Source organism: Streptomyces hebeiensis (assembly GCF_052983195.1).
In genome coordinates, this window is the sequence record NZ_CM129812.1 from 1,264,640 (window position 1) to 1,322,310 (window position 57,671).

Consider the following 57,671-nt stretch of genomic DNA (forward strand, 5'->3'; position numbering starts at 1 on the left):
AGGGGGCGATCACTCCGACCACGCCGAGCGGTTCGAGGAATGTGACGTCGAGCCCGCCGGCGACGGGGATCTGCCGGCCGCTCAGCCGCTCCACTCCCCCGGCCGCGTAGTCCAGCAGGTCGCGGACGTTGCCCGCCTCCCAGCGGGCGTTTCCCAGCGTGTGGCCCGCCTCGCGGACCTCCAGCCGGGCCAGTTCCCCGATGTGCTCGTCCACCAGGAGGGCGAAGCGGCGCAGCAGCCGGGCCCGGTCGGCGGGCGCCGCGGCGGCCCACCCGCGTTGGGCGGCCGTCGCGCGCGCGACGGCTGTGCCGACCTCGGCGGCGGTCGTCGCGGGGACGGTGGCGATCACCTCTCCGGTGGCCGGGTTGACGATCTGGTGTTCTGTCACGCGATGGGGCTGCTGTTGCACGTCGTTCCTCACAGTCACGGGCTTCGGTCGCGGTCGCCGGTCGCCGGTCGCGGGCATCGGTCGCGGATCCCGGTCACCGGCGTCGCTCACGGGCCTCGGTCACGGGCCACGGTCACAGGCGTTCGAAGGAGCGGCGAAGCTCCCAGTCGGTCACCGCGGCGTCGAACGCGTCCACCTCGACCCGCGCCATGTTGCGGTAGTGGGCCACGACCTCGTCCCCGAAGGCGTCCTTGGCCCGCGGGCTGTTCTCCCAGAGCTCCGCGGCGTCCCGCAGGGTGCGCGGGACGTGCTCGTAGGCGGCGGCGTACGCGTTGCCCGCGCACGGCTCGGGCAGCTCCAGCTCGTTCTCCAGGCCGTGGAGCCCGGCGGCGATCATCCCGGCGACGGCCAGATGGGGATTGACGTCCCCGCCGGGCAGCCGGTTCTCGAACCGCAGCGACCTGCCGTGGCCGACCACCCGCAGCGCGCAGGTGCGGTTGTCCCGGCCCCACGCGACGGCGGTGGGCGCGAAGGATCCCGGCTGGAAGCGCTTGTACGCGTTGACGGTCGGCGCGTACAGCAGGGAGAAGTCGCGCAGCGCGGCGAGCTGGCCCGCCAGGAAGTGCCGCATGACCGGCGACATGCCGCCGGGGCCGTCCCCCGCCATGACGTTGGAGCCGGACTCGTCCTGGAGGGAGAGGTGGATGTGGCAGGAGTTTCCCTCCCGCTCGTTGTACTTGGCCATGAAGGTGAGCGAGACCCCCTCCTGCGCGGCGATCTCCTTGGCTCCGGTCTTGTACACGGCGTGCTGGTCGCAGGTGGTGAGGGCGTCCGCGTACTTGAAGGCGATCTCGTGCTGGCCCGGGTTGCACTCGCCCTTGGCGGATTCGACGGTCAACCCCGCGCCCGCCATCTCGTTGCGGATCCGGCGCAGCAGGGGCTCGACGCGGCCGGTGCCGAGGACCGAGTAGTCGACGTTGTACTGGTTGGCGGGGGTCAGGCCGCGGTAGCCGCTGTCCCACGCCTGCTCGTAGGTGTCGCGGAACACGATGAACTCGAGTTCCGTGCCGACGTGCGCGGTGTAGCCGTGGGCGGCCAGGCGCTCCAGTTGGCGCCGCAGGATCTGCCGCGGCGCGGCGACGACGGGGGTGCCGTTCTCCCAGGCGAGGTCGGCCAGCAGCAGTGCCGTGCCCTCGTGCCAGGGAACACGGCGCAGGGTGGACAGGTCGGGACGCATGGCGAAGTCACCGTAACCACGCTCCCACGAGGACATGGCGTACCCGTCGACGGTGTTCATGTCGGTGTCGACGGCGAGCAGGTAGTTGCAGCCTTCCGTGCCGTGCTCGAGGACGTCGGCCAGGAAGAACGGGGCGGCGAACCGCTTCCCCTGGAGCCGGCCCTGCATGTCGGGGAAGGCCAGGACGACCGTGTCGATCTCGCCGCTCTCCACGAGGAGACGCAGTTCCTCGACGTCGAGCGGGGGTGTGCGGTCTGCCACGGGTCTCGCTCCTCCTTGGATCGGCCGGAAGCAATAAGGTATGCCTGGAGACCTTTGATTGGGAAGTGATGCGGAAGAGGAGCCGGCGACGTGGCGACGAAGGACGAGCCGACGGATCCGCTCACTCCGGTGCTGCGGCCCGTGCGCGCGGGAAACGGGTTCGAGGAGGCCCTGGAGCAGATCCTTCAGGTCGTGCGGCTCGGCCTGGTGCCGGGCGGCGAACGACTGCCCGCCGAGCGGGCACTGGCGGACCGGCTGCGAATCAGCCGGGTCACACTGCGCGAGGTGCTGAAGGTGCTCCAGGACGAGGGGCTGCTGGAGAGCAGGCGCGGCCGCTACGGCGGGACCTTCGTACGGCCGCGGGCCACCACGCCGCTCCGCGGCGCCGAGGAGGAGCTGCGGCGACGGGTGGCGGACGTGGACATCGAGGACGTCCTGCGCTTCCGCGAGGTGCTGGAGGTGGGCGCGGCGGGGCTGTGCGCCACGGCGGCGCTGTCCGGCGAGCGGGCGGAACGGCTGCGGGCCGCGCTCGCCGCCACGCACGACGCGCCCCTGACGGAGTACCGCAGGTGCGACACGCTGCTCCACCTGTCCCTCGCGGAGCTGTCCGGCTCCGCGACCCTGACCGCGAGTTACGCGGCGGTGCGGGCGACCGTCAACGGCCTGCTGGACTGCATACCGCTGCTCGTGCGGAACCTGGAGCACTCGCAGCGCCAGCACACGGCCCTGGTCGAGGCCGTGCTGGACGCGGACGCGGACGCGGCGCGCGAGATAGCGCGCGAGCACTGCGGGGGTACGGCGGCCCTGCTGCGGGGGTTTCTGTCCTGATGCCCGGGCACGGCGGGCCGGCGCGGCGCCTCCGCCGATGCGGAGCAGCCGTAACAGCCTGTTGACGCGGGGGACTTGCGCGCGACCTGCCCGGCCGCAATGGTATGGCCTCACACCTTTACCCTTCCCGAGGCAGGAGCTGATCATGCCCGACGGCACCGATTCGCGCGTTCCGCCGCCCGCTCCCACCGCTTCGCCCTCCGGGCGGTCCCTCGCGCCCGGCACGGACGCCGACTACCTCCGGCGGCGTTCCCTGCGCCGCGGCAGCGCCGGCTGGCTGCTGCTCACCGGCCTCGGGGTCGCCTACGTCGTCTCCGGGGACTTCTCCGGCTGGAACATCGGCCTGTCCGAAGGAGGCTTCGGCGGTCTCGCGATCGCGACTCTGCTCATGGGCGTGATGTACGCCTGTCTGGTCTTCTCGCTCGCGGAACTGTCCGCCATCCTGCCGACCGCCGGCGGCGGATACGGTTTCGCCCGCCGGGCGCTGGGCACCTGGGGCGGCTTCCTCACCGGTACGGCCATCCTCATCGAGTACGTCCTCGCGCCCGCCGCGATCTCCATCTTCATCGGGGACTACGTCGAATCCCTCCACCTCTTCGGACTCACCGCCGGGTGGCCCGTCTACCTGGCCTGTTTCGCCGTCTTCATCGGGATCCACCTCTGGGGCGTGGGCGAGGCCCTGCGCTTCAGTCTCGTCGTGACCGCGATCGCGGTGGCCGCGTTGCTGATCTTCGCCGTCGGCGCCTTCAGCGAGTTCGACGCGGGCGGTCTGAACGACATCCCCGTCGACCACGACGCGTTCGGGGCCAGTTCCTGGCTGCCGTTCGGACTCCTCGGCATCTGGGCCGCCTTCCCCTTCGGCATGTGGTTCTTCCTCGGGGTGGAGGGAGTCCCGCTCGCGGCGGAGGAGGCCAAGGACCCCGTCCGCTCGATGCCCAGGGCCCTGTCGATCGCGATGGGCGTACTGGTACTGCTCGCCCTGATCACCTTCTTCGCGGCGACGGGGGCGCGCGGCTCGGCCGCCCTCCAGGAGGCGGGCAATCCGCTGGTGGTGGCCCTCCAGGGCGACGGTGCCCCGACCCCGCTGAGCCGGTTCGTGAACTACGCGGGGCTCGCCGGTCTCGTCGCGTCCTTCTTCTCCCTCATCTACGCGGGCTCCCGGCAGCTCTTCGCACTGTCCCGGGCGGGCTATCTGCCCCGTTTCCTGTCCCTCACCAGCGCCCGCAAAGCCCCCTATCCGGGTCTCCTCATCCCCGGCGCCATCGGGTTCGCGCTCGCCGCGAGCACCGGTGACGGCGGCCGGATGCTCAACATCGCGGTGTTCGGCGCGACCATCTCGTACGCCCTGATGGCCCTGTCCCACCTCGTGCTGCGCCGCCGCGAACCCGCGCTTCCCCGCCCCTACCGCACGCCCGGCGGGGCGCTCACCTCGGGCGTGGCGTTCTTCCTGGCCCTGTCCGCGCTGGTGGCGACGTTCCTGGTGGACGTCGCGGCGGCGGTCATCGCGCTGGTCGTCTACGCGGTCGCCCTCGCCTACTTCGCCCTCTACAGCAGGCACCGGCTGGTCGCGGCGGCGCCGGAGGAGGAATTCGCGGCCCTGGCCGCCGCCGAGGCGGAACTGGAACGCGACTGAGGCGGAAAGGGGGACGCGACCGGCGGCGGACATCCGCGCGGAAACCGCGTTCTCCGCGTCAACGGGCCGCAGGCCCGGGTAGGGAACGCACCAAGCGCCCGGCACACCCCATGACGGAGGACGACCTGTGAAGCCCCTCATCGGCATCAGCACGTATCTGGAGGAGAGCGCCGCGTGGGGCACCTGGAATCTCCCCGCCGCTCTGCTGCCGGCCGGGTACCCCCGGCTCGTCCGGCGTTCCGGCGGGCTGGCGGCGATGCTCCCACCGGACGACCCGGCCGAGGCCGCCTCCGTGGTGCGCCGGCTCGACGCCCTGGTGATCGCCGGCGGCCCCGATGTCGAGCCCGTACGGTACGGGGCCGCGCGCCATCCCCGTACCGGACCGCCCGCCCGGGAGCGGGACGCCTGGGAGCTGGCCCTGATCGAGGCGGCCCTCACCGCGGGCATCCCGGTGCTGGGCATCTGCCGGGGCATGCAACTGCTCAACGTGGCCCTGGGCGGAACGCTCGTCCAGCACGTGGAAGGGCACACCTCGGCCGTCGCCGGCCGTTTCGGCGAGCACACGGTGAAGCCGGTGCCCGGGACCCGGTACGGCGACCTGGTGCCGGAGGAGTCCCGCGTACCGACCCATCACCACCAGACGGTGGACCGGCTCGGCCGGGGGCTGACGGTCTCGGCGTTCGCCGCTGACGGCACGGTCGAGGCGGTGGAGCTGCCGGCCCCCCGATGGGTGGTGGGCGTCCAGTGGCATCCGGAGATGGCGGACGACACCCGTGTCATGGCCTCTCTCGTCCGCGCGGCGGCGGCCCATGCCCGCGGAGTGCGGGCCGCGGGCATCGTCGACACGAGCGCGTCACCGCGGGCCGGCGGAACACCACGCGCCGAGAACGCCTGACACCTGTCCTGTCCTGTCCTGTCCTGTCGTACGATCACGGCGAGTGCGCGAGAGCCGGGCGCCCGGCGGGCCCGCGACTCCGCGTCGCCTCGCACCCCGCGCCGCCGCCACAGGACCCGGCGTCCCGCTCTCCCGGCGCGGCCCGCCGCCGGCGTCCCCGCGCCTCACTGCCGCGGGTCGACCGTCGCGTCGATGTGCTCGGCGACGGCCACCACCAGAATGCGCGTATCCGCCTCGGTGGCCCGCCAGCGGTGCCGCACTCCGCCGGACAGGTAGAGCGTGTCCCCGCGCTCCAGCCGGTACGCCCGGCCCTCCGCCTCCACCTCGACGGCGCCGTCGGCGACGTACATGATCTCGTCGTTGCGGTGCTGGTACTCCCGCCCGGTGTCCTGCTCGCCGGTGAACTCCTTCGCGTTCAGCTGGTGCCCGCCGCGCACCACCCGGCGTACCCCGCCCCCGCCGTCCGCCGCCCGTACGACGTCCACCGTGCGCGCCGAGTCGGCGGCCGCGTTCAGCCGGGCCGGGGTCGTCTCCAGGGCGTCCGCCACCCGTTCGAGCGAACGGACACTCGGCCGGGCGCGCTCGTTCTCGATCTGGCTGAGGAAAGGCACGGACAGTCCGCTGCGGGCAGCCACCGCCGCCAGGGTCAGGCCCAGGGACCTGCGCCGCCTGCGGACGGCCGCGCCCACCCTGAGCGCTTCCTTGTCGTCCATGACTGGCTCCCTCCCGCCCGGATCGTCATCCTCTCAGAGTTGACGCCGGTACAAGAGCTGTCCTGCCTCACCCGCGACCGATCCCGCCCATACGAACACGTGAGCGAAGAGAACGGGTGTTCCCCGGATCCATGATGCGCGCCGCCGGGTGAATCGCAAAGGCCCGGGTCAGCGGGCTCGTTCGGACAGGAGAAGACACCCGGCTTTCCGGGCCGGGACAGGCCGAAGGGGTGGCCCCGCCCAACGGCGAGGTCCACCCCTTCCGCGCCCGGTACGGGGGCACCACGGAGGTGTCCGTCGTGCCCGTCCGCTACGGCGCCCCTACTGCGGGGCCATCTTGTCCGCGATGCCCGGGTTCTCCTTCATCCACGCCGCGACGGCCTCCTCCTCGTGACCCGTGCCGCGCTTCTGGATCTCGTTCTCCAGCCCGGCGAGCTGCTGCTCGCTCAGCTTGAAGTCCTTGAGCCACTTCGTCAGCTGCGGGTAGTTCCCGGGGAAGTCCTTGTGCGCGACGTTCGTGAGCCGGTCACCGTCGCCGAAGGTCTTCCTGGGGTCCTTCAGCTTGGTCAGGTCGTACTCCTTGTAGGCCCAGTGCGGGCTCCACAGCGTGACCGCGATCGGCTCCTTCTTGGCGTACGCCCGCTTCAGCTCCGCGAGCATCCCCGGCGTCGAGCCGTCCACGACCTTGTACTCGTCGTCGAGCCCGTACTCCGGCAGGACCTTGTCCTTGAGGACGTTCATCTCCTCGGTACCGGGCTCGATGCCGACGATGCGGCCCGCGAACTCGTCCCCGCGGCCCTTGAGATCGGCCAGCGAGTCCACGCCCTTGACGTACGAGGGGACGGCGATCTCACGGGTCGTGGGCCCGTACCAGGACCCGAGCTGGGTCAGATCGTCTCGGTACTTGTCCCAGTATCTCTTCTGCGCGTTGGGCAGCCAGGCGTCGAACTGGACGTCGACCTGCCCCTCGGCCATCGCCGCGTACATGGGCCCGAGCTCGAACTGCTTGAGGTTGACCTTGTAGCCGCGCTCCTCGAGGACCGCCTTCCACAGGTAGGTGGCGGCGATGTCCTCCTCCCAGGGGAACCAACCGATCTCCAGGGGCCGCTCACGCTCGTCCTTGCCGTTCGCGGCCTTGCCGGCCGACTGCGCCGAGCCGCCGACCGGGGTCCACTTGTCGGCGAGACCCGGGTTCTCCTCGAGCCAGGCGCGGACGGCCTCCTGCTCCTTGCCCTTGCCGGTGGCCTGGATCTTGGCTTCGAGACTCGTGAGCTGCTCCTCATTCATCTTGAAGTCCTCGAGCCACTTGGCGACCGTCGGGTTCTCCGACGAGAAGCCCTTGCGCGCCAGGGTGTGGACGCCGTCGCTCTCCGCGCCGAACGCCTTCTTCGGGTCCTTCAGCTTGGTCAGGTCGTAGTCGCTGTACGCCCAGTGCGGCGACCACAGCACGACCACGATCGGCTCCTTCTTGGCGTACGCCCGCTTCAGCTCGGCGAGCATGCCGGAGGTGGAGCCGTCGAGGAGCTGGTACTCCTTGTCGAGCCCGTACGCCTTGAGGACCTTGTCCTTCAGCAGGCCCATCTCACCCGCGCTGGGCTCGATGCCGATGATCTTGCCCTTGAAGGTGGAGCTCTTGCCCTTCAGGTCCTCGAGAGAGTTGACGCCCTTGACGTAGGACGGCACGGAGAGTTCCAGGGAGGTCTTGTCGTACCAGGCCCCCATGTCCTCCAGCTTGTCCTTGTACTTGTTCCAGTAATTGGCGTGGGTGACGGGCAGCCAGGAGTCGGTCTGGATGTCGATCTGGCCGTTCGCCTGGCCCGTGTAGAGCGAGCCCGCCTCGTACTGCTGGGCGTCGACCTCGAAGCCGCGCCGCTCCAGCAGTTCCTTCCACAGGAACGTGGACGCGATGCCCTCGTCCCAGGGGATGTACCCCATGGTGATCTTCTTGCCCTGGCCGACGTTCTCGGCGCCGTTCGCGGTCTCGCTCTTCGAACCGCCGAACATGCCGATGCCGCCCGCGACGAGCGCGAGGACGACCACGCCCGCGATGGCCACGACGGGCTGCGGACGGTGGTTCCAGATCTTCAGCCCGCCGGCCATCTCCTTGGCCTTGGCCAGCGCACGGCGCCCGACCGGGGACGCCTGGAGGCTGAGCGCGCCGGTGATCCGGTCCAGGTACATGGCGAGGATCACCACGGAGACGCCCGCCTCGAAGCCGAGACCGATGTCGATGTTGCCGAGCGCGCGGTAGACGGCGCCGCCGAGCCCGCCGCCGCCGACCATGCCGGCGATGACCACCATGGACAGGCCGAGCATGATCACCTGGTTGACGCCGGCCATGATCGTCTGGAGGGCCAGCGGCAGCTGCACCCGGAGCAGGGTGTTCTTGGGCGTGGTGCCGAACGCCTCGGCGGCCTCCACCAGTTCCTTGTCCACCTGCCGGATGCCGAGTTCGGTCATCCGGACACCGGGCGGCAGGGCGAAGATGATCGTGGCGATGATGCCGGGCACCGCGCCCAGACCGAAGAAGACGACGCCCGGGATCAGGTAGACCATGGCGGGCATGGTCTGCATCAGGTCGAGCACCGGCCGGACGATCGCGCTCACCGTCTTGGACCGCGCGGCCCAGATGCCGAGTGGTACCGCGATCACGAGGATCACGATCGTCGCGACCATCACCAGCGAGAGGGTCTCCATCGCGGCGTCCCACAGCTCGATGGAGTCGATCAGGGCGAAGCCCAGGAAGCTGAACACACCGGCCGAGAGACTGCTCAGCCACCAGGCGAGTATCGCGAAGATGCCCGCGAGGAGCAGGGGCTCGGGAGCCGACAGCACCGCGTTGATGCCGTCGTACATGCCCGAGACGACCGAGGAGGCAGCGTCGAACAGCCAGCCGAGGTGCTGCTGGAGGAAGTCGACGGCGCTGTCGACCCAGTCGCCGAGAGGGATCCTAGGCACTTGCTACCGCCTTGTCCGACTGAGCCGTCTCGCCGTTGTCGCCCGCGTCGGCCCCGGAGCCGCCCGCCGAGCCGTCCTTCGAGAGGGGGCCCGGCCCGGCCGCGGGCGTGTCCGTCACCATCGGCTCACCGAGCACGGCCAGCAGCCGGGCGCGGGGCACGACCCCTATGAGATCGCCCTCCTCACCGACGACGGCCACGGCGACCCCGCTGGTGGAGCAGGGGGTGAACAGGTCGATGATCGGAGCGGACTCGGTCACCCTGGCGGGCGCCGCGTCGAGCACGTCCTGAGCGGTGCGCAGTTCCTTGCCACCGTCCGTCCGGGTACCGAAGGCGGTCTCCGGGTCGGCCATGATCGCCCCGGCGGTGAGCACACGGGAGCGGTCGACGTCCTGGGTGAAGGAGGCGACGTAGTCGTTGGCCGGGGTGACGAGGATGTCCTCGGCGGTCCCCTGCTGCACGATCTCGCCGTCGCGCATCACGGCGATGCGGTCACCGAGACGCATGGCCTCGTTGAGGTCGTGGGTGATGAAGACGATGGTCTTCTTGAGCCGCTTCTGGAGCTCCAGCAGCTGGTCCTGCATGTCGCGACGGATCAGCGGGTCGAGCGCGCTGAAGGACTCGTCCATCAGCAGCAGGTCGGCGTCCGTGGCCAGCGCGCGGGCGAGGCCGACACGCTGCTGCATGCCGCCGGAGAGCTCGTCGGGCCAGGACGTCTCCCAGCCGCCCAGACCGGTCAGTTCCAGCGCCTCGGCGGCGCGCTTCTCGCGCTCCGCGCGGGGCACCCCCTGCACCTCGAGACCGTACGCCGCGTTCTCCAGCACACTGCGGTGCGGGAAGAGCGCGAAGTGCTGGAACACCATGCTGATCTTCGTGGAGCGGACGTGCCGCAGCTCCTGCGGGCTGAGAGCGGTCAGGTCCTGGCCGTCGAAGAGCACCCGGCCGGACGTCGGCTCCAGCAGGCCGTTGAGCATGCGGAGCAGCGTGGACTTCCCCGAGCCGGACAGGCCCATGACCACAAAGATCTGGCCGGACTCGACCGAGAAGGAGGCATCGATCACCGCGGCGGTCGTACCATCGGCGCGGAGTTGGTTACGGTCCGTACCCTCCTTGAGCTTCCCCACGGCCTCATCGGGTCGTCTGCCGAAGACTTTGTACAGGTGTTCGGCTTGCAGCCTGGACACATACACCTCACGCGTTGAACGGAAAAACGGCCTACCACCCCCGCGGGCAGGCCGTGGAACAGGCGGGGTCGGCCCGCCCACCCGGTCGCGGTGCTTGAAGCTGCAACCTGGTTCGCTCCGGCTGCGCGCCTGCCCCGGCTTACACGAGACAAACAATTAAGTGATTCACGTCACATTCGACGGCGTCGCTGGTCAGCCGTACGGGGCCCGCGGGGCGACGGGACGCCGCCAGTGGGCCGCTCTGTCAATGGGCTGCTGTCAGTGGGCTGCGGCATGATCGGGGTTGTGACGCGACGCCTGATGCTCCTCGACACCGCTTCCCTGTACTTCCGGGCATATTTCGGGGTTCCCGACTCCGTACGGGCCCCGGACGGCACCCCGGTCAACGCGGTGCGCGGGCTGCTGGACTTCATCGCCCGCCTGGTCCAGGACCACCGCCCCGACGAGCTGGTGGCCTGCATGGACGCGGACTGGCGGCCGGCCTGGCGGGTGGAGCTGATCCCCTCGTACAAGGCCCACCGGGTGGCGGAGGAGCACGCGGAGGGTCCCGACGAGGAGGAGACGCCGGACACGCTCGCGCCCCAGGTCCCCGTCATCGAGGCGGTGCTCGACGCGCTGGGCATCGCCCGGGTCGGCGCGGAGGGGTACGAGGCGGACGACGTGATCGGCACCCTCGCCGGCCGGGCGCGAGGGCCGGTGGACATCGTCACCGGGGACCGCGACCTCTACCAGTTGGTCGACGACGCCCGCCAGGTCCGGGTGCTCTACCCGGTCAAGGGCGTGGGCACGCTCCAGTCCACCGACGAGGCGCTGCTGCGGGAGAAGTACGGGGTGACCGGCGCGCAGTACGTGGACTTCGCGGTGTTGCGCGGCGACCCCAGCGACGGCCTGCCGGGCGTCCCGGGCATCGGCGAGAAGACGGCCGCGCAGCTCATCGCGGAGTTCGGTGACCTCGCGGGCATCCTCGCGGCGGCCGCCGATCCGGTCGCCCGGCTCACCCCCGCCCGGCGCCGCCGCCTGGACGAGTCCCGCGCGTACCTGGCCGTCGCGCCCACGGTGGTCCGGGTCGCCGGGGACGTCCCCCTGCCGGCCTTCGATCCGGCGCTGCCGCGCGAGCCGCGGGACCCGGCCGCGCTCGTGGACCTCTCGGAGCGCTGGGGACTGCGTTCGCCGCTCAACCGGCTGCTGGAAACCCTCGGCGTCCACGCGCCGGGCCCGGCCTGAGGTGTTAGCTTAGGTAAGCCTAAGCAGCCCAGAATCCGCCTGTGAGCGGAAGGCAGGGAGACCACCGTGGCAGACAAGCCGGCTCGTACCTCACCCACCACGCATGAGGGGCGGGTGCTGCGCACCGAGCGGCTCTCGCCGCACATGGTGCGCGTGGTCCTCGGCGGTGAGGGGCTGGCCGCGGTGCGGGCCGGCGAGTTCACCGACCACTACGTCAAGCTGCTGTTCCCCGTGCCGGGCGTGACCTACCCCGAGCCCTTCGACATGGAGCGGATCCGCGCGGAGTTCCCGCGCGAGCAGTGGCCGGCGAACCGCACGTACACCGTCCGCGCCTGGGATCCGACGGCGCTGGAGATGACCATCGACTTCGTCGTCCACGGGGACGAGGGCCTGGCCGGTCCCTGGGCGGCCCGGGTCCGCCCCGGCGAGACGATACGCCTCCTCGGCCCGGGCGGGCTGTACGCGCCCGACCCGGCCGCGGACTGGCACCTGCTGGTGGGGGACGAGAGCGCCCTGCCCGCGATCGCCGCGGCCATGGAGCGGGTCCCGGCCGGAGCCACCGCGCACGCCTTCGTCGAGGTCTCCGGCCCGGAGGAGGAGCAGAAGATCACGACCCCGGACGGCACCGGCATCACCTGGCTGCACCGTGGGGACCGTCCGGTGGGCGAGGCCCTCGTCGGGGCGGTACGGGAGCTGGACTTCCCCGAGGGCGAGGTGCACGCGTTCGTGCACGGCGAGGCGGGCTTCGTGAAGGAGCTGCGCCGTCACCTGCGGCTGGACCGGGGGATCCCGCGCGAACGGCTCTCGATCTCCGGCTACTGGCGGCTGGGCCAGACCGACGAGGCATGGCGGAGCGTCAAGCGCGCGTGGAACGAGCAGGTGGAGCGGGAGCAGGAGACCCAGCAGTCCCCCGCGGCCTGAACGGCACCGCCGCCCGGTCCCCTTCGACATCATGGCCGTCACCATCGTCGTCTTGTGGTGCGCGTCGCCGCTGATCGTGGTGGCGCTGTTCCGCCGAGAGGCAGCGCGGGACCACCCTCCGGTACGCGCACGCTGTGCGAGCCGATCACGTCGGCCACGCCCCGGCCGTCGGCCGCGCGAACACCGGAGGGGACCGGTCGCCCCGGCCCTCGGACGGCTCCGGGCGGCTCCCGGACGACTTCACACGGCCTTCTGGTACGTGCGGAAGGATCGGGTCGACAGCCAGACCGCCGCCACTGTCAGGGCCAGCAGCGCCCCGCCCCTGCTGAGCACGACCGTCCAGTCGGTATCGGCGGACAGCGCGGAACGGCCCGCGACCATGGCCCAGTTGACCGGGTTGAAGTCCGCGATCCGCACCATCCAGTCCGGCATCTGGGCCGGCGCCATGAAGGCGGAGGAGAGGAACGTCAGCGGCAGCAGCAGGAAGGTGTTGATGCCGATGATGGACTCGCGGCGGCGGACCAGCATGCCGAGGGCGTTGGACAGCGCACCGAAGACCGTACCGAGCAGGACGGAGGCGGCCACCAGGATGAGCAGTCCACCGATCCCTCCCGGGTAGTCGGCCCCGCCGATCAGTCCCAGCACCACGATGACCACGGACTGGAAGGCGGTCGTGATGCCGTTCTGCACGACGTTGGCGTGCAGGAGGGCGCTGCGGCTGACCGGGGTGGTCAGGAAGCGGTTGAGCGTGCCGCGTTCGATCTCCTCCAGGGTGCCCATGCCGGTCCACATGCTGGAGCCGAACGCGCTCATCACGACGATGCCCGGGATCAGGTAGTCCAGGTACGACGTCGTACCGAAGCCGCCGAGCTGGACGACCTTTTTGAACAGACTGCCGAAGAGATAGAGCCAGATCACCGGCTGGATCAGATTGACCAGCAGGAACACGGGCTGCCGCACGATCGCCATGAGCTGGCGCTGCGTCATGAACCAGGTGTGGGCGAGGACGTTCGTACTCATCGGGTGCCTCCGGTGGTGGCCCGGCCGGACGCGTCGGGTCCGGTGCCCTTCGCGCCCTTCGCGTCCGTGGCGTCCTTCTCGTCCGTCGTATCCGGCACGGCCTCGGCGCAGTCCGCGCGGTCCGCGGGCTCCGCCGCTTCGGCCTCGGAGAAACGGCGTCCCGCGTAGCGCAGGTAGACGTCGTCCAGGGAGGGCCGGGCCACGGTCGCGGCGGCCACCGCCGCGCCGGCCCGCTCCAGTGCGGCGAGCAGGGCCGGCACGGCGGCGGCCCCGTCGTCGGCGCGGACGCTGACCCTGCGGCCGTCCAGCGTGAGGTCGTGCAGGCCCGTCAGCCCGGCGAGGGCCTCGGTCAAGGTCGTACGGTCGCCGTCGGCGCGCAGTTCCACGTGAACGGCGTCGCCGCGCAGTTCCCCCTTCAGCTCGTCGGGGGTGCCCTCGACGACCACCCGGCCGCGGTCCACGATGGCGATGCGCTCGGCGAGCCTGTCCGCCTCTTCCAGGTAGTGCGTGGTGAGCACGATCGTCAGCCCCTCGTCCCCGGCGAGCCTGCCGATCTCGTCCCACATCGCCGTGCGGGCCTCGGGGTCGAGCCCGGTCGTGGGCTCGTCCAGGAAGAGCACCTCGGGCCGGTGGACCAGCCCGAGCGCCACATCGAGCCGTCGTCGCATCCCACCCGAATATCCCTGCACCATCCGCTTCGCGGCGTCGGTGAGGCTGAACCGCTCCAGCAGGGCGTCCGCCCGGCGGTTCAGCTCCGCGCCGCGCAGACCGTAGAGCCGCCCCTGGAGGATCAGGTTCTCCCGGCCGGTGGCCACCGGATCGGCGCCGGACCGCTGGGCGACCACCCCGATCGCCCGGCGCACGCGGTCGGGGTGGCGCAGGACGTCGTGCCCGGCGACGGTGGCCGTGCCGCTGTCGGGGCGGGCGAGCGTGGTCAGGATTTTCACCGCGGTGGACTTGCCCGCCCCGTTGGGCCCGAGGAGCCCGAGGACCGTGCCCGGTGTGACGGTGATGTCCATGCCGTTCAGCGCGGTGACCCCACCCGGATAGGTCTTGACCAGGCCTCGCGCCCGGACGGCGGGCGCCGCCGTCCCCGTACGGGCCGACCCCGCGCCCGCCCGGTCGACGGCGGCGCCACGCGCTCCTCCGGAGGCATCGGTGCGCGACTCACCACGGGCATCACCACGGGCATCCGTACCTGCCTCAGCGCGGTCCGGGCCACGGGCCTCGGCCCTGGCCACCGGACTCGCCGCGCCCGGGCCGACGGCCAGGGCGCCGGCCCCGGACGCGGCCGTTCCCGGCATTTCGGTACTCATGACAGAACTCTCCTTCGGTGAACGGTACTCGGATATACCGAGCCGGTCCGCCCGAGGAGCGCCGGGCTATGGTAGGCGTGCCGCACCTCGATCGCCCGGGCGCCCTCGTGGCAGGCCCGGTCCGGGGTTCGCGACCCCGGCGGTCGCTGCTGCAACAGCCGCCGCCGGGGTCCTTCCGGTTTTCAGGGCCGGCGGGACCGACCCTCCTTCATCACATCGCGGCCTCCGTCGCCACCCGCGTCGCCGCCGCCTGTGTCGGTGTTCATACCGCTGCGCACGTCACCGCGTACGTCGCTGTGCGTGTAGTTGTGTACGTCGATTTCCACACCGTCCAGTTCTCGCCATTCCTGGGGCACCTCGCCCGTCTCGTAGAACAGGCGCCAGCCGTCCAGGCCCGTCAGCGTCCCGTCGGCCAGTTCCGCCAGCAGTCCCCTGATCCAGCCGGCCTGGGCCTCGACCATGTGCAGCTGGTACTCCGTCTCCACGACGAAGAGCCGCGGCAGCCGCTCGCACAGCTTCGCCAGCACCCCCCGCAGCCCCGCCGCCTCCACGTCGAGCGAGGCCGCCCGCTCCCGCAGCAGCGGTATCACCTCGTCCGGTGGCAGCGCTCCTACCAGCGAGAGCGCCGTCCCGAACAGCGGGAACTCGCGCGCGGGGACCGCCAGCAGGTCGGCCAGCCACTCCCGCATCTCCTCGCGCCCGGTGGGTGTGAGGCCGTACAGCGTGCGTTCCGGCCGGTTGCCCTGCCGCTGCACCTCGGCAACCGTCACGAACCCGTACCTCTCCAGGTTCCGTACGACCGTGTAGAGGGAGCCGTAATTGATCTTGACGCTGTGTTCCTTGCCGCGCCTGCGCAGCGTCTGCGCCATCTCGTACGGATGCATGGGGCGTTCGGACAACAGCGTCATCACCGCCAACGCCAGCGGATTGCCGAGCTTGCGCCGTTTCATCTCCACCCCCCTTGCCGCGCGCGACGGACCGACGGAGACATGCTCCGCAGACGAATACTCGCCAACGAACATATCGCGAAGGCACGCTTCAGTCAACGCGACATATCGCGTTTCATCAGATCATGGAATCATCACTTCGCAACGCAGCCTCGTCACGGCAATCCGCCGGAGCCCCGGCCCCGAATGCCGAGTGCAGTCCGTTCGGAAGGAAACCGCGTGAAAGAAGCCGTCTTCATCGGGGGACCCTCCTCCGCGGGCCCGGACCTCCAGGAACTGCTGGCCCTGGTCGCCCGGGGTGACCAGGAGGCATTCTCCCGCGTGTACGACCTGGCCAGTGGGCCCGTCCTCGGCCTCGTGCGGTCCGTCCTGCGCGATCCCGCCCAGTCGGAGGAGGTCGTCCAGGAGGTCCTGCTGGAGGTCTGGCGTACGGCGCCGCGCTTCCGGTCCGACCGGGGCAGCGCCATGACCTGGATCCTCACCCTCGCCCACCGGCGCGCGGTGGACCGGGTCCGCTCGGCCCAGGCGGCCGGCGACCGGGAACGCCGGGCCGCGCTGCTGGAGCGGACACCGGCCTACGACGAGGTCACCGAACAGGTGGAGGCCGGACTCGAACGTGAACAGGTGCGCCGCTGTCTGCGCACCCTGACCGAGCTCCAGCGCCAGTCCGTGACACTGGCCTACTACCGGGGCCTGGCCTACCGGGAGGTGGCCGAGCTGCTCTCGGTACCGCTCGGCACGGTCAAGACCCGGATGCGCGACGGGCTCATCCGACTGCGCGACTGCCTGGGGGTGTCCGCATGACCGCGGCCGATCTGCACACATTGACCGGCGCGTACGTACTGCACGCCCTGGAGCCAGGGGAACGCGCCGCGTTCGAAGGGCACCTCGACGCGTGCCCGCCATGCGCCCAGGAAGTGCGCGAACTGGCCGCCACCGCCGCCCGACTGGGGGGCGCCGCGGCCGTCTCCCCGCCGCCCGCCCTCAAGGAACAGGTGCTCCGGCGGATCGCCACCGAACGTCAGGACCCACCCAGGGGCCGGGCTCGCTCCCGCCCGGGCGGGGGTGGCGGAGCGCGGGGGCGCGCGATGTCCCGGTTCGCGCTGGCCGCCTGTCTGGCCGCGGCCGCCGCGTTCGGCGGCGTGGCGGCGTGGCAACAACGGGCGGCCCAGGACGCACGCGGCCGGGCCGAGGCGGCCGAGCAGCGTTCCCAGGCCGTGGTCGCGGTCCTCGCCGCCCCGGACGCCAAGCTCGCCACGGCGCGGCTGCCCAGCGGCGCGAACAGCACCGTGGTCGTCTCGCGCGGTCAGGACAAGGCCGTGTTCCTGACGTCCGGGCTGCCGAAGGCTCCGAGGGGGATGGTCTACCAGCTCTGGTACGACGACGGCGGGACGATGCGGGGCGCCGGTCTGATGGACCCCACCGCGGAATCGGACGCCGTCCTGCTGGCCGGTCCCGTCGGCGCGGCGTCCGGCATGGGTCTCACAGTGGAACCCGCGGGCGGCTCCGCCCACCCCACCTCGGATCCACTCGTTCTGCTGAGCTTTCCCGCCACGTGAGCACATGTGCGGGCCCATCTCGGACGGCCGGGCTAGGACGGGAGGCATGAGCGTCGCGATCGCCCTGTTCACCTCGGATCTGCGCGTGCACGACCAGCCCGTGCTGCGTGCCGCCCTGCGGGCCGCCGACGAGGTGGTGCCCCTGTTCGTGCGCGACTCCGGGGTGACGGCGGCCGGTTACGACGTCCCCAACCGCCGGGCGTTCCTCGCCGACTGCCTCGCCTCGCTCGACGCGTCGTTGCGGCGCCGGGGCGGCCGGCTGGTCGTCCGCTCGGGCGAGGTCGTCGAGCAGGTCCGCCGGGTGGTACGGGAGGCCGGGGCACGGGAGGTGCACCTGGCGGCCGGGGTCAGCGGATACGCCGCACGCCGTGAGGACCGGCTGCGCGCGGCACTCGAGGGGAGGTGCGCGCTCGTCGTCCACGACTCGGTGATCACCGTCGTGCCGCCGGGCCGGCTCGTACCGTCGGGCAAGGACCACTTCGCGGTATTCACGCCTTACTTCCGCCGCTGGCGGGAGACGGACCGGCGCGCCGTGATGGCCGCGCCCCGCACGGTCCGGGTCCCCCCGTCCGTCGACGGCGAGCCGCTGCCCGTCCGGGACGCGGTGGAGGGCGTGTCACCGGGGGTCCCCGAGGGCGGCGAGGAGGCGGGACGCGCCCGCCTGTCGTCCTGGCTGACACGGGGGATCGAGACGTACGAGGACCGGCAGGACGGTCTCGCCGACGACGCCACCTCACGGCTGTCCCCCTTCGTCCACTTCGGCTGCCTGTCCCCGGTGGAGCTGACCGAACGGGCCCTGCGCGCGGACGGCCCGGGAGCGGATGCCTTCGTACGGCAGGTGGCCTGGCGCGACTTCCACCACCAAGTACTGGCGGCACGCCCTGAGTCGGCCTTCTCGGACTACCGCGCCCGCCACGACCGCTGGCGCGGCGGCCTGGCGGCACAAAGGGAGACGATCGCCTGGCGGGAGGGCCGTACCGGCTACCCGGTGGTGGACGCGGCGATGCGCCAACTGCGCTACGAGGGCTGGATGCACAACCGGGCCCGCCTGCTGACGGCGAGTTTCCTCACCAAGACCCTCTACGTGGACTGGCGGGAGGGCGCGCGCCACTTCCTGGACCTGCTGGTCGACGGCGACCTGGCCGACAACCAGCTCAACTGGCAGTGGGTGGCGGGCACCGGCACGGACACCCGCCCCAACCGGGTACTGAATCCGCTGACCCAGGCCGAGCGGTTCGATCCGCGGGGCGACTACGTGCGCCGCTGGGTACCGGAACTGGCCGACGTCGAGGGCGCGGCCGTCCACCGGCCATGGAAACTCGACGCCCGTGTCCGGGCCCGCCTCGACTACCCGGATCCGATCGTGGACCTGACGGAAGCCGGGGAGCGCTTCGCCCGAGCCCGGCACCCGCGCCGAGGCGGCGGGACCTGACCTGCCCGGCCGAACCCGCCGCCACTGAGGCCCGCGCTGACGCCGGCGCCAGGACGGCCGGTCGAGGCGCGGTCGACCCGGCCCGAGGCCCTGTCGGCCGGCCGGGTCAGCCCAGGGAGCTGTACGCCACCACCCCGCGCAGCACCGCGTCGACCGCCTTCCGGGCGTTCTTCGCGACCGTGCTGTGCTCGCGCGGCGCGGCCGCCGCGATCTGGCCGAGCACGTCGATGACCTGCTTGCACCAGCGCACGAAGTCCCCGGCCGGCATCTCCGCCTCGCGCAGCACCTCGTCCAGGCCCTTGCCCGAGGCCCACATGTAGACCGCCCAGGCGAAGCCCAGATCGGGCTCGCGCTGGCCGACGCCCTCCGCCTGGTTGATCTTCAGGTCCTCCTCCAGGGCGTCCAGCCGGCCCCAGATGCGCACCATCTCGCCCAGCGCCCGCTTCGCCGCACCCGAGGGCAGCTTGGGCGCCACCGCGTCGTCGGCCTGCCGCGCCTCGTACACCAGCGCGGAGACGCACGCGGCGAGCTCGGCCGGGGTGAGCCCCTCCCACACCTGGTCGCGCAGGCACTCGCTGGCCAGCAGGTCCAGCTCCCCGTAGAGCCGGGCCAGCCGCCTGCCGTGCTCGGTCACCTCGTCGCCGCGCAGGTAGTCGAGCTCCGTCAGGAGCGCGACGATCCGGTCGAAGGTGCGGGCGATCGTGTTCGTCCGCCCCTCGATCCGGCGCTCCAGCTGGTGCGTGTCCCGCTTGAGGCGGTGGTAGCGCTCCGCCCAGCGGGCATGGTCCTCGCGCTCGTCACAGCCGTGGCAGGGGTGGGCGCGCAGCGCCGTCCGCAGCCGGGCGATCTCCCGGTCGTCCGCGGCGGGCCCGCGCTGCTTGCGGTGCCGGTCGGGCACGACGTGCCCGACCTTCGTGCGCAGCGCGGACGCCAGGTCCCGGCGGGACTGCGGTGAGCGCGGGTTGAAGGACTTCGGGATCCGCATCCGCTCCAGCGCCTCCACGGGCACCGGGAAGTCGATCGACGCCAGCCGCTTGACCTGACGCTCCGCCGTCAGCACGAGCGGGCGCGGACCGTCCTGGTACTCGAACCCGCGGTGTCCGTTGGCCCGGCCGGCGGGCAGGCCCGGGTCCAGGACCAGCGCCAGACCCGCGAACTTCCCGGTCGGCACGTGGATGACGTCACCCGGCTTGAGCTTCTCCAGCGACGCCGCCGCGGCGGCCCTGCGCTGGGCGGCGCCCTGCTTGGCCAGCTCGGTCTCGCGGTCCTTGAGGTCGCGGCGCAGCCGCGCGTACTCCTCGAAGTCCCCGAGGTGGCAGGTCATGCCCGCGCGGTAGCCCTCGAGTCCCTCCTCGTTCTTCTGGACCTGGCGCGAGATCCCGACGACGGACTTGTCCGCCTGGAACTGCGCGAACGACGTCTCCAGCAGCTCACGCGAGCGGTGCCGGCCGAACTGCTGGACGAGATTGACCGCCATGTTGTACGACGGCCGGAAGCTGGAGCGCAGGGGATACGTCCGGGTGCCGGCCAGCCCGGCCAGCGCGCCCGGATCCATACCGCGCTGCCAGAGGACCACGGCATGGCCCTCCACATCGATGCCCCGGCGGCCCGCGCGCCCGGTCAGCTGGGTGTACTCGCCGGGAGTGATGTCGGCGTGCTGCTCGCCGTTCCACTTGACGAGCTTCTCCAGGACCACGGACCTGGCCGGCATGTTGATGCCGAGCGCCAGGGTCTCGGTGGCGAAGACCGCCTTGACCAGCCCTCGGACGAACAGCTCCTCCACCACCTCCTTGAAGGTCGGCAGCATCCCGGCGTGGTGCGCGGCGATGCCCCGCTCCAGCCCTTCGAGCCATTCGTAGTAGCCGAGGACGTGGAGATCCTCATGGGGGATGGAGGCCGTGCGCTCCTCGACCAGCTCACGCACCCGGCGCCGGGCGTCCTCGTCGTTGAGCCGCAGGCCCGCGTAGAGGCACTGCTGAACGGCGGCCTCACAGCCGGCCCGGCTGAAGATGAAGGTGATCGCGGGCAGCAGCCCCTCGGCGTCGAGGCGGTCGATGACCTCCGGCCGCGAGGGCGTCCAGATCCGGCTGCGCTGACGGCGCTCCCGCTCCCGGTCCGCCTCCCGGAGCATCTTGCCGCGCCGTCGCTCGCGCGGGTTGAACGTGCGCTGGTTCTCCATCCGGGCCAGCCGGACCAGGTCGGGGTTCACCTCCCGCCGGGCGCCCCCGCGGCCCCCGTGGTCGGTCTCCTCCTCGAAGAGGTCGTACATCCGGCGGCCGGCCAGCACATGCTGCCAGAGCGGCACGGGCCGGTGCTCGGAGACGATCACCTCGGTGTGGCCGCGGACCGTGTCCAGCCAGTCACCGAACTCCTCCGCGTTCGAAACCGTCGCGGAGAGCGACACCAGGGTGACCGACTCGGGCAGGTGGATGATCACCTCTTCCCAGACGGCGCCCCGGAAACGGTCCGAGAGGTAGTGCACCTCGTCCATGACCACATAACCGAGCCCGAGCAGTGCCTGCGAGCCCGCGTACAGCATGTTGCGGAGCACCTCGGTGGTCATGACGACCACGGGAGCGTCCGCGTTGACACTGTTGTCCCCGGTCAGCAGGCCGACCTTGTCGGCCCCGTAGCGCTTGGCCAGGTCGGCGTACTTCTGGTTGGAGAGTGCCTTGATCGGCGTCGTGTAGAAGCATTTACGGCCCTCGGCCAGAGCCAGGTGGACGGCGAACTCGCCGACGATCGTCTTCCCCGAGCCGGTGGGCGCCGCCACCAGCACGCCCTTGCCGGCTTCCAGGGCCTGGCACGCCTCGACCTGAAAGGGATCCAGGCCGAATTCGTACATCTCCCGGAACGAATACAGCGCCGTGGCCTGCTCGGCGGCGCGGATCCGGGCTGCGGCGTACCGCTCGGCTGGTGAGAGGTCCTCTGTCATCTTGCGGTCGAGCCTACCCGGCACCTCTGACAATCAGCACGATCTTTAGCCGGGCTTGGAACGCACCTGCGAACCGCACCGGGCACCTGCGAACCACACCGGCCCCGGCGTGGAGGAAGGTCCACCCCGGGGCCGGTCTTCGGCAGACCTCGCGCGTCAGGTGATGTCGTCGTAGCCGTTCAGCCGGTTCGACCGGCCGCCGTCGGACTGTCCGGGGAGGGCGGGCGGCGGGGAGACCGACTCGATCGGGCCGACGCTCTCGGGGGTCAGGTCCAGGTCCGAGGCCTCGTCGTCGTCCAGATCCGCGTCCGGGTTGTTGCGCCGGCGTCGGCGGTCGTTGATGAGGCACACGCCGAGCGCCGCGAAGTAGAGCACGACGATGGGCGCGGCCAGTGACAGCATCGTCAGCGGGTCACCGGTCGGCGTGGCGAACGCGGAGAAGATCGTGATGCCCAGCACGAACCCGCGCCACCAGCCGGCGAGCCGCTTCGCGGACAGTATGCCGGTGAAGTTGAGCAGCACGAGCAGCAGGGGCAGCTCGAAGGCCAGCCCGAAGACGATGACCATCCGCACGATGAGGTCGAGGTACTCGTCCAGTGGCAGCAGGTTGCGGGCGTTCTCGGGGGTGAAGCCGAGGAGGACCGTCGCGGTCTGCGGAAGGATCTTGTACGCAAGGACGGCCCCCGCCAGGAAGAGCGGGGCCCCCACGCCCACGAAGGACATCGCGTACTTCTTCTCGTGGCTGTGCAGACCTGGCGCGAGGAAGCCCCAAAGTTGATAGAGCCAGACCGGCGCCGCCAACACCAGGCCGGCCACCAGGGAAACCTTGAGCGCGATGGAGAAGGGCGAGATGAGACCGTTCACGGTCATGTCCGCGCATGGCTCACCGTTCTTCTGTTTCAAGGAGCCGTCGACGCACCCCACCGAGTGAAGAATGGGGTCCATCAGGAAAGCGATCAATTCCTTGTAGAAGAATGCCGCGATGATCGTGATGACCAAGATCGCCAGCACCGACTTCAGCAGGCGATTTCGCAGTTCACGCAGGTGCTCCGCGAGAGGCATGCGCCCCTCGGCGTCCTTCTCCTGCTTCGGGGCAGACTTGAGCAACCCACGTCCTCGTCTCGTCAACAACGGCCGTCAGTGAACTACGTCAGCACATCGGCCCGGGCCGCAGCCGGCCAGGGCTCGCGCCGCGCAGGCGTCCGGCTTTTCGGGCAGGGCCTCGGCCTTCCGGTCCGACGCCCCATCGGCTCAGGACCGTACACCGGTCCCGACCGTCCGAGCGGCCCGGGTCAGCTCTGCGCGGTGCGGTTCGGCTCGCCGACCGGGCGGGAGCTGGTCACGTCGCCGGGGGACGCCTGGATCGTACGGTGCGTGGCCTGCTGGGCGCTCGTGTCGGCGGGCTGCTCGCCGGCGGGGGCCGACTTCTCGTCGTCCTTCTTCATGGCCTTGGCCTCGCTCTTGAGGATCCGGGCCGACTTGCCGAGCGAACGCGCCATGTCGGGAAGCTTCTTGGCGCCGAACAGCAGCAGGATGACGGCGATGATCAGAACGATCTCGAGCGGCTTCAGGTTGCCGATCATGTGGGACTTCCTTCTCACTGAGACGGCGGGTGGGGCTTCCCGTACACACCGGACCCACGCCCGGCATTGGTGCCGACCGCGATCGTAACCCGCAGGGGTAAACGTGAGGCAATCCCTGTGCGTACTCCCGGCGGCGTCCGGCGGCCCCTCGTCAGGCCACGATCATCAGGGTACCCGCCGTTGGCTTTCCGGAGGAGAGCGCCGCCGCCCCCTCCTCTGACGCCGCCCTCAGCGCAGCGCGTCCCCCGTCGCCGCCAACCGGGTGGCCGACCGCTCCAGGTCCTCGGCGACCCGGTTGATCCGGTCCGTGGTGGCGGCCACCTGGCGGCCGAGCCGCTGGGCCTCGATGAAGACGCGGATCGCGAGCACGCCGAGCACGGCGATCCCGCAGAACCCCAGGGCGAGGGCGAGCATGGGCCAGAACATGGGCAGAGCCTAGACCGTGGAGTGAAGGCGCAGCGTCCGCACCCCGCCGCCGGTGAGGAGTTCGATGATGCGCTCCCCCGCCGGCTTGCGTACCGGTGCTTCGCACTCGGGGCAGGTGAACGTGTAGAACGTGGTGCTCCGGCTGGCGCCGATGGCCAGCCGCAGCGCCCCGGCGGAGAGTTCGAAGCAGGCTCTGCACTCGGGGCAGGCCGCCTTGAAGAGGACAGGAGTAATGACCGAGAAACCGGACACATCGGACATCATCGACATATTCCCTGGCTCTCCTTGTCCTCAGCGGCCGTTCACTCGGAGCCGTCGTGGCCGTCGTAGCCGTGGCCGTCGTAGCCGTGGCCGTCGGGGCCGCGGCCGTCGGGGCCGCGGCCGTCGGGGCCGCGGCCGTCGGGGCCGCGGCCGTCGGGGCCGCGGCCGTCGGGGCCGCGGCCGTCATAGCCGTCGGAGCCGTCCTGGACCTCATAGGCCGCGAGCGCGTCGACGGCCGCCAGCCGGGCGCTTTCCGCCAGTTCCGGCGGGGAGAGGATCCGTCCGTCCGCGCCGAGCCGCAGCGCGAGCCTGCGCAGCAGAGCAGGCGCGGAGGCGCGCAGCGTGATCCGGAGCCCGCCGTCGGGGAGTTCGACCGCGCTGTCGTGCGCGTAGTACTCGGCGACCCAGCGGCCGCCCGGCCCGACCTCCACCACCACCTCGGGGTCCTCTGCCGACGGCTGCACCAGCCCCTCCGACAGGTCCCTGAGCTCCAGCTCCGGCGGCGCGGCCGGCTCGTCGAGCAGCCGGATCGCCGCGACCCGGTCGAGCCGGAACGTACGCCGGTCCTCGGAGAGCCGGCACCACGCCTCCATATAGGTGCGTCCCACGGCGAACAGCCGGATCGGGTCGACCTCGCGCTCCGTCAGCTCGTCCCGCGCCGGCGAGTAGTAGCGCAGCCACAGCCGGCGCCGCTCCGAGATGGCCCGGTCGACCTCCGCGAACACCCCGCCCTCGGCCTCGAAGGTCACCGAGAGGCGGGAGCTGGCCCCGGCGGCCTCCCCGGCCGCGTTCTCCAGCTTCGCGGTGGCGCGCAGCAGCGCCTGCCGGTCCCCCTCGCGCAGCCCCGGCAGGGTGGCGACGGCGCGGGCCGCGACCAGCAGCGCCGTCGCCTCGTCGGCGGCGAGCCGCAGCGGCTCGGCGACGTCGTCCGGGTTGTGCCACCAGATGCGGTCGCCGTCGGTGTCGATGTCGAGCAGGTCACCGCCCCGGAAGCTGGTCCCGCACATGGGCAGGACGTCGAGGTCCGAGATCAGCTCGTCCTCGCTGATCCCGAAGGCGCGGGCCACATCGCTGACATGGGCGCCCGGCCGCTCCCGCAGGTACGTCACCAGCGAGAGCATCCTGCGGGTCTGGTCGATCGCGTTGACTGCCATGGTGTGTTGCGAGCCCCCTCAGCCCTTGGCCACGGCGCGCAGCCGCTCCACCACATCGGCCCGCAGGTCCGCGGGTTCCACTACGACCACGTCCGGGCCGAACTCCACCAGCCAGGCGTCCAGGCCGTGGCCGTAGGGGATCTCCAGCTCGTCCCAGCCGTCGCCCAGCGCCCGCGACGAGAGCGCCTTGGCGCGCAGCGGGTAGCCGCAGCCGGAGCGCAGCTTGATCAGCGCGGAGCGGGTGGCGCTCTCCCCCGCCCAGCTCTCCACGGTCTCCCGTACCGTGACGACATCGGGTACGGGCGCGCTGAAGACCCCGGCGCGGGAGCGGACCCTGCCGGTGATCCGGGAGAGCCGGAAGACGCGCTCGGCGCCCCGGTCCCGGTCCCACCCGGCGAGGTACCAGTGGCCCCGCCAGCACTCCAGGGTCCAGGGCTCCACGTGGCGCTGCTCGGGCCGGGCGGCGTTGGCCTTGCGGTAGTCGAAGACGACGGGGCGCCGGTCACGGCAGGCGAGCATCAGCGGTTCGAAGGCGGCCTCGTGGACGGGGATCCGCGGCTCGAGGGCGCTGTGGTGGACCTCGTACGCGTCCTCCGCCTCCGGCATCCCGGCGGCGCGCAGTTTCTGGAGGGCGCCGCTGGCGGCGCCGGCCAGCCGGGCCTGCTGCCAGACCTTGGCCGCCAGGCCGAGGGCGGCGGCCTCCTCGGCGTCGAGCGTGATGGCGGGCAGCCGGTTGCTGTCGCGGCGGGCGAGGTACCCGGTCTCGCCGTCGAGGTTCTCCACCGTGTCGATGATCAGGCCGAGTTCGCGCAGGTCCTCTTTGTCCCGCTCGAACATACGGTTGAACGAGTCGTCACCGCCGGCCTCCAGGTACGCCTCGATGGAGCCGCGCAGCTCGCGCTTGCTGAGGGGGCGCCGGGTGCCCAGCAGACACAGCGCAAGGTTCATCAGCCGCTCGGCCTTGGCAATCGCCATCGACGCCCTACACCCCACTTGATCGTGCCGCACCCGCCCGCCTGACCGTACCGCCCCGGGGTGTCGCGGCAAAAGCCGAGCCCCTCGTACACGCGCCCGGCCCCGGCCCGCGTACGTACCCGGCGTCCGGAAGGACTCGAGGGCCTCCGCCGGCCGGCGGAGGCCCTCGGAGGTCCGACGGTCCGGTCAGACGGAGACCAGGTCACAGACGAAGATCAGCGTCTCGCCCGGCGCGATCCGGCCGCCACCCGCGCCGCGGTCGCCGTACGCGAGGTGCGCCGGGATGGTCAGCTGGCGCCGACCGCCGACCTTCATCCCCTGCACGCCCCGGTCCCAGCCAGGGATGACCTGGCCGGCGCCCAGCTGGAACTGGAGCGGCGTGCCCCGGTTCCAGGACGCGTCGAACTCCTCGCCGGTGGAGAAGGAGACGCCCACATAGTGGACGGAGACGGTGTCGCCCGCCTTGGCCTCCGGGCCGGTGCCCTCGGTGATGTCCTTGATCTCCAGATCGGCCGGCGGTTCGCCGCCCGGGAAGTCGACCTCGGGCTTGTCGATGCTCACTGAACTGCTCCTCTAAATGATGAACGGGGCAACCGGGACAGTCTTACACCTTCGCAAGGATGTCCACCGCGAACACCAGTGTGGAGTTCTTCGGAATGCCCTGCTGCTCCTGGTCGCCGAACGCCTGGTCGGGCGGGAGCACCAGGAGCACCCTGCTGCCCACCTTCTTGTCCACGACGCCGGCCTTGAGACCCTTCAGGGTCAGCTGCGGCAGCGGGAAGGTGGCCGTACGGCCCGTCTTGTACGTGCTGTCGAACTGCTTGCGGTCGTTCCAGATGTACGCCGTGTAGTTGAGGACGACCGTGTCCGTCGCCTTGACCGGCTCGCCCGTGCCCTCCAGCACGTAGTTCGAGACCAGCTTCTTCGGCGGGTCGGCCTTCGGGATCGTCACCTCCGGCTCCTTGCCGTCGGTGTTCGTCCCGACCTTCGGCAGGGCGGCGTCGTTCTGCGGGACCTCGGTGCCCTTGGCGGACTTGGGGACCTGGGTCGACTTCAGGATGTCGACGACGAACACGAGCGTGGCGTTGGGCTTGATGTCGCCCTGCCCCTGGGAGCCGTAGCCGAGCTCCGGGGGGATGCCCAGCTCGACCCGGCTGCCGACCTTCTGGCCCTCCAGGCCCTGGTCCCAGCCCTTGATGACCATGCCGGCGCCGAGGGTCAGGTCGAACGGCTGCTTGCGGTCGAAGCTGTTGTCGAACGGCTTGACGGAGTCCCAGCTCTGGCCCAGGTAGTTGACCTGGACGGCATCGCCGCTCTTGACCGTGGCGCCGTCGCCCTTCTTGAGGACGTCGACCGTCAGCTTCTTCGGCGGGTTCCCCTCCCCCTTGTCGAGGGTCGGTTTCTCACCGAACTTCTCGCCCGCGGTGACGGCGGGGAGTCCGCTCTTGGACGAGGTGGATTCGGAGCCCTTCTCGTCACCGCAGGCCGCTGTCGACAGCAGCAGCAAGGGGACGACGATCAGGCCGGCAAGTCGGCGCACGTGTTCCTCAGATCTCAGACGGCACAGTAGTCGCCCGCCACTCTAGGGCGTGACGAGGGCCCCGTCCGCGATACGACGGGGCCCTGGCCGCATTCCACCAATGCGTGTCACGTTCCGGTCGGGAGGGCGGTGTCCCGTGCCGGCTCGCCCGGCCGCTCATTCACGGCCCGCGCGCGCCGATCGTTCACCGCCCCGTGCGCCGCCCGTTCACCGGATCCACCGCTTCACCGGCTCACATACCGGCGATCAGTTTCTCCACCCGGTCGTCCACCGAACGGAACGGGTCCTTGCAGAGCACCGTGCGCTGTGCCTGGTCATTGAGTTTGAGGTGCACCCAGTCGACGGTGAAGTCCCGCCGCTGTTCCTGGGCGCGGCGGATGAAATCGCCGCGCAGCCGCGCCCGTGTGGTCTGCGGGGGAACCGACTTCCCCTCGAAGATCTTCAGGTCATTGCAGATGCGGGTGGCCTGCCCCTTTTTCTCCAGCAGGTAATACAGGCCGCGGCGACGGTGGATGTCGTGGTAGGCGAGGTCTATCTGCGCGACCCTCGGATGCGACATGGTCATGTTGTGCTTGGCGCGGTACCGCTCGATGAGCTGGTATTTCATCACCCAGTCGATCTCGGTGGCGATACGGTCGAGATCCTCCTGCTCGATCGCGTCGAGCGTGCGGCCCCACAGTTCCAGGACCTTCTCGACGGTGCCGGTGCGGATGCCCCGGCGCTCGACGAAGTCCACCGCCTTCTCGTAGTACTCCCGCTGGACCTCCAGGGCGGAGGCCTCCCGGCCGCTCGCCAGGCGTACCTTGCGCCGCCCCGTCAGGTCATGGCTGACCTCGCGGATGGCGCGGATCGGATTCTCCAGCGTGAGGTCGCGCATGACCGTGCCCGCCTCGATCATCCGGAGCACGAGATCCGTGGCGCCGACCTTGAGCAGCATGGTCGTCTCGGACATGTTCGAGTCGCCGACGATGACGTGCAGGCGGCGGTAGCGCTCCGCGTCGGCGTGCGGTTCGTCGCGGGTGTTGATGATCGGCCGTGAGCGGGTGGTGGCGGAGCTGACACCCTCCCAGATGTGCTCGGCTCGCTGGCTGACGCAGTAGACGGCACCGCGCGGGGTCTGGAGCACCTTGCCGGCTCCGCAGAGCAGCTGTCGCGTGACGAGGAAGGGGATCAGGATGTCCGCCAGCCGCGAGAACTCGCCGTGCCGGGCCACCAGATAGTTCTCGTGGCAGCCGTAGGAGTTCCCCGCCGAGTCGGTGTTGTTCTTGAAGAGATAGACGTCGCCCGCGATTCCCTCCTCGTGCAGGCGGCGCTCTGCGTCGACGAGCAAGCCCTCGAGAATGCGCTCGCCGGCCTTGTCGTGGGTGACCAGCTCGGTCACGTTGTCACATTCGGGGGTCGCGTATTCCGGATGTGAGCCCACGTCGAGGTACAGACGGGCGCCGTTCCGCAGGAAGACATTGCTGCTGCGGCCCCATGAGACGACACGGCGGAAGAGGTAGCGCGCCACTTCGTCAGGTGACAGTCGGCGCTGTCCCCTGAACGTGCACGTGACGCCGTACTCGTTCTCCAGCCCGAAAATGCGGCGGTCCATGTCTGAACATTACGCCTGATGGCCTGAGCTGAAACCGGGTTCGGCCGCCCCGCTTCGATCATTTTCCGTTCCGGGCGGCAGGTCCGCGGGATGCTCGGGAGCACCGAGAACCCCCTGTGTCACCAGCAGCACCAGCAACGCGGCCACTCCCCCGGCCCCGGCCACGGCGAAACTCGCGGCCGTGCCGCCGAGCTCTACGGCGGGGCCCGCCACGGCCGTTCCCAGGGCCGCGCCCACACCGAAGGTCGTCACGAGCCAGGAGAACGCCTCGGTGACGGTGCCTCGGGGCGCGTGCCGGTCCACGACGACGAAGGCGCAGGCGAGCGCGGGCGCCAGGAAGAGCCCCGCGAGGGCGGCCAGAGCGGTCATGGCGACGACACCCGGGGTGAGCGTCAGCGGCAGGTAGCACAGGGCGAGCAGGGCGACGATGACACGCAGCCGGCGCTCGGGGGCGTCCGACCACTGCCGGGCCCCGTAGACCGCGCCGCCCACCAGCGCGCCCAGCCCGAGCGCCGCCATCAGCCAGCCGTAGACGGACTCCCGGCCGTGGTCGTCGGCGTACGCGACCCCGGCGACCGTGATCGAGCCGAGGGCCAGCCCGACGAAGAGGAACGCGGCCAGCAGGGCGAGCAGCCCCGGTGAGCGCAGCGCGCCCAGCCAGTGCGCCTCGCGGGGCGCGGAGCGCCAGGCTCGCGACGGACGGGACACGACGACGGAGAGCGCGCCGAGCACGCCGAGCGCGTTGACGACGAGCAGGGCGGCGGCCGGGGACTGGACCGCGACCAGCAGGGTGACCAGCAGCGGCCCGAGTGTGAACATCACCTCCTGGGCCACGGCGTCCAGCGCGTACGCGCGGTGCACCCGGTCCTCGCCGCCGAGGACGCTCGGCCACAGCGCCCGCAGCCCGCCCTCCAGCGGGGGCGTGAACAGCCCCGCCACGGCCACGGCGGCATAGGCGAGCGCCAGGACGTCCGTACCGGACACGGTGAGCAGGACCATGCCGAACGCGGAGACCACGGCCGCCGGGAGCTGCACCCGGGGCTGGCCGAAGAGGTCGACGGCGCGGCCGAGCAGGGGCTGGCCGACCGCCGTGGCGATGCCGTACACGGCGGCCAGCGCGCCCGCGAGGGTGTAACTGCCGCCTTCGGCGCGGGTGAACATCACGATCGCGATGTGACCCGTGGCGTTGGGCAGCCTCCCCACGAGCGTGCCGACGAGCAGCCGCACGGCGTGCGGCGCCTTGAGGATGTCCCCGTAACCGGTCGCTCCCGCGGCCATGTCCCGCCCCCTCTTCACGTGGTCTCCGGCCGTGCCGTGGTCCCCGGCACTCACGTGTTACGTATAACGTCCGTGGTCATACGTACCATGTGCGCAGTCCGCGGGTCCACCATGACGCCGCGGCGCACGAGTTCGACCGACACGACGGAGTACGGCGCGATGACGGAGCGGCCCGCCAGGCCCACCAGCAGGGACGTGGCCAGGACCGCGGGCGTGTCCCAGGCCACGGTCTCCCTCGTGCTCGGCGACAAATGGCGGGGCCGCGTCTCGGAGCGGACCGCGGCCCTGGTGCGGGACGCCGCGCGGACGCTCGGCTACCGGCCGAACCTGGCCGCCCGCAATCTGCGGCTGGGCCGGACCAGGACCGTTCTGCTGGTCGTGCCCGCGCTCACCAACGAGTTCTTCGCCCGCGTCTACACGGGCGCGGCCGGGGTGGCCGCCGAGCACGGGGTCGGTGTGGTCCTCTACCCCTCCCCGGCCGGAACGGGCCCGGCCAGCGACCCCTTCGCCTCGGCCCGGCACGCGCTGGACGGGGTGATCGCGTCCTCGATGGCGGCCGACGCGCTCGACGCGTTCCGGGGTGCCGACGGCGCGGATCTGCCCCTGGTGATGCTCGACAGCGACCCGGCGGCGCCGGGACCCGCCGCACGGGTGAATGTGGACATCGAGGACGGTATGCGCCAGGTGACGCGGCACCTGTTGGACCTCGGCCACCGGAGGCTGGTCCATCTCGCGTCGGCCGTCGCCTCCTGGACCTTCGACGTACGGGCGCGGGCGATCGCCGAGGTCGTACGGTCCGCTCCGGACACGACCCTGACGACGGTGTCCGCGCCGCTGGAGGTGGAGGCCGGCCGGGCCGCTGCCGAACGCGCCCTGACCGGTCCCGGCCCCCGGCCCACCGCGCTGATCTGCGACGGCGACGTCCTGGCCGCGGGCGCCTGCAAGGCGGTGCGCGGGCTCGGCCTGCGGGTGCCGCGGGACGTCTCCGTCACCGGCTTCGACGACCTGGCGCTGGCGCGGGCGGTGGAACCGGAGCTGACGACGGTCGGCCTGCCGGCCGAGCGGGTGGGCGAGCGCGGCATGACGGCCCTGCTGACGGTCCTGGACGGCCGGATCCCGCCCCTGGGCGCCCCTCTCCCGGTCACGCTGGTCCTCCGGGCCTCCACGGCGCCCCCGCCGCCGGAGGCGGCCTGACACGGGCGCGCCCCGGGCCGTGCGTCGACGGCCCGGGGCGCGGTCGCCGCCCTGAAGGGGCGGCTCCCGCTACTTCTCGGAGTCGTCCGGCTCCTCCTCGTCGGAAGGGGCGTCCGTCGGGGTCGAGGCCGCCCCGTCCGCCTCGAGCAACCGGGCCAGCTGCCGACCGACGATGCGCTTGAACTTGCGCTGCTGCGGCCGCGTCCGGTCCAGGATCGCGACCTCCAGGCGCTCGGCGGGGATTTCCCGCTCGCCGCCGTTGGTGTCCCGGGACAGGGCCTGGACGGCCAGCTTCAACGCCTCCGCCAGCGACATGCCGTCGCGGTGCCGCTGGTCGAGGAAGGTGCTGATCTGCTCCGCGTTGCCCCCGACCGCGACCGAGCCGTGCTCGTCCACGATGGAGCCGTCGTGCGGCAGCCGGTAGATCTGGTCGCCGTCGGGCGTGGCCCCGACCTCGGCGACGACCAGCTCCACCTCGTACGGCTTCTCGCCGGCGCTGGAGAAGATCGTGCCCAGAGTCTGGGCGTAGACGTTGGCCAGCCCCCGGGCCGTGACGTCGTCCCGGTCGTAGGTGTATCCGCGCAGGTCGGCGTAGCGGACGCCGCCGATGCGCAGGTTCTCGTACTCGTTGTACTTCCCGGCGGCCGCGAAGCCGATCCGGTCGTAGATCTCGCTGAACTTGTGCAGGGCACGGGACGGGTTCTCGCCGACGAACACGATGCCGTCGGCGTACTGGAGCACGACCAGGCTCCGGCCACGGGCAATGCCCTTGCGGGCGTACTCCGCCCGGTCGGCCATGGCCTGCTGGGGTGAGACATAGAACGGCGTCGACACCGGCTATCCGTCCCTTTCTGTCAGTGGCATCGGTATACGGGAAAGGACGGCGTCACAGCAGCGCGGCGCGTGGGCCGTCGGGCTGCTCCAGGCGGCGCTCCAGGATCGAGCGGGCGATCCCGGCGGACTCGTCGTCGCCCAGCTTCCGGAACCCCTCGTCGGTGATCACGGTGACGATCGGGTAGATCTGGCGGGCCACGTCCGGGCCGCCCGTCGCCGAGTCGTCGTCCGCCGCGTCATAGAGCGCCTGCACGACCAGGGTGATGGCCTGCTCCTCCGACAGGTCCTCACGGAAGAGCTTCTTCATCGCTCCCCGGGCGAAGATCGATCCCGAGCCGGTGGACGCGAAGCCCTGCTCCTCGGAACGGCCGCCCGTCACGTCGTACGAGAAGATGCGGCCCTTCTGCCGGTCCACGTCCCAACCCGCGAAGAGCGGGACGACCGCCAGGCCCTGCATGGCCATGGCCAGATTGCTGCGGATCATCGTGGAGAGCCGGTTGGCCTTGCCCTCCAGGGAGAGCTGCACCCCTTCGACCTTCTCGAAGTGCTCCAGCTCCAGCTGGAAGAGCTTGACCATCTCCACGGCGAGACCGGCGGTGCCCGCGATACCCACGGCCGAGTACTCGTCGGCCGGGAAGACCTTCTCGATGTCGCGCTGCGCGATCATGTTCCCCATCGTGGCCCGCCGGTCACCTGCCAGCACCACTCCGCCGGGAAACGAGGCCGCGACGATCGTCGTCCCGTGCGGCGCCTCGATGGCGCCCTGCACGGGCGGCAGGGTGCGCTTCCCGGGCAGCAGCTCCGGCGAGTGGTCGGACAGGAAGTCCATGAACGAGGACGAGCCGGGCGTCAGGAAGGCTGCCGGCAGACGCCCGGTGCTACGAGGATTGGCTTCCACACGTTTCCTTCCGGTGGGCGGCGGCCCACCCCTGGGGCCGGGCCGATTTCACGAAACTGTGCACGGACCTTACCCGCGCCGTCGCGCGTCATCCGCCCCGGTCCCCCGGGCTTTCGCCGGGGCGGACCAGGGCGGACAACCATCGCTACTGGCCGCCCTTTTGGACGAACGACCTCACGAAGTCCTCGGCGTTCTCCTCGAGCACGTCGTCGATCTCGTCCAGGACGGAGTCCACGTCGTCCGACAGCTTCTCCTGGCGCTCCTTGAGGTCCTCGGACGCCTGCGCCTCCTGCGCCTGCTCCTCGGTCTCCTCGGTGGAACGCGTCGCCTTCTGCTGTCCGCCGCCGGTGTCCTTGGTCGCCATAACCCTCACCCCGCTCGGTTCGCCCAGCTCGATGTGACCTGCAAGATCCGACCCTACAAGGAGGGTCGGACATCGGCCCCGTACTTGCCCAACGTCCGGGCACCACCCCGATCATTCCCGGGCCCGGCCCCTTTCAGCCGTGGATCAGCCTCCGGACAGCACCCGCACCAGGTCCTCGGCGGTGCGGCACCGGTCGAGGAGTTCCTTGACGTGGTTACGGGTCCCCCGCAGCGGTTCCAGGGTGGGCACCCGTTGCAGCGAGTCGCGGCCCGGCAGGTCGAAGATGACCGAGTCCCAGGAGGCCGCGGCCACGTCGTCCGCATACTGCTCCAGGCAGCGGCCGCGGAAGTAGGCCCGCGTGTCCTCCGGGGGTCGGGTCCTGGCCCGCTCGACGTCCTGCTCGTCCAGGAGCCGCCGCATCTTGCCGCGGGACGCCAGCCGGTTGTAGAGGCCCTTGTCGGGCCGTACGTCGGCGTACTGGAGGTCCACGAGGTGCAGCCGGGCCGCGTCCCAGTCCAGGCCGTCACGGCGGCGGTAGCCCTCCAGGAGCTCCCGCTTGGCGACCCAGTCCAGCTCCCCGGACAGGCTCATCGGGTCGCTCTCCAGCCGGCTCAGCGTGTCCTCCCAGCGCCCGAGGACGTCCTTGGTCTGCTCGTCCGCGTCGACGCCGTACCGTTCCTCCACGTACTTCCTGGCCAGCTCGTAGTACTCCATCTGAAGCTGCACCGCGGTGAGTGTCCGGCCGCTGCGGAGCGTGACCAGCTGGGCCAGCGAAGGGTCGTGCGAGACCTGGTGCAGCGTCCGGACCGGCTGGTCCACGGCCAGGTCGACGTTGATGAAGCCGTCCTCGATCATGGACAGGACGAGCGCGGTCGTGCCGAGCTTGAGGTAGGTGGAGATCTCCGACAGGTTCGCGTCGCCGATGATCACGTGGAGCCGGCGGTACTTCTCCGCGTCCGAGTGCGGTTCGTCGCGGGTGTTGATGATGGGCCGCTTGAGGGTCGTCTCCAGACCCACCTCGACCTCGAAGTAGTCCGCGCGCTGGCTGATCTGGAAGCCGTGCTCGTGGCCGTCCTGGCCGATGCCGACCCGGCCGGCGCCGGTGATCACCTGGCGGGAGACGAAGAACGGCGTCAGGTGGCGCACGATGTCCGAGAACGGCGTCTCCCGCTTCATCAGGTAGTTCTCGTGCGTGCCGTAGGACGCGCCCTTGTTGTCGGTGTTGTTCTTGTACAGGTGGATCGGCTGGGCGCCCGGCAGCTGGGCGGCCCGCTCGGCGGCCTCCGCCATCACGCGCTCGCCGGCCTTGTCCCAGAGGACCGCGTCCCGCGGGTTGGTGATTTCCGGAGAGCTGTACTCCGGGTGGGCATGGTCCACGTACAGCCGTGCGCCGTTCGTGAGGATCACATTGGCCAGGCCGATGTCCTCGTCGGTGAGCTGACTGGCGTCGGCCGTCTCCCGGGCGAGGTCGAAGCCGCGGGCGTCCCGCAGCGGGTTCTCCTCCTCGAAGTCCCAGCGCGCGCGCCGCGCCCGGTGCATCGCGGCCGCGTAGGCGTTGACGATCTGGGACGAGGTGAGCATGGCATTGGCGTTCGGGTGGCCGGGAACGGAGATCCCGTACTCCGTCTCGATGCCCATTACTCGCCGTACGGTCATGCGGCCCTCCTTGCCCGGCGGCGCTCCCCTCCGGGAGCGGCGCTCAAGTACCGCTGGTGCTCCGGTGCGTGTACGGTGCCCGGCCCCGCACTGCGCGACGCGGCGGTACGGAAGAGCCTAGAACGCCTCTGCGCCGCTGGGGAGATCATTTCCGTCATTGGCCTGGTGTGGTGGTCGGCCCGTGGGGTGAGTGGTGCGGGGAAAGCAACCGGCTGCGGATGCCCTCCCGGACACCCGCAGCCGGTCCGCGCTCTACAGGTACTGCCCGGTGTTCGCCACCGTGTCGATGGAGCGCCCGGTGTCCGCGCCCTGCTTCCCGGTCACCAGGGTGCGGATGAAGACGATCCGCTCGCCCTTCTTGCCGGAGATACGGGCCCAGTCGTCCGGGTTGGTGGTGTTCGGCAGGTCCTCGTTCTCCTTGAACTCGTCCACGCACGCCTGGAGGAGGTGGGAGACCCGAAGACCCTTCTGGTTGTGGTCGAGGAAGGCCTTGATGGCCATCTTCTTCGCCCGGTCGACGATGTTCTGGATCATCGCGCCGGAGTTGAAGTCCTTGAAGTAGAGAACTTCCTTGTCACCGTTGGCGTAGGTGACCTCCAGGAAGCGGTTCTCCTCGGACTCCGCGTACATCTGCTCCACGACGGACTGGATCATGCCCAGCGTCGCGGCTTCCTTCGATCCATTGTGCTCGGAAAGGTCGTCCACGTGCAGCGGCAGCGAAGGCGTGAGGTACTTCGCGAAGATGTCCTTCGCGGCCTCCGCGTCCGGACGCTCGATCTTGATCTTCACATCGAGCCGGCCGGGCCGCAGGATCGCGGGGTCGATCATGTCCTCGCGGTTGGACGCGCCGATCACGATGACGTTCTCCAGGCCCTCCACGCCGTCGATCTCGGCGAGCAGCTGGGGAACGATCGTGTTCTCCACGTCCGAGCTCACACCGGAGCCACGGGTGCGGAAGAGCGACTCCATCTCGTCGAAGAAGACGATGACGGGGGTGCCCTCGCTCGCCTTCTCCCGGGCCCGCTGGAAGACCAGGCGGATGTGGCGCTCGGTCTCCCCGACGTACTTGTTCAGGAGCTCCGGGCCCTTGATGTTCAGGAAGTAGCTCTTCCCCGCGGGCCTGCCGGTCACTTCCGCGACCTTCTTGGCGAGGGAGTTGGCGACCGCCTTGGCGATCAGCGTCTTGCCGCAGCCGGGCGGGCCGTAGAGCAGGATGCCCTTCGGCGGGCGCAGCTCGTGCTCCTTGAACAGGTCCGGGTGGAGGTACGGGAGCTCGACCGCGTCGCGGATCATCTCGATCTGGCCGCCCAGACCGCCGATCTTGTCGTAGTCGACGTCGGGGACCTCTTCGAGGACCAGCTCCTCGACCTCGCTCTTGGGGACCACCTCGTAGACGTAGCCGGAGCGGGGTTCGAGCAGGAGGGCGTCGCCGGGGCGGATGGTGGTGTCCAGCAGGGGCTCGGCGAGCCGCACCACCCGCTCCTCGTCGGTGTGCCCGATCACCAGGGCTCGCTCGCCGTCCTCCAGGACCTCCTTCAGGGTGACGATGTCCCCGGCGCGCTCGTACGCCATGGCCTCGACCACGTTGAGCGCCTCGTTGAGCATGACCTCCTGGCCGCGCCTGAGCTCGTCGAGCTCGACGCCGGGGCTGACGTTCACCCGGAGCTTGCGCCCGCCGGTGAAGATGTCGGCCGTCTCGTCCTCGTTGGCCTGGAGGAAGACGCCGAAACCCGCCGGCGGCTGGGCCAGCCGGTCGACCTCTTCCTTGAGGGCCACGATCTGGTCGCGGGCCTCACGGAGCGTATTGGCGAGCCGCTCGTTCTGCGCGGACACGCCCGCCAGGTTCGTCTGCAGCTCGACGATCCGCTCTTCGAGAATTCTCGTGTGCCGCGGAGAGTCGGCGAGCTTGCGTCGCAGGACGGCGATTTCCTGCTCGAGATAGGCAACCTGGCCCGCGGGGTCTTCAGACCCCCGCCCCGGCCGGATGCCGCGGTTGATGTCGTCGTCGTGTGCTGCCACGGTCCTCACCTCCTCCAAGGGGAGCTGGACGCTTCCTGACCCTACCTGGGTGGGTGATGATTGAAACCCTAGATCACAAAGACTGTCGGCGTATGTCCGATCTTCACCCTTGCGCTCTCCCTCACGCCAGGGGAATACCCACCCAGCGGCATCGGAAAGCCGCCGGTTGTATCGTCGAAGCGTTCAACACCCGTCAGCGCTGGCATGACTTACGTCATTCCACGCCGCACGACGCAGGAAAGGTCAGGAGAGATGACCGTGCAGCAGGAGGCCCCCGCCGAAGGCGCCACCGGGACCGGAGACCCCCTTGAGGTCTGGATCGATCAGGATCTGTGCACCGGTGACGGAATCTGCGCGCAGTACGCGCCCGAGGTCTTCGAGCTGGACATCGACGGTCTGGCCTACGTCAAGAGCGAGGACGACGAACTGCTCCAGGACCCGGGGGCGACCACGCGCGTACCACTGCCCCTGCTGACCGAGGTCGTCGACTCCGCCAAGGAGTGCCCGGGCGACTGCATCCACGTACGCCGCGTATCGGACAAGGTCGAGGTCTACGGTCCCGACGCGGAGTAGTCCGCCGCCCGGTCCCCGGCGGGCGCGCCCGCCACCTCACCGTGCGTGACGGGAGGTGACGCTCATACGCCGCGCGCCGCGGGCTGTTCACCGCGGACGAACGCCCCGTTCCGCCACTGCCAGGTGACCCGCAGCTCCTGATCGGGGCAGCAGCGCGGCACGTCGGAGCCGGAGTAGCCCAGCAGGGTCGCCAGGATCCGCCCGTCCCGCACCACGAGGCCGGGGCCCACGCTCTGCTGGTCCCTCGGCTCGACCAGTGTCGCCACGACCCGGGGTTCGTTCTCCTCGCCCCTGGTGAGCACGTACATGCCGCTGGGCGGCGTGCCCGATCCCGCGTCACAGCGGACCGCGGCCACCGTCTCGGGATTGCCGTCCCCGTCGAGATCTCCGGACGCCTTGCGCGTGACGACCGTGCTCGCGCCGCCGCACTCCAGCGGGAAGACGACTGCGGAGGGATCGGGGGCGGGCAGCGGTGCGCCTCCCTTGCCGGTGGCTCCGAGCGTGCGGTCGGCCGACTGGGACGCCGTGGCGGCGTCCGGCTCCAGCACACCGGCGAGGGCGACGACGGCTGCCATGGCGGTGGCCGTGGCGAGCCAGTGCATCGCGGTGGGGCGGGTGTGCGCGAGGTCCGGGAGGTCGGAGATCTGCACGCGAGGTGTCTCCTGTGAAGGCGGTGGCGGCACATGGCCAGCGGGGGAGGTGGACAGCATGGTGCCACACGTCACAGCGCCGCGGAACAGCGGGGTGCGTAGAGGGTCCTTGATCGGACGCTCACAGTGAAAGGCGCCCTGAGCCCAACGTGAGAACAGCACCGCCCAGTTCCGCTCGGGGGAGCCGAACTGGGCGGTGCCGTCATGACGTTGACGGGAGAGGAGGGTCGGTGTCAGCCGCGTGATCCGCTGCCGGGCCCTTCGTAATCCTCGCCGTACGCGCCCTTGGCGGGGCGACGGCGGCGCAGCGGCGGCTCCACACCGTCCGCGAGGCGGCGGGCGGTCACCAGGAAGCCGGTGTGCCCGATCATCCGGTGGTCCGGCCGTACGGCCAGGCCCTCCACGTGCCAGTTGCGGATCATGGACTCCCAGGCGGCCGGCTCGTTGAACGTGCCGAACTCCCTGATCGTCTCGACCGTCCGCGCGAGCTGGGTGGTCGTCGCGACGTACGCGCACAGGATGCCGCCGGGCACCAGTGCCTTGGAGACCGCCTCGACGCACTCCCAGGGCGCCAGCATGTCCAGGATCACGCGGTCGACATCCGTGTCCGACAGGTTGTCCTGGAGGTCGCCGACCGTCAGCTGCCAGGCGGGGTGCGGCTCGCCGAAGTAGCGCTCGACGTTCTGGCGGGCGATGTCGGCGAAGTCCTGCCGGCGCTCGTAGGAATGCAGCATGCCCTGGTCACCGATGACGCGCAGCAGGAAGCTGCTGAGCGACCCGGATCCCACCCCCGCCTCGACGACGCGCGCGCCGGGGAAGATGTCGGCGAAGGCCAGGATCTGGCCCGCGTCCTTCGGGTAGACCACGGCGGCCCCGCGGGGCATGGACAGGACATAGTCGGGGAGCAGGGGGCGCAGCGCGAGGTAGGCGACGTTTCCCGTGGTACGGACAACACTGCCCTCGGGAGCACCGATCAGCTCGTCGTGGGGGAAGGACCCTTTGTGGGTGTGGAAGTTCTTCCCGGCCTCGAGCGTGAAGGTGTAGTGACGTCCCTTGGGGTCGGTGAGCTGGACCTGGTCCCCGACCTTGAAGGGGCCGCGACGACGGGCGGCACCGGTCGGTTCGGACATGCCCCCAGCTTAGCCGTTCGTATTCCCGGCCCGGCGGCCCGTTCCCGCGCACACCGTCCGCCGCCCGCCCACCGCGGGGGCAGGCGGGCCCCGTCCACCGCGGGCGGGCCCCCGTCCACGGCAGGCGGGCCTCCGTCCACGGCGGGCGGGCCTCCGCCTACTGCGGGCGGGCCATCGCCGCCACGAAGGCCTTCTCCACGTCCGCCGTCGACAGCACCCCGTAGATCTCGCCCGTCTCCTCCAGCACCAGGTACTCCGTGGCCGGGCTCGCCCGCAGGCGCTCCAGCAGCGCCTCGCCCGCCAGCTCCGCGGGGACCTTCATGCCCTCCGTGAGGTCCTGCGCCAGGGTGCTCACCGCGACCCAGGGGCGGCGGTGCTGGGGGACGCCGACGATGGCGGACTCGCGGACCAGGGCCGTCGGGTTGCCCTGGCCGTCGACGACCACCAGGGCGCGCGCGCCCGCCTCGTTCGCGCGGCGCAGGGCCTCGGACAGGGGCGTCGCGGCCTCGACCGGGACCGCGCGGCGGGTGAGCGCGCGGGCGCGGAGTTCGGGCAGGTGCTCGCGGAGCCGCGCCATCCGCAGGCTGTTGCCCGCTCCGGTCCAGATGATCGCCGCGAGGATCGCGGCGAGGAGCGCGTCGGTGACCGTCTCCATCGCGCTCGCGTTCGCGGCGGACCTGCCGAGTGCGCCCGTACGGGTGAGCAGCGGCAGGCCGATCAGCACGGCGACGGCCAGCGCGCGGCCGACCCAGGCGGCGGCGACGGTACCGCTCATCGGCTTGCCGGTGATCTTCCAGACGATGGCGCGCAGCATCCGGCCGCCGTCCAGCGGCAGGCCGGGCAGCAGGTTGAAGGCGGCGACGATCAGATTGGAGACCATCAGGCCGGCCAGCAGGACGCCGGGGACCGTACCGCCCTCGACGGCCAGCAGGCCCAGGTAGAAGACGCCGGCGAGGACCAGCGAGAGCAGTGGTCCCACGAAGGCCAGGACGAATTCCCGGCCCGGGCTCTCGGACTCCTTCTCGATCTCGGAGACCCCGCCGAAGAACTGGAGCTGGATGCGGCGCACCGGCAGCTTGAAGCGCAGGGCGGCGACCGTGTGGGCCAGTTCGTGCACCAGGACGGAGGCGTAGAAGGCGACCGCGAAGAACAGGGAGACCAGGTACCGCAGGTTGCCCAGCTCCGGCAGCACCCGCTCGAGCTGGCCGCCGAAGATCCAGGTGATGAGCGCGGCCACCACGAACCAGCTCGGGGCGACGTAGACGGGCACGCCGAACGGGCGGCCCATGAGAATGCCACCGCCGGGATCCTCACGGCGCGGCGGCTTGCCGTTCGAGCCGGGGCCCGTGTCCCCCTTGCCGGGCTGCGGCCTCCTGCTCTCGCCGCGCTCGTCGTCCTCGTTCACGGGTTCCCTTCGTCGGCGTCACCCGCTCGGCCAGGCGGTGCGAGGGGTTCTGCAGTCGATGGTATTCGTCCGGCTGTCAGTGGCGGGCCGTAGGGTCTGCGTCATGAGTACGAGCCAGCCGCCCACTTCGCTGTCGCCGTCCCGTGCGAGCGACTTCATGCAGTGCCCTCTGCTGTACCGGTTCCGGGTGATCGACAAGCTGCCCGAGAGGCCGAGCGAGGCGGCGACGCGCGGCACGCTGGTGCATGCCGTGCTCGAGCGTCTGTTCGACGCCCCGGCCGGCGAGCGGACGGCGCCGCGGGCACGGGGGCTGGTGCCGGGCCAGTGGGAGCGGCTGTTGGCGTCACGTCCCGAGTTGGCCGGGCTGTTCGCGGAGGATCCCGGCGGCGAGCGGTTGACGCGGTGGCTGGGCGAGGCCGAGCGGCTGGTGGAGCGGTGGTTCTCGCTGGAGGACCCGACGCGCCTGGAGCCCGTGGAGCGGGAGCTGTTCGTCGAGACGGAGCTGGAGTCGGGGCTGCGGCTGCGGGGGGTGATCGACCGAGTGGACGTCGCGCCCACGGGCGAGGTCCGGATCGTCGACTACAAGACGGGCAAGGCCCCGCGTCCTGAGTACGCGGAGGGCGCGCGGTTCCAGATGACGTTCTACGCCTTGGTGGTGTGGCGGCTCAAGGGCGTGGTGCCGCGCCGGCTCCAGCTGGTCTACCTGGGCAGCGGCGAGGTCGTGACGTACGACCCGGTGGAGGCGGACCTGAAGCGGGTGGAGCGCAAGCTGCTGGCCCTGTGGGAGGCGATCAGCCACGCCACGCGGACGGGCGACTGGCGGCCCCGGCCCACCAAGCTGTGCGGCTGGTGCGACCACCAGGCGTTCTGTCCCGAGTTCGGCGGGACTCCGCCGGTGTATCCGCTCACGGTGCCGGCCCAGCGTGCGGAGCCGGCGCCCGAGGGGGCCCGAGCGCGTTCGAGTGCTCCTGGAAACGACGCGGCCGGCGCGTCGTAGGGAGCGGAGCGGCGCCCCCTGCCCGGCTCGGTGGTGGGACAAGGGGCCAGGGCAGAATGGGGCCGGTCTAGTGAAGGAGTTCCCCGTGACTGTCCGCGTCCTACTGGTCGACGACCAGCCGCTGTTGCGCACCGGCTTCCGGATGATCCTGGAGGCGGAGCAGGACATCGCGGTCGTCGGCGAGGCCGGGGACGGCCTCCAGGCCATCGACCAGGTTCGCGCGCTCCAGCCAGATGTGGTGCTGATGGACATCCGGATGCCGCGGATGGACGGGGTCGAGGCGACGCGTCAGATCACCGGCCCCGGCCGGGACGGCCCGGCGAAGGTGCTGGTCCTGACAACCTTCGACCTCGACGAGTACGTGGTGGAGGCGCTGCGCGCGGGGGCCAGCGGCTTTCTGCTCAAGGACGCGCCCGCGCACGAACTGGTGCAGGCCATCCGGGTGGTGGCGGCGGGCGAGGCGATGCTCGCCCCGAGCATCACGCGCCGGCTGCTCGACAAGTACGCGGACCATCTGCCCTCCGGCGAGGAGCCGGTGCCGGACACGCTGAACTCGCTGACGGAGCGCGAGATGGAGGTGCTGAAGCTGGTCGCCCGCGGCCTGTCCAACGCCGAGATCGCCGCGGACCTCTTCGTCAGCGAGACCACCGTCAAGACGCACGTGGGCCATGTGCTGACCAAGCTGGGGCTGCGCGACCGGGTGCAGGCGGCGGTGTACGCGTACGAGAGCGGGCTGGTGCGCCCCGGCGCACAGTAAGGGGTCCTTTCACTATGCCCGCCCGGCGGCGGCCCCCAGGGGCCGCCGGTCCCCCGGGCCGGCGTACCGGCGGACGCGGGCCGGGCCGCGCGGAAGGTGTTCCGCGCGGCCCGTGGCACTCGCGCCTTACTCGCAGCCGCCGTACTCGCAGCCGCCGTCATCACGACCGTGATGCTCGGGACCGCCGTGCGCACGCGGCGTCGGATCAGGTGGGGTCGACCGAGCCGCGGCGCAGCTCCCACAGCTGGAGCTCGGAGGCGGGGTTGACCGCCCACTCGACACCGGCGATGTCGTCCCGCGCGGCGACATAGGTCTTGCCCTGCCACAGCGGCAGCACCGGCACGTCGTCGGCGACGATGTTCTGGATCTCCCCGAACGTCTTCGTGGCGGCGCTGCGGTCGGCCTCGCGGCGCGACTGCGGGATCAACTGGCCGCGCAGTGTGCTGTTGACGTAGGGCGAACCGATGGTGTTGTCCTTGTCGAGGAAGGGCACGATGTAGTTCTCCGGGTCCGGGAAGTCCGGGAACCAGCCCATGCCGTAGACCTCGTACTCACCCTCGATCTGCTTCGGCCGGTAGTCCTTCCACTCCTCGCCCTTGATGGAGACGTCGAAGAGCCCGCTGCTGTTGAGCTGGTCCCGGAGGACCTCGAACTCCTTCTGGGTGCCCGAGCCGTAGTGGTCCGTCGTGTAGTGCAGCGTGAGCTTCACCGGGGCTTCGATCCCGGCGTTGTTGAGCGTGCTGGTGGCCTTGGCCAGGTCGCGGTCACCGTACTTGTTGAAGAACGAGTTGGTGTGCGTGGCGACGCTGGACGGGATGAGGGAGTACAGCGGCTCCGCCATGCCGCTGTACACCTTGCTGATCAGCTCACCGCGGTCGATGGCGTAGGCGATCGCCTGGCGCACCGCCTTCTCCTTGGCGTTCGGCGCGCTGGTGTCGAAGCCGAGGAAACGGATCTCGAGGCCGGGCATCTCGGTGAGTTCGATGCCGTCCTTGGGCTTCTTGAGCATCGCCTGGACCTGCTGGGGCGACATGGCTCGGGTCATCACGTCGATGTCGTCGGAGTCGAGCGCCTTGCCCATGGCGTCGGCGTCGTCGAAGGACCGCATCTCGACCTTGTCGTTCAGGACCTTCAGGTCGCCCTTGTAGTTCGGGTTCTTGGTGAAGGTGGCCTTGACGAGCGTGTTGTCCTTGACCTCACCCTTGAAGGTGTACGGGCCGGAGCCGTCGATGTCGAAGCCGTCCCGGACCTTGTTCGCCGAGTACAGCTTGGGGCTCACGATGCCGGCCACCGGCGTCGTCAGCTTGTACGGGAAGGTCGCGTCGGACGCCTTGAGATGGAAGATGACCTCGGAGTCGCCGTTGGTCTCCATCGTGTCGATGTTCGACAGCAGGGCGTAGACACCGCTGGCATCCTTGATCGACAGAGCACGCTGGAAGGAGAACTTCACGTCCTCCGCCGTCACGGGGTCGCCGTTGGAGAACTTGAGCCCCTCGCGCAGCTTGCAGCGGAAACTCTGGTTCTCCCGGTCGGTGAAGCCGCAGCTGGAGGCGGCCTCGGGCACGGGCGCGCCACCGCCGCGCGGCACGTACATCAGTGTCTGCACCGTCTGGCGCAGGATGTTCCAGATGCCCACGTCGTACGCGGCGGCCGGGTCGAGGGGCGCAGGGGCGTCCTTCGTGGCCTCGTACTGGTCCGTGGTGCCCACGACAATGGGGTCACCGCCGTCAGAGCCGCCGTCCGAACCGCCGCAACCGGCGAGCACGGGCGCAAGCAGGCCGAACGTGGCCGACAGCACCAAAGTCTTGCGGTTCATCCTGGACGTACTCCCTCATCCGGCACTGAGATACAGCGATGCACATGGGAGACTCCGCCGTGCCCACCCGGTCGGGGCAGTGCGATCGGGCCGGGAATCAGAGCGATCGGTCCTGTGCCACGGCGACTTGGGTGACCGCCGGGACGCGTTCGTTTGATGCGGCGAAGTGCTCGCGATGAGATTAGTCGGCGGCGCCAGGAATGCCGGAACGGGCCCGAAGGGCGTCGGCGTCACACAGTGATCGGCAATAGCGACCTGGTGATATCCGGGCTCGGGAAGGTTTCGTACACCCCTCCACCAATCCGGACACAAGGACGCAGTCGGGCCTGCCCGACTGCGGTCTGGATCAGCAGGGGCGCCACCTGTCGACGCATATACCAGTGATAAAGGTCACGTCCGGAGGCTTTTTTCGGGATCATGAATACCGTATACGGGGTAACGGAAAACGTCCGGGCCAATGCCCAGAGTTTCCGTACCGCATTCGGGGGCGACGCTCGGTGCGCGAATCAGGGGCGACGTGTCATCATCCGGCGCAGAAATGCGAGGTCCACCTCTTCGAGGGAGGCGACGACGGTACGCCCGGAGGCGGGCGGGATCGGCGCGACGGACGGTACGGCGACCACGCGGCAGCCGGCGGCCTCGGCGGCGGCCACGCCGGTGGCGGTGTCCTCGACGACGGCGCAGCGGGCCGGGTCCGCGCCCAGGCCGCGGGCGGCGAGCAGGTACGGGTCGGGATGCGGTTTGGTGCGGGGCACCTCGTCACCCGCGACGGTCAGCGCGAAGTGCTCGGGCCCCAGCGAGGTCAGCACGCGGTCGATGATGCGGCGGTGCGAGGCGGAGACCAGGGCGGCGGGCACGCCCTGGTCGGCCAGTTCGCCGAGCAGCCGGCGCGCCCCCGGCATCATCGGCACGCCTCGGGCGATGCGGTCCTCGAAGGTGTCGTTGAGCAGTACGGTCAGTTCGGCGAGCGTGATCGCGGCGCCGGTGGCCTCGATGAGGAAGCTCGCGCTGCGAGTCATGGGCCCACCGACCACCACGTCTCTCCAGGTCTCGTCGAGGACATGGCCGAGGGCCTTGAAGACCTCGACCTCCGCGTCCCACCAGAAGCCCTCGGTGTCGACCAGGGTGCCGTCCATGTCGAGCAGGACGGCCTGAAGGGCGGAGCCATCCGCCGTTCGGGTCAAGGACGCGGGGACCGTACTGGTCATCCGGACACCTCCGTGAGGGACGAGAAGGCCGGCCACCTTCCCCGGCGTGGTTTCCCATCGGGACAGGCGACCGGCCTGCACTGGACCGACCAGTGTACGTCCGGTCCGCCGGGCACGCCGCCCGGGGAGCGGACGGGGCGCCCCTGTTGGAGCACATCCCTGATGAGGATGAGGCCACAGGCGGCGCCCCGTGCGAACGGCGTCAGCGGGCGTTGAAGTACTTCGCCTCCGGGTGGTGGATGACGATCGCGTCCGTGGACTGCTCGGGGTGGAGCTGGAACTCCTCCGACAGCCGCACCCCGATCCGCTCGGGCTCCAGCAGCTCGGCGATCTTCGAGCGGTCCTCCAGGTCCGGACAGGCCCCGTAACCGAGCGAGAAGCGCGCGCCCCGGTACTTCAGGGCGAACATGTCTTCGACGTCGGCCGGGTCCTCTCCCGCGAAGCCCAGCTCGGAGCGGACCCGGGCGTGCCAGTACTCGGCGAGCGCCTCGGCGAGCTGGACGGACAGGCCGTGCAGTTCGAGGTAGTCACGGTAGGCGTTGGCCTCGAACAGCTCCGCCGTGGCCGCGCCGATCTTCGAGCCGACGGTGACGACCTGGAGCCCGACGACATCCGTCTCGCCGGAGTCCTCGGGGCGGAAGAAGTCCGCCAGGCAGAGCCTGCGGCCCCGGCGCTGGCGCGGGAAGGTGAAGCGGGTGCGCTCGGCGCCGTCGTCGCCCAGCAGGATGAGGTCGTCGCCCTTGGACACACAGGGGAAGTAGCCGTACACGACGGCGGCTTCCAGCAGGTTCTCGGTCTGCAACCGGTCGAGCCAGCCGCGCAGCCGGGGCCGTCCCTCGGTCTCCACCAGTTCCTCGTAGCCGGGGCCGTCGCCCTTGCGGGACTCCTTCAGGCCCCACTGGCCCTTGAAGAGAGCGCCCTCGTCCAGCCAGGAAGCGTACTCCTTGAGCTGGATGCCCTTGACGACCCGGGTGCCCCGGAACGGCGGCGTGGGCACGGGGTTGTCGACAGCGACGTCGGAGCGGACCGCGCCCTCGTCGGGCCGGTCCTCCACGACCGCGCTCGCCGTGGCCCTGACCCGGCGCTGCTTGAGCTCGGGAAGGGTGGCGCCGGGCACACCGCGCTTGACTGCGATCAGCGCGTCCATCAGGCGCAGGCCCTCGAACGCGTCGCGCGCGTAGCGCACCTCGCCCTCGTAGATCTCGTGCAGGTCCTGCTCGACGTAGGCGCGAGTGAGGGCCGCGCCACCGAGGATCACCGGGTAGTCGGCGGCCATCCTGCGCTGGTTGAGCTCCTCCAGGTTCTCCTTCATGATCACGGTCGACTTCACCAGCAGACCGGACATGCCGATCACGTCCGCGCGGTTTTCGCGCGCGGCTTCCAGGATCGCGGAGACGGGCTGCTTGATGCCCAGGTTCACCACGTTGTAGCCGTTGTTGGAGAGGATGATGTCGACGAGGTTCTTGCCGATGTCGTGGACGTCGCCGCGGACGGTGGCGAGCACGATCGTGCCCTTCCCCTCGTCGTCCGACTTCTCCATGTGCGGTTCGAGGTGCGCCACGGCCGTCTTCATGACCTCGGCGGACTGGAGGACGAACGGCAACTGCATCTGACCGGAGCCGAACAGCTCGCCGACGACCTTCATGCCCTCCAGCAAGGTGTCGTTGACGATGTCCAGGGCGGGCCGGGTCAGCAGCGCCTCGTCCAGGTCGGCCTCCAGGCCGTTGCGCTCGCCGTCGATGATGCGGCGTTGGAGGCGCTCGTCCAGCGGCAGGGCGGCCAGTTCCTCGGCCTTGCCCGCTTTGAGGGACTTGGCGGTGGCGCCCTCGAACAGCTCCATGAGCTTCTGGAGCGGGTCGTACCCCTCGGCGCGGCGGTCGTAGATCAGGTCGAGGGCCGTTCGGACCTCTTCCTCGCTGAAACGGGCGATGGGAAGGATCTTCGAGGCGTGCACGATCGCCGAGTCCAGACCGGCCTTGACGCACTCGTCCAGGAAGACGGAGTTCAGGACGATCCGGGCGGCCGGGTTGAGTCCGAAGGAGATGTTGGACAGGCCCAGGGTGGTCTGCACCTCGGGGTGGCGGCGCTTGAGCTCGCGGATCGCCTCGATGGTGGCGACGCCGTCCTTGCGGGACTCCTCCTGACCGGTGCAGATGGTGAAGGTCAGGGTGTCGATGAGGATGTCCGACTCGTGGATGCCCCAGTTGCCGGTCAGGTCGTCGATCAGCCGCTCGGCGATCTCGACCTTCTTCTCCGGGGTGCGCGCCTGGCCCTCCTCGTCGATGGTCAGCGCGATCAGCGCGGCGCCGTGCTCCCGCGCCAGTTCCGTGACCTTCGCGAAGCGGGACTCGGGTCCGTCGCCGTCCTCGTAGTTCACGGAGTTGATCACCGCGCGGCCGCCGAGCTTCTCCAGGCCCGCCCGGATGACGTCGACCTCCGTGGAGTCCAGGACGATCGGGAGGGTGGAGGCGGTGGCGAACCGTCCGGCGAGCTCCTCCATGTCGGCGACGCCGTCCCGGCCGACGTAGTCGACGCAGAGGTCCAGCAGGTGGGCGCCCTCGCGGATCTGCTCGCGGGCGAGCTCCACGCAGTCGTCCCAGCGGCCCGCCAGCATGGCCTCGCGGAACTTCTTCGAACCGTTGGCGTTCGTCCGCTCGCCGATGGCGAGGTACGAGGTGTCCTGCCGGAAGGGAACGGACTGGTAGAGGGACGCGGCGCCGGGCTCGGGGCGCGGGGCGCGCTCGGTGGTGGCCGCGCCGCGCACCCGCTCGACGACCTGGCGCAGATGCTCCGGGGTCGTACCGCAGCACCCGCCGACCAGGGACAGGCCGTACTCCCGGACGAAGGTCTCCTGGGCGTCGGCGAGCTCGCCGGGGGTCAGCGGGTAGTGCGCCCCGTCCTTGCCGAGCACCGGCAGGCCGGCGTTCGGCATGCAGGACAGCGGGATGCGGGAGTGCCGGGCGAGGTAGCGCAGGTGCTCGCTCATCTCGGCCGGGCCGGTGGCGCAGTTGAGGCCGATCATGTCGATGCCCAGCGGCTCCAGCGCGGTCAGGGCCGCGCCGATTTCCGAGCCGAGCAGCATCGTGCCGGTGGTCTCGACCGTCACGGAGCAGATGACGGGGAGGTTCGCGCCGGTCGCCGCCAGCGCGCGGCGGGCGCCGAGGACGGCGGCCTTGGTCTGGAGCAGGTCCTGGGTGGTCTCCACCAGCAGGGCGTCGGCGCCACCGGCGATCATGCCCTCGGCGTTCTGCTGGTAGGCGTCGCGCAGAGTGGTGTACGGGGCGTGGCCGAGGGTCGGCAGCTTGGTGCCGGGGCCCATGGAACCCAGCACCCAGCGCTGCTGTCCGGTGGCGGCGGTGGCCTCGTCGGCGGTCTCGCGGGCGATACGGGCGCCGGCCTCGGAGAGCTCGAAGACCCGCTCGGGGATGTCGTACTCCCCCAGGGCCGCGAAGTTCGCACCGAACGTGTTGGTCTCGACGCAGTCGACGCCGACCGCGAAGTACTCCTCGTGCACGGACCGGACGATGTCCGGGCGTGTCACGTTCAGGATCTCGTTGCAGCCCTCCAGGTCCTGGAAGTCCGCGAGGGTGGGGTCCTGCGCCTGGAGCATCGTGCCCATCGCGCCGTCGGCCACCACCACACGGGTGGCGAGCGCCTCGCGGAGGGCTTCGATACGGGTCCTGCTGTCGGTGGCGGGGGTCGGCGACGGGGCCATGAAAGTACTCCCTGGGCTGCGACGGCTGTCGGCTTTGCGCCCGCGATGGGCGGGCGCACCGGGCCAGCCTAGCTCTCCCGCTCGACTCTCGGTGGGGTGTCCCGGTGGGCGGACGGCATCCTGTTCTGCGGAAAAACCGGGGGTCGGGGCCGCGACCGGCGAGGACCGCCGGAAGGGGCACCAGGTCTTGACAGATCGTCTCCACGGTGAGAGAAGGTCGGCAACGACCGATAGTGTTCAGCATTGTCGAACGTAGTGGAGGACCGGGGCCGATGGCGAAGAACATTCAGTCGCTGGAACGGGCGGCGGCGATGCTCCGGCTGCTCGCGGGGGGCGAGCGCAGGCTCGGCCTGTCGGAGATCTCCTCCTCCCTCGGGCTGGCCAAGGGCACCGCCCACGGCATCCTCCGCACCCTCCAGGCGGAGGGCTTCGTCGAACAGGACACCGCCTCCGGCCGCTACCAGCTGGGCGCCGAGCTGCTGCGCCTGGGCAACAGCTACCTCGACGTGCACGAGCTGCGCGCCCGCGCCCTGGTCTGGACGGACGACCTGGCCCGCTCCAGCGGCGAGAGCGTGCACCTGGGCGTCGTCCACCAGGCGGGCATCCTGATCGTCCACCACGTCTTCCGCCCGGACGACAGCCGGCAGGTGCTGGAGGTGGGCGCGATGCAGCCGCTGCACTCCACCGCGCTGGGCAAGGTGCTCGCCGCGTACGACCCGGTGGCGCACAACGAGGCGGTGGAGAACGAGCGGGCGGCCCTCACCCCGCGCACGGTCACGGACCTGGCGGAGTTCGAGAAGGTGCTCGACCTGACCAGGGCGCGCGGCTGGGCGGAGGACCTGGAGGAGACCTGGGAGGGCGTGGCGGCGGTGGCCGCCCCCATCCACAACCGGCGCCGGATGCCGGTCGGCGCCATCGCGATCACCGGCGCGGTGGAGCGAGTCTGCCCGTCCGGCGAGATGCGTTCCGAGCTGGTGGCCGCCGTACGGGAGTGTGCCCGCGCCGTCTCCCGGGACATCGGCGCCGGGCGGTTCTGAAGCCGACGACCGATCGTCGATAACGAGTCGGAATTCGGGCACCGAACCCTTGACGACGGAGGATCGCAGGACAAAACTGCCGTTCAACGGTCGGCATTGTCGAACACTAATCGGCCATAGGAGTTAGTGTGGGACAACGCCATCAGCCGGCAACGCCCTCGCCCGAGGGCGCGGACCACTGGTGCGAACCGGAGGTTTGTCTACCCCTGGACGAAGGAGTCTCGGGTGTCCCACTTCGACATCTTCATAGGTGAGGTCACGGGTACGGCCCTGCTCATCCTGCTCGGCGGCGGCGTGGTCGCCGGCGTGGTGCTCAAGCGCTCCAAGGCGCACAACGCCGGCTGGGTCGCCATCAGCCTCGGCTGGGGTTTCGCGGTGATGGTCGGCGCGTATCTCTCGTCCGGTGTCTCCGGTGCCCACCTCAACCCCGCGGTCACTCTCGGCCTCGCCATCGAGGGCGGTACGAAGTGGAGCGACGTACCCCTCTACATCGGCTCCCAGATGCTGGGCGCGATGATCGGCGCTTTGCTGGTGTGGGTGGTCTACATGGGCCAGTTCAAGGCTCATCTGACCGACCCGGAGATTCTCGCCGCGCAGCCGGAGAAGGAGGGCCTGGTGGATCAGAAGGCGGCACCCGCGGCGGGGCCCGTGCTCGGTGTCTTCTCCACGGGTCCCGAGGTCCGCAACGCCCTGCAGAACGCGCTCACGGAGATCGTCGCCACCTTCGTCCTGGTCATATCGATCCTCACCCAGGGACTGAACAACGAGGGCGACGGCCTCGGCCCCCTCGGTGTGCTGATCACCGCGTTCCTCGTCGTGGGCATCGGCCTGTCCCTGGGCGGGCCCACGGGCTACGCCATCAACCCGGCCCGTGACCTCGGTCCCCGCATCGTGCACGCGCTGCTGCCGCTGCCCAACAAGGGCGGTTCCGACTGGGGTTACGCCTGGATCCCGGTGGTCGCGCCGCTGATCGGCGGAGCCCTCGCCGGCGGTTACTACAACTGGGTCTTCGCGTAGGCCCCCTCCCCTTCGCACCGAACAGGAGCAGACACCGTGAGCGACACGACAACCACCGGCACCACCGGCACCTCCTCGCACGGCTCGGGACCCTTCATCGCGGCGATCGACCAGGGCACCACGTCCAGCCGCTGCATCGTCTTCGACCGGGACGGCCGCATCGTCTCCGTCGACCAGAAGGAGCATGAGCAGATCTTTCCCAGGCCCGGCTGGGTGGAACACGACGCCACCGAGATCTGGGCCAATGTCCAGGAGGTCGTGACCCGAGCCGTCGAGAAGGCCGGCATCACCTCCGCGGACGTCAAGGCCATCGGCATCACCAACCAGCGCGAGACCACGCTGCTGTGGGACAAGAACACCGGTGAGCCCGTCCACAACGCCATCGTCTGGCAGGACACCCGGACCAACGCGCTCTGCCGCGAGCTCGGCCGCAACGTCGGCCAGGACCGCTTCCGCCGTGAGACCGGCCTTCCGCTGGCCAGCTACTTCGCGGGGCCGAAGGCCCGCTGGCTGCTGGACAACGTGCCCGGGCTGCGGGAGCGCGCCGAACGGGGCGAGATCCTCTTCGGCACGATGGACTCGTGGGTCATCTGGAACCTGACCGGCGGCACCGACGGCGGCGTGCACGTCACGGACGTCACCAACGCCTCCCGCACGATGCTGATGAACCTGCACACCCTCCAGTGGGACGCGAAGATCGCGGCCTCGATGGAGGTCCCGACCGCGATGCTGCCGGAGATCCGGTCCTCCGCCGAGGTGTACGGCACCGCCAAGGGCGGCGTCCTGGACGGCATCCCGGTCGCCTCCGCGCTCGGTGACCAGCAGGCCGCGCTGTTCGGCCAGACCTGTTTCGCCGAGGGCGAGGCGAAGTCCACGTACGGCACCGGCACGTTCATGCTGATGAACACCGCCAACAAGCCGGTCAACTCCTACGCGGGCCTGCTGACGACGGTCGGCTACCGGATCGGCGACCAGGACGCGGTCTACGCCCTGGAGGGCTCCATCGCCGTCACCGGTTCGCTGGTGCAGTGGATGCGCGACCAGATGGGTCTGATCAACTCCGCGGCCGAGATCGAGACCCTGGCGTCCTCGGTGGACGACAACGGCGGCGCGTACTTCGTGCCCGCCTTCTCCGGGCTCTTCGCCCCGCACTGGCGCCCCGACGCGCGCGGCGTCATCGCGGGCCTGACCAGCTACGTCACCAAGGCGCACATCGCGCGGGCGGTGCTGGAGGCCACGGCCTGGCAGACCCGTGAGATCAGTGACGCCATGACGAAGGACTCCGGTGTCGAGCTGACCTCGCTCAAGGTCGACGGCGGGATGACCTCCAACAACCTGCTGATGCAGACGCTCTCGGACGTCCTGGACGCGCCGGTGGTGCGCCCGATGGTCGCCGAGACCACCTGTCTCGGCGCCGCCTACGCGGCCGGACTGGCCGTGGGCTTCTGGCCGGACACCGACGCGCTGCGCGCCAACTGGCGCCGGGCCGCCGAGTGGACGCCCCGGATGGACCCGGCGACCCGGGACCGCGAGTACAAGAACTGGCTCAAGGCCGTCGAGCGCACCACGGGCTGGCTCGACGTCGACGACGACAGCTGAACCACACCCAGCCCGGCCGGCCGCCCGAGCCGCGAGCCGGAGAGAGGCGAAGAGGAGTAAACAATGAGCACCCTGCACGTCCCCGCTCTGGGGAACCACCCGGCCGGCGGCTTCCTGCCGAGCCGTGCCGAGACCCGGGACCGGCTGTCCAACGCGGCATTCGACCTCCTGGTGATCGGCGGCGGCATCCTGGGCATCTCCACGGCCTGGCATGCCTCCCAGTCGGGTCTGCGGGTGGCCCTGGTCGACGCCGGTGACTTCGCCGGCGCCACCTCCTCCGCCTCCTCCAAGCTGCTCCACGGCGGTCTGCGCTACCTCCAGACCGGCGCGGTGAAGCTGGTCGCGGAGAACCACTTCGAGCGCCGTGCGGTCTCCCGGCAGGTGGCACCGCACCTGGCCAACCCGCTGACCTTCTATCTGCCGGTCTACAAGGGCGGCCCGCACGGCGCGGCCAAGCTCGGCGCGGGCGTCTTCGCCTACTCCGCGCTCTCCGCGTTCGGCGACGGCGTCGGCCATGTGATCAGCCCGGACAAGGCCCGGCGGGCCGTTCCCGAGCTGCGTACGGACAATCTGAAGGCCGTGGCCGTCTACGGCGACGACCAGATGAACGACGCGCGGATGGCGCTGATGACGGTCCGGGCCGCCGTCGAGTCCGGCGCGGTCGTCCTCAACCACGCCCAGGTCACCGGCCTGCGGTTCACCGGGGGCCGGGTGACCGGCGCCGACCTCGAGGACCGGGTGGACGGCACCGAGTTCAAGGTGGACGCCCGGCTCGTGCTGAACGCCACCGGTCCCTGGGTCGACCACCTGCGGAAGATGGAGAACCCGGACGCGGCACCCTCCATCCGGCTCTCCAAGGGGGCGCACCTGGTCCTCAAGCGCACCGCCCCCTGGCGGGCCGCGCTCGCCACTCCGATAGACAAGTACCGCATCACCTTCGCCCTCCCTTGGGAGGACATGCTGCTGCTGGGGACGACGGACGAGGAGTACGAGGGCGACCCGGCGGACCTCTCGGTCGACGAGAAGGACATCCGCCAGATCCTCGACGAGGCGGCGTTCTCGGTACGGGACCAGCAGCTGGACCGGGACCTGATCACCTACGCGTTCGCCGGTCTGCGGGTGCTGCCCGGCGGGCCGGGCGACACCTCCAAGGCCAAGCGCGAGACCGTCGTGACCGAGGGCCGCGGCGGCATGCTCTCGGTCGCGGGCGGCAAGTGGACCACGTTCCGGCACATCGGCCGTACGGTCCTGAACAAGCTGGCGGCCCTGCCGGGGCACCCCCTCGGCCAGGGCATGGAACCCGTCTCCCGGCTGCCGAAGAAGCCGCCGCTGCCGGGCATCGCCAGTCCGCGCGCGGTCGCCCACCGGCTGCTCGTCGACGGCGCGGGGCAGGGTCCGGCCATGGCCTCCGACACCGCGCGACACCTCGCCACCCACTACGGCTCGCTCTCCTTCGACATCGCGCGGCTGGCGAACGAACGCCCCGAGCTCGCCGAGCGGATCCACCCGGACGCGCCGGAGATCTGGGCGCAGGTCGTCTACGCCCGGGACCACGAATGGGCCGAGACGGCGGACGACGTGCTGCGCCGCCGTACGACGCTGACGATCCGCGGCCTGGCCACGGACGAGGTCCGTGCCGCGGTGGAGGACGTCCTCGGCAAGCGGCCGGCCTGATCTCCGGACGCCTCGCACAGGGCGCTCCCCCGGGCCGTACGGGCCGTCCGGGGGGAGCGCCGCCGCGCACCTGCCCCAACGCGCATAATGGGCCGATACATCGGATGTGTGGAGGGGTCGCCATGGCTGTCACCGACGAGGCCATCGAGAAGATCAAGGGGATGATCGTCTCCGGCGCGCTGCGCCCGGGTGACCGGCTGCCCAAGGAGAGCGAACTCGCCGCCGAGCTGGGGCTGTCGCGCAACTCGCTGCGCGAGGCGGTGCGGGCGCTGTCGCTCATCCGCATCCTCGACGTACGGCAGGGGGACGGTACGTACGTCACCAGCCTCGATCCCCAGCTCCTGCTGGAGGCGCTGAGCTTCGTCGTGGACTTCCACCGCGACGACACCGTGCTGGAGTTCCTCGCCGTCCGCCGCATCCTGGAGCCCGCCGCGACGGCCATGGCGAGCAGCCGCGTCACCGATGCCGAACTGGACGCGCTCGAAGCCCAGTTGGACGCGCTCGGCCCGGGCCCTTCGGTGGAGCAGCTCGTCGCGGCCGACCTGGAGTTCCACCACGGCATCGTCTCCGCGTCGGGCAACTCGGTGCTGTGCTCCCTGCTGGACGGGCTCTCCGGGCCGACCACCCGGGCCCGTATCTGGCGCGGGCTGACCCAGCGGGACGCGGTCAGCCGTACGCTCCACGAGCACCGGGCGATCCTCTCCGCGCTCCGGGACCGGGACGCGGAGGCGGCCAGGTCCTGGGCCACGGTCCATATCGCGAGCGTGGAGATGTGGCTGCGCTCCACGCTGTGAGCCGTGCACGACGCCGGTACGCCGTGCACGGTGTGCCGGAGGGCCCGTCAGGTGACGTGACACCCGTCAGCCGCGTCAGTCCTGCTTCTCGCCGCTCGCGAAGCGCGAGATGACCAGGGCGAGGATGATGATCGCGCCGTTGAGGAACTGGTTCCACAGCGCCGGCACGCCTCCCAGCGTCATCACGTTCACCACCAGCTGGAGGGTCAGCACCCCGGTGAGCGCGCCGAAGAGCGTGCCGCGTCCACCCTTGAGGCTGATCCCGCCGATGACGGCGGCGGCGAAGACCTGGAAGATCCAGCCGTTGCCCTGGGTGGCCGCGACCGAGCCGTAGTGGCCGGTGTAGAGGATGCCCGCGAAGGCCGCGAGCAGCCCGCCGACGGCGAGGACGATCCAGGTGACGCGGTCCACCCGGATCCCGGCCGCGCGCGCCGCCTCCGGGTTGCCGCCGATGGCGTACAGCGCGCGGCCGTGCCGCAGCCAGGCCAGCGCCGCGCCGCCGAGCGCGAACAGCGCCAGACAGATCCACACGGCGGCCGGGACGCCCAGCCAGTCGGTCATGCCGAGGTAGCGGAAGGACTCCGGCACACCGGTGATCGACTTGCCCTCGGTGATGCCGATGTGCAGGCCGCGCAGCATGGTGAGCATGCCGAGGGTGGCGATGAAGCCGTTGACCCGCAGCTTGAGCATCAGGAAGCCGTTGACGAGGCCGATGACCACGCCGACGAGCAGGCAGGCGGGGATGGCCAGCCAGACCGGCAGCAGGTCGAGCCCGGCGAACCGGCCGCCCTCCGCGGGCAGGACCAGCCACATGGCGACGACCGGCGCGATGCCGATGGTCGATTCCAGGGACAGGTCCATCCGTCCGCAGATCAGGATCAGCGCCTGGCCCAGGACCAGCAGGCTCAGCTCCGAGGACTGCTGGACGACGCTGATCAGGTTGTCGGCGGTGAGGAACACCGGCGAGACGATGAAGCCGATCACCATCAGCACCACGATCACCGGCACCAGGGAGAAGTCGCTCCACCGGATGGTCCGCACCCGGCTCCGCGGGGCCGCGCGCTCCGCGGCGCCCGCCGTCGGCGGCTGTACGGTCTGTGTCATTCCCGCTCCCCCACACCTTCCATCGCGGCGACCAGTTCCCGGTCGCTCCAGCCGCTGCCGAACGTTGCCACCACGCGCCCGTGGAAGAGGGCGAGCACCCGGTCGCACACCCGCAGATCGTCCGGTTCGTCCGAGACGATCACGGCCGCGCGGCCCTCGTCCGCGACCCGGCGCACGACGCCGAGCAGCGCGTTCTTCGAGGTGACATCCACCCCCGCGGTGGGCCGCAGGGCCACCAGCACCGCCGGCCCGCGGGCCAGCGCGCGGGCGACGACGACCTTCTGCTGGTTGCCGCCCGACAGCCTTGAGACCGGCTGCTCGGGCCCCCGGGTCTTGATGTCCAGCGATTCGATCATGCCCTGGGCGAACTCCCTGGTACGGGACGGCAGCACGGTCCCCCAGCGGCCGAGCTGGTCGGTCACGGTGAGCGTGGCGTTCTCCGCGACGCTGCGGTCGGCGACCAGCCCCTGGCGGTGCCGGTCCTCGGGGACGTAGCCGATGCCGGCGTCCAGGGCGTGCGGGACGCTGCCGGCCCGGACCGGGCGTCCGCGCACGGCGATCCGGCCGGATGTCGCCGCGCGCATCCCGACGAGGGTCTCGCCCAGCGCGGTGGTGCCGCTGGCGGCGGCCCCGGCGAGGCCGAGCACCTCGCCGGGCCGCACGGCGAGGTCGAGAGCCTCGAACTCCCCGTCGAGCGCGAGGGCTTCGGCGGTCAGCACGGGCTCGGCGCGGCCGACGGACGTCCGGCCGGGCCTGTGGTCCGGGGCGCTACCGTGCGCGGCCCCCGGACGGGAACCGGGTACGGCCTCCGGTACGAGACCGGGCGCGGGAGCCGACGCGGAATCCGCCCCCGCGGGCTTCGCGTGCCAGGTCCCGGCCGCCCCGGCGGACTCTCCCGTCATCGCCGCCACCAGGTCCGCCTTGGGCAGTCCCGCCACGGGGGCGGTCAGCACGTGGCGGGCGTCCCGG

Annotated in this window: 49 protein-coding genes (2 of these 49 running past the window's edge); 17 read left to right on the forward strand and 32 right to left on the reverse strand. The window is 70.8% G+C overall.

From position 1 onward, the window contains the following. Both ACU6P3_RS05440 and ACU6P3_RS05445 read right to left on the reverse strand, forming a co-directional pair. Positions 1-388, reverse strand: partial view of an aldehyde dehydrogenase family protein gene (locus tag ACU6P3_RS05440; protein ID WP_447196144.1) — the 5' portion only. The gene continues 974 nt to the left of window position 1, outside the view; the window shows 388 of its 1,362 coding nt (coding positions 1-388); it begins with the start codon at positions 386-388; the stop codon falls past the left edge of the window. Between the two features lie 133 nt (positions 389-521). Then, on the reverse strand, positions 522-1,886 hold the full coding sequence (locus tag ACU6P3_RS05445; protein WP_447196145.1) for a glutamine synthetase family protein: 1,365 nt from the start codon (positions 1,884-1,886) through the stop codon (positions 522-524). Positions 1,887-1,976: 90 nt separating this feature from the next. Here ACU6P3_RS05445 and ACU6P3_RS05450 point away from each other — a divergent pair, with 90 nt between their 5' ends. From ACU6P3_RS05450 to ACU6P3_RS05460, 3 genes are all read left to right on the forward strand, one after another. After that, entirely contained in the window at positions 1,977-2,714 is a 738-nt protein-coding gene (locus tag ACU6P3_RS05450) for a FadR/GntR family transcriptional regulator (protein WP_447196146.1), read from the forward strand. A gap of 145 nt (positions 2,715-2,859) precedes the next feature. After that, the gene (eat, locus tag ACU6P3_RS05455; RefSeq protein WP_447196147.1) at positions 2,860-4,347 is read left to right on the forward strand and encodes an ethanolamine permease; all 1,488 of its coding nucleotides are present in this window, start codon (positions 2,860-2,862) and stop codon (positions 4,345-4,347) included. A gap of 127 nt (positions 4,348-4,474) precedes the next feature. Next, positions 4,475-5,242: a gamma-glutamyl-gamma-aminobutyrate hydrolase family protein gene (locus ACU6P3_RS05460; RefSeq protein WP_447196148.1), complete on the forward strand. Its 768-nt coding sequence runs from the start codon at positions 4,475-4,477 to the stop codon at positions 5,240-5,242. Positions 5,243-5,406: 164 nt separating this feature from the next. On the opposite strand, the gene ACU6P3_RS05465 is transcribed toward ACU6P3_RS05460, so the two are convergent. From ACU6P3_RS05465 to ACU6P3_RS05475, 3 genes are all read right to left on the reverse strand, one after another. Then, positions 5,407-5,955 carry a helix-turn-helix domain-containing protein gene (locus ACU6P3_RS05465; protein WP_030754466.1) on the reverse strand — a complete coding sequence of 183 codons (549 nt, stop codon included), beginning with the start codon at positions 5,953-5,955 and terminating at the stop codon, positions 5,407-5,409. 321 nt (positions 5,956-6,276) lie between these two features. Next, positions 6,277-8,913 carry an ABC transporter permease/substrate binding protein gene (locus ACU6P3_RS05470; protein ID WP_447196149.1) on the reverse strand — a complete coding sequence of 879 codons (2,637 nt, stop codon included), beginning with the start codon at positions 8,911-8,913 and terminating at the stop codon, positions 6,277-6,279. Continuing rightward, the gene (locus ACU6P3_RS05475) at positions 8,906-10,096 is read right to left on the reverse strand and encodes a quaternary amine ABC transporter ATP-binding protein (RefSeq protein WP_447196150.1); all 1,191 of its coding nucleotides are present in this window, start codon (positions 10,094-10,096) and stop codon (positions 8,906-8,908) included. Before ACU6P3_RS05475 ends, ACU6P3_RS05470 begins: the two co-directional genes overlap by 8 nt. A gap of 273 nt (positions 10,097-10,369) precedes the next feature. On the opposite strand from ACU6P3_RS05475, the gene ACU6P3_RS05480 reads away from it, so the two are divergent. Then, positions 10,370-11,320, forward strand: a complete 951-nt coding sequence (locus ACU6P3_RS05480; protein WP_447196151.1) for a 5'-3' exonuclease — start codon at positions 10,370-10,372, stop codon at positions 11,318-11,320. Between the two features lie 66 nt (positions 11,321-11,386). Continuing rightward, positions 11,387-12,241, forward strand: coding sequence for a siderophore-interacting protein (locus ACU6P3_RS05485; protein WP_447196152.1), 855 nt, complete (start codon positions 11,387-11,389; stop codon positions 12,239-12,241). Positions 12,242-12,481: 240 nt separating this feature from the next. On the opposite strand, the gene ACU6P3_RS05490 is transcribed toward ACU6P3_RS05485, so the two are convergent. From ACU6P3_RS05490 to ACU6P3_RS05500, 3 genes are all read right to left on the reverse strand, one after another. After that, positions 12,482-13,261 (reverse strand): ABC transporter permease, encoded by a 780-nt coding sequence (locus tag ACU6P3_RS05490; RefSeq protein ID WP_352085096.1) that lies wholly within the window; start codon positions 13,259-13,261, stop codon positions 12,482-12,484. Continuing rightward, positions 13,258-14,322 (reverse strand): efflux ABC transporter ATPase subunit, DrrA-related, encoded by a 1,065-nt coding sequence (locus tag ACU6P3_RS05495; RefSeq protein WP_447197774.1) that lies wholly within the window; start codon positions 14,320-14,322, stop codon positions 13,258-13,260. Before ACU6P3_RS05495 ends, ACU6P3_RS05490 begins: the two co-directional genes overlap by 4 nt. A 437-nt stretch (positions 14,323-14,759) precedes the next feature. Then, the gene (locus tag ACU6P3_RS05500) at positions 14,760-15,527 is read right to left on the reverse strand and encodes a PadR family transcriptional regulator (protein WP_447196153.1); all 768 of its coding nucleotides are present in this window, start codon (positions 15,525-15,527) and stop codon (positions 14,760-14,762) included. A 216-nt stretch (positions 15,528-15,743) separates the two neighbouring features. Here ACU6P3_RS05500 and ACU6P3_RS05505 point away from each other — a divergent pair, with 216 nt between their 5' ends. From ACU6P3_RS05505 to ACU6P3_RS05515, 3 genes are read left to right on the forward strand one after another with little or no spacing between them, the layout of a single operon-like run. Continuing rightward, positions 15,744-16,328: a sigma-70 family RNA polymerase sigma factor gene (locus ACU6P3_RS05505; protein ID WP_030754487.1), complete on the forward strand. Its 585-nt coding sequence runs from the start codon at positions 15,744-15,746 to the stop codon at positions 16,326-16,328. Then, positions 16,325-17,083 carry an anti-sigma factor gene (locus ACU6P3_RS05510; RefSeq protein ID WP_447196154.1) on the forward strand — a complete coding sequence of 253 codons (759 nt, stop codon included), beginning with the start codon at positions 16,325-16,327 and terminating at the stop codon, positions 17,081-17,083. The genes ACU6P3_RS05505 and ACU6P3_RS05510 overlap by 4 nt, the downstream gene beginning before the upstream one ends. 46 nt (positions 17,084-17,129) lie before the next feature. Beyond that, positions 17,130-18,515: a cryptochrome/photolyase family protein gene (locus ACU6P3_RS05515; protein WP_447196155.1), complete on the forward strand. Its 1,386-nt coding sequence runs from the start codon at positions 17,130-17,132 to the stop codon at positions 18,513-18,515. Positions 18,516-18,621: 106 nt separating this feature from the next. On the opposite strand, the gene ACU6P3_RS05520 is transcribed toward ACU6P3_RS05515, so the two are convergent. The 11 genes from ACU6P3_RS05520 to ACU6P3_RS05570 form a co-directional block, all read right to left on the reverse strand. After that, entirely contained in the window at positions 18,622-21,450 is a 2,829-nt protein-coding gene (locus ACU6P3_RS05520; protein WP_447196156.1) for a DEAD/DEAH box helicase, read from the reverse strand. 156 nt (positions 21,451-21,606) lie between these two features. Beyond that, positions 21,607-22,557: a twin-arginine translocase subunit TatC gene (tatC, locus tag ACU6P3_RS05525; RefSeq protein WP_447196157.1), complete on the reverse strand. Its 951-nt coding sequence runs from the start codon at positions 22,555-22,557 to the stop codon at positions 21,607-21,609. A gap of 185 nt (positions 22,558-22,742) precedes the next feature. Beyond that, a complete protein-coding gene (gene tatA, locus ACU6P3_RS05530) occupies positions 22,743-23,033 on the reverse strand; it encodes a Sec-independent protein translocase subunit TatA (RefSeq protein WP_030754498.1) in 291 nt (96 codons plus the stop codon). A gap of 228 nt (positions 23,034-23,261) precedes the next feature. Continuing rightward, positions 23,262-23,459, reverse strand: coding sequence for a hypothetical protein (locus ACU6P3_RS05535; protein WP_447196158.1), 198 nt, complete (start codon positions 23,457-23,459; stop codon positions 23,262-23,264). 9 nt (positions 23,460-23,468) lie between these two features. Beyond that, entirely contained in the window at positions 23,469-23,729 is a 261-nt protein-coding gene (locus ACU6P3_RS05540; protein WP_447196159.1) for a hypothetical protein, read from the reverse strand. 32 nt (positions 23,730-23,761) lie between these two features. Further along, positions 23,762-24,874 carry a helix-turn-helix transcriptional regulator gene (locus ACU6P3_RS05545; protein ID WP_447196160.1) on the reverse strand — a complete coding sequence of 371 codons (1,113 nt, stop codon included), beginning with the start codon at positions 24,872-24,874 and terminating at the stop codon, positions 23,762-23,764. An 18-nt stretch (positions 24,875-24,892) separates the two neighbouring features. Further along, the gene (locus tag ACU6P3_RS05550; protein ID WP_030754507.1) at positions 24,893-25,849 is read right to left on the reverse strand and encodes a helix-turn-helix transcriptional regulator; all 957 of its coding nucleotides are present in this window, start codon (positions 25,847-25,849) and stop codon (positions 24,893-24,895) included. Positions 25,850-26,035: 186 nt separating this feature from the next. Next, positions 26,036-26,410, reverse strand: a complete 375-nt coding sequence (locus ACU6P3_RS05555) for an FKBP-type peptidyl-prolyl cis-trans isomerase (protein WP_447196161.1) — start codon at positions 26,408-26,410, stop codon at positions 26,036-26,038. Positions 26,411-26,453: 43 nt separating this feature from the next. Next, positions 26,454-27,389, reverse strand: coding sequence for an FKBP-type peptidyl-prolyl cis-trans isomerase (locus tag ACU6P3_RS05560; RefSeq protein WP_447196162.1), 936 nt, complete (start codon positions 27,387-27,389; stop codon positions 26,454-26,456). 232 nt (positions 27,390-27,621) lie between these two features. Next, a complete protein-coding gene (pafA, locus tag ACU6P3_RS05565) occupies positions 27,622-28,983 on the reverse strand; it encodes a Pup--protein ligase (RefSeq protein WP_344278699.1) in 1,362 nt (453 codons plus the stop codon). A 9-nt stretch (positions 28,984-28,992) separates the two neighbouring features. After that, the gene (locus ACU6P3_RS05570; RefSeq protein WP_447196163.1) at positions 28,993-30,261 is read right to left on the reverse strand and encodes an MFS transporter; all 1,269 of its coding nucleotides are present in this window, start codon (positions 30,259-30,261) and stop codon (positions 28,993-28,995) included. Between the two features lie 159 nt (positions 30,262-30,420). Between ACU6P3_RS05570 and ACU6P3_RS05575 the strand changes: the two genes are divergently transcribed. Next, a complete protein-coding gene (locus ACU6P3_RS05575; protein ID WP_447197775.1) occupies positions 30,421-31,455 on the forward strand; it encodes a LacI family DNA-binding transcriptional regulator in 1,035 nt (344 codons plus the stop codon). A gap of 69 nt (positions 31,456-31,524) precedes the next feature. Here the strand turns inward: ACU6P3_RS05575 and prcA are convergent, their stop codons facing one another. The 5 genes from prcA to arc form a co-directional block, all read right to left on the reverse strand. Then, positions 31,525-32,289, reverse strand: a complete 765-nt coding sequence (gene prcA, locus ACU6P3_RS05580) for a proteasome subunit alpha (RefSeq protein WP_037804598.1) — start codon at positions 32,287-32,289, stop codon at positions 31,525-31,527. A 52-nt stretch (positions 32,290-32,341) separates the two neighbouring features. Further along, positions 32,342-33,187 (reverse strand): proteasome subunit beta, encoded by an 846-nt coding sequence (gene prcB, locus ACU6P3_RS05585; RefSeq protein ID WP_030754523.1) that lies wholly within the window; start codon positions 33,185-33,187, stop codon positions 32,342-32,344. 145 nt (positions 33,188-33,332) lie between these two features. Further along, on the reverse strand, positions 33,333-33,551 hold the full coding sequence (locus ACU6P3_RS05590) for a ubiquitin-like protein Pup (protein WP_030754525.1): 219 nt from the start codon (positions 33,549-33,551) through the stop codon (positions 33,333-33,335). Positions 33,552-33,695: 144 nt separating this feature from the next. Further along, on the reverse strand, positions 33,696-35,207 hold the full coding sequence (dop, locus tag ACU6P3_RS05595; protein ID WP_344278716.1) for a depupylase/deamidase Dop: 1,512 nt from the start codon (positions 35,205-35,207) through the stop codon (positions 33,696-33,698). Between the two features lie 252 nt (positions 35,208-35,459). Continuing rightward, positions 35,460-37,226: a proteasome ATPase gene (arc, locus tag ACU6P3_RS05600; RefSeq protein ID WP_030754529.1), complete on the reverse strand. Its 1,767-nt coding sequence runs from the start codon at positions 37,224-37,226 to the stop codon at positions 35,460-35,462. A gap of 252 nt (positions 37,227-37,478) precedes the next feature. On the opposite strand from arc, the gene ACU6P3_RS05605 reads away from it, so the two are divergent. Next, positions 37,479-37,799 carry a ferredoxin gene (locus ACU6P3_RS05605; RefSeq protein ID WP_030754530.1) on the forward strand — a complete coding sequence of 107 codons (321 nt, stop codon included), beginning with the start codon at positions 37,479-37,481 and terminating at the stop codon, positions 37,797-37,799. Positions 37,800-37,861: 62 nt separating this feature from the next. Here ACU6P3_RS05605 and ACU6P3_RS05610 read toward each other — a convergent pair whose 3' ends face one another. From ACU6P3_RS05610 to ACU6P3_RS05620, 3 genes are all read right to left on the reverse strand, one after another. Beyond that, complete coding sequence (locus ACU6P3_RS05610) at positions 37,862-38,449, reverse strand: hypothetical protein (protein WP_447196164.1); 588 nt, start codon at positions 38,447-38,449, stop codon at positions 37,862-37,864. 233 nt (positions 38,450-38,682) lie between these two features. Further along, on the reverse strand, positions 38,683-39,579 hold the full coding sequence (locus tag ACU6P3_RS05615) for a tRNA (adenine-N1)-methyltransferase (protein WP_030754532.1): 897 nt from the start codon (positions 39,577-39,579) through the stop codon (positions 38,683-38,685). Between the two features lie 157 nt (positions 39,580-39,736). Continuing rightward, positions 39,737-40,984, reverse strand: a complete 1,248-nt coding sequence (locus ACU6P3_RS05620) for a site-2 protease family protein (protein ID WP_447196165.1) — start codon at positions 40,982-40,984, stop codon at positions 39,737-39,739. A gap of 103 nt (positions 40,985-41,087) precedes the next feature. Between ACU6P3_RS05620 and ACU6P3_RS05625 the strand changes: the two genes are divergently transcribed. Together ACU6P3_RS05625 and ACU6P3_RS05630 are read left to right on the forward strand one after the other, a co-directional pair. Further along, positions 41,088-41,981 (forward strand): RecB family exonuclease, encoded by an 894-nt coding sequence (locus ACU6P3_RS05625; protein ID WP_447196166.1) that lies wholly within the window; start codon positions 41,088-41,090, stop codon positions 41,979-41,981. Positions 41,982-42,066: 85 nt separating this feature from the next. Next, complete coding sequence (locus tag ACU6P3_RS05630) at positions 42,067-42,738, forward strand: response regulator (protein ID WP_030754539.1); 672 nt, start codon at positions 42,067-42,069, stop codon at positions 42,736-42,738. A 205-nt stretch (positions 42,739-42,943) separates the two neighbouring features. On the opposite strand, the gene ACU6P3_RS05635 is transcribed toward ACU6P3_RS05630, so the two are convergent. From ACU6P3_RS05635 to metH, 3 genes are all read right to left on the reverse strand, one after another. Next, positions 42,944-44,554: an ABC transporter substrate-binding protein gene (locus ACU6P3_RS05635; RefSeq protein WP_447196167.1), complete on the reverse strand. Its 1,611-nt coding sequence runs from the start codon at positions 44,552-44,554 to the stop codon at positions 42,944-42,946. Positions 44,555-45,060: 506 nt separating this feature from the next. After that, on the reverse strand, positions 45,061-45,762 hold the full coding sequence (locus ACU6P3_RS05640) for an HAD family hydrolase (protein WP_447196168.1): 702 nt from the start codon (positions 45,760-45,762) through the stop codon (positions 45,061-45,063). Between the two features lie 202 nt (positions 45,763-45,964). Next, a complete protein-coding gene (metH, locus tag ACU6P3_RS05645; RefSeq protein ID WP_447196169.1) occupies positions 45,965-49,477 on the reverse strand; it encodes a methionine synthase in 3,513 nt (1,170 codons plus the stop codon). A gap of 272 nt (positions 49,478-49,749) precedes the next feature. On the opposite strand from metH, the gene ACU6P3_RS05650 reads away from it, so the two are divergent. From ACU6P3_RS05650 to ACU6P3_RS05670, 5 genes are all read left to right on the forward strand, one after another. Further along, positions 49,750-50,514, forward strand: coding sequence for an IclR family transcriptional regulator (locus ACU6P3_RS05650; protein WP_447196170.1), 765 nt, complete (start codon positions 49,750-49,752; stop codon positions 50,512-50,514). A gap of 225 nt (positions 50,515-50,739) precedes the next feature. Next, positions 50,740-51,531: an MIP/aquaporin family protein gene (locus ACU6P3_RS05655; protein ID WP_030754551.1), complete on the forward strand. Its 792-nt coding sequence runs from the start codon at positions 50,740-50,742 to the stop codon at positions 51,529-51,531. 36 nt (positions 51,532-51,567) lie between these two features. After that, on the forward strand, positions 51,568-53,130 hold the full coding sequence (gene glpK, locus ACU6P3_RS05660; protein ID WP_344278742.1) for a glycerol kinase GlpK: 1,563 nt from the start codon (positions 51,568-51,570) through the stop codon (positions 53,128-53,130). A 63-nt stretch (positions 53,131-53,193) separates the two neighbouring features. Beyond that, positions 53,194-54,804, forward strand: coding sequence for a glycerol-3-phosphate dehydrogenase/oxidase (locus ACU6P3_RS05665; protein ID WP_447196171.1), 1,611 nt, complete (start codon positions 53,194-53,196; stop codon positions 54,802-54,804). Positions 54,805-54,926: 122 nt separating this feature from the next. Continuing rightward, positions 54,927-55,598, forward strand: a complete 672-nt coding sequence (locus ACU6P3_RS05670) for a FadR/GntR family transcriptional regulator (RefSeq protein ID WP_447196172.1) — start codon at positions 54,927-54,929, stop codon at positions 55,596-55,598. 75 nt (positions 55,599-55,673) lie between these two features. Here ACU6P3_RS05670 and ACU6P3_RS05675 read toward each other — a convergent pair whose 3' ends face one another. Both ACU6P3_RS05675 and ACU6P3_RS05680 read right to left on the reverse strand, forming a co-directional pair. After that, positions 55,674-56,702 carry an ABC transporter permease gene (locus tag ACU6P3_RS05675; protein WP_447196173.1) on the reverse strand — a complete coding sequence of 343 codons (1,029 nt, stop codon included), beginning with the start codon at positions 56,700-56,702 and terminating at the stop codon, positions 55,674-55,676. Next, positions 56,699-57,671: the 3' portion of a sugar ABC transporter ATP-binding protein gene (locus tag ACU6P3_RS05680; protein WP_447196174.1), read on the reverse strand. 755 nt of this gene lie beyond the right edge of the window; only the last 973 of its 1,728 coding nucleotides appear in the window; its start codon lies beyond the right edge, outside the window; it ends in the stop codon at positions 56,699-56,701. The genes ACU6P3_RS05675 and ACU6P3_RS05680 overlap by 4 nt, the downstream gene beginning before the upstream one ends.

Excerpts from the sequence above, each read along its gene's own strand:
- eat (WP_447196147.1), top strand. The coding sequence starts at position 2,860 with ATGCCCGACGGCACCGATTCGCGCGTTCCGCCGCCCGCTCCCACCGCT.
- ACU6P3_RS05465 (WP_030754466.1), bottom strand. The coding sequence starts at position 5,955 with ATGGACGACAAGGAAGCGCTCAGGGTGGGCGCGGCCGTCCGCAGGCGG.
- ACU6P3_RS05480 (WP_447196151.1), top strand. The coding sequence starts at position 10,370 with ATGATCGGGGTTGTGACGCGACGCCTGATGCTCCTCGACACCGCTTCC.
- ACU6P3_RS05490 (WP_352085096.1), bottom strand. The coding sequence starts at position 13,261 with ATGAGTACGAACGTCCTCGCCCACACCTGGTTCATGACGCAGCGCCAG.
- ACU6P3_RS05500 (WP_447196153.1), bottom strand. The coding sequence starts at position 15,527 with ATGAAACGGCGCAAGCTCGGCAATCCGCTGGCGTTGGCGGTGATGACG.
- ACU6P3_RS05510 (WP_447196154.1), top strand. The coding sequence starts at position 16,325 with ATGACCGCGGCCGATCTGCACACATTGACCGGCGCGTACGTACTGCAC.
- ACU6P3_RS05515 (WP_447196155.1), top strand. The coding sequence starts at position 17,130 with ATGAGCGTCGCGATCGCCCTGTTCACCTCGGATCTGCGCGTGCACGAC.
- ACU6P3_RS05520 (WP_447196156.1), bottom strand. The coding sequence starts at position 21,450 with ATGACAGAGGACCTCTCACCAGCCGAGCGGTACGCCGCAGCCCGGATC.
- tatA (WP_030754498.1), bottom strand. The coding sequence starts at position 23,033 with ATGATCGGCAACCTGAAGCCGCTCGAGATCGTTCTGATCATCGCCGTC.
- ACU6P3_RS05535 (WP_447196158.1), bottom strand. The coding sequence starts at position 23,459 with ATGTTCTGGCCCATGCTCGCCCTCGCCCTGGGGTTCTGCGGGATCGCC.
- ACU6P3_RS05540 (WP_447196159.1), bottom strand. The coding sequence starts at position 23,729 with ATGTCGATGATGTCCGATGTGTCCGGTTTCTCGGTCATTACTCCTGTC.
- ACU6P3_RS05545 (WP_447196160.1), bottom strand. The coding sequence starts at position 24,874 with ATGGCAGTCAACGCGATCGACCAGACCCGCAGGATGCTCTCGCTGGTG.
- ACU6P3_RS05550 (WP_030754507.1), bottom strand. The coding sequence starts at position 25,849 with ATGGCGATTGCCAAGGCCGAGCGGCTGATGAACCTTGCGCTGTGTCTG.
- pafA (WP_344278699.1), bottom strand. The coding sequence starts at position 28,983 with ATGGACCGCCGCATTTTCGGGCTGGAGAACGAGTACGGCGTCACGTGC.
- ACU6P3_RS05570 (WP_447196163.1), bottom strand. The coding sequence starts at position 30,261 with ATGGCCGCGGGAGCGACCGGTTACGGGGACATCCTCAAGGCGCCGCAC.
- ACU6P3_RS05575 (WP_447197775.1), top strand. The coding sequence starts at position 30,421 with ATGACGGAGCGGCCCGCCAGGCCCACCAGCAGGGACGTGGCCAGGACC.
- ACU6P3_RS05590 (WP_030754525.1), bottom strand. The coding sequence starts at position 33,551 with ATGGCGACCAAGGACACCGGCGGCGGACAGCAGAAGGCGACGCGTTCC.
- dop (WP_344278716.1), bottom strand. The coding sequence starts at position 35,207 with ATGACCGTACGGCGAGTAATGGGCATCGAGACGGAGTACGGGATCTCC.
- ACU6P3_RS05605 (WP_030754530.1), top strand. The coding sequence starts at position 37,479 with ATGACCGTGCAGCAGGAGGCCCCCGCCGAAGGCGCCACCGGGACCGGA.
- ACU6P3_RS05615 (WP_030754532.1), bottom strand. The coding sequence starts at position 39,579 with ATGTCCGAACCGACCGGTGCCGCCCGTCGTCGCGGCCCCTTCAAGGTC.
- ACU6P3_RS05625 (WP_447196166.1), top strand. The coding sequence starts at position 41,088 with ATGAGTACGAGCCAGCCGCCCACTTCGCTGTCGCCGTCCCGTGCGAGC.
- ACU6P3_RS05635 (WP_447196167.1), bottom strand. The coding sequence starts at position 44,554 with ATGAACCGCAAGACTTTGGTGCTGTCGGCCACGTTCGGCCTGCTTGCG.
- ACU6P3_RS05640 (WP_447196168.1), bottom strand. The coding sequence starts at position 45,762 with ATGACCAGTACGGTCCCCGCGTCCTTGACCCGAACGGCGGATGGCTCC.
- metH (WP_447196169.1), bottom strand. The coding sequence starts at position 49,477 with ATGGCCCCGTCGCCGACCCCCGCCACCGACAGCAGGACCCGTATCGAA.
- ACU6P3_RS05650 (WP_447196170.1), top strand. The coding sequence starts at position 49,750 with ATGGCGAAGAACATTCAGTCGCTGGAACGGGCGGCGGCGATGCTCCGG.
- ACU6P3_RS05665 (WP_447196171.1), top strand. The coding sequence starts at position 53,194 with ATGAGCACCCTGCACGTCCCCGCTCTGGGGAACCACCCGGCCGGCGGC.
- ACU6P3_RS05670 (WP_447196172.1), top strand. The coding sequence starts at position 54,927 with ATGGCTGTCACCGACGAGGCCATCGAGAAGATCAAGGGGATGATCGTC.
- ACU6P3_RS05675 (WP_447196173.1), bottom strand. The coding sequence starts at position 56,702 with ATGACACAGACCGTACAGCCGCCGACGGCGGGCGCCGCGGAGCGCGCG.